This window comes from Rufibacter latericius (assembly GCF_003721515.1).
GTDB classification, from domain to species: domain Bacteria; phylum Bacteroidota; class Bacteroidia; order Cytophagales; family Hymenobacteraceae; genus Nibribacter; species Nibribacter latericius.
In genome coordinates, this window is sequence record NZ_RJJD01000021.1 from 57,008 (window position 1) to 114,678 (window position 57,671).

At 50.1% G+C, this 57,671-nt stretch carries 47 protein-coding genes and 1 tRNA gene (1 of these 48 cut by a window edge); 25 read left to right on the forward strand and 23 right to left on the reverse strand.

Features of this window, described 5'->3' with window-relative positions:
- Positions 1 to 133: 133 nt before the first annotated feature.
- Together EFB08_RS20000 and EFB08_RS20005 are read right to left on the reverse strand one after the other, a co-directional pair.
- Positions 134 to 2,041 carry a M1 family aminopeptidase gene (locus tag EFB08_RS20000; RefSeq protein WP_165864978.1) on the reverse strand — a complete coding sequence of 636 codons (1,908 nt, stop codon included), beginning with the start codon at positions 2,039 to 2,041 and terminating at the stop codon, positions 134 to 136.
- Between the two features lie 185 nt (positions 2,042 to 2,226).
- Positions 2,227 to 3,177, reverse strand: coding sequence for a T9SS type A sorting domain-containing protein (locus EFB08_RS20005; protein WP_165864979.1), 951 nt, complete (start codon positions 3,175 to 3,177; stop codon positions 2,227 to 2,229).
- Between the two features lie 273 nt (positions 3,178 to 3,450).
- Between EFB08_RS20005 and EFB08_RS20010 the strand changes: the two genes are divergently transcribed.
- The 3 genes from EFB08_RS20010 (at position 3,451) to coaD (ending at position 7,238) form a co-directional block, all read left to right on the forward strand.
- On the forward strand, positions 3,451 to 5,601 hold the full coding sequence (locus EFB08_RS20010) for a sensor histidine kinase (RefSeq protein ID WP_123128759.1): 2,151 nt from the start codon (positions 3,451 to 3,453) through the stop codon (positions 5,599 to 5,601).
- A 29-nt stretch (positions 5,602 to 5,630) separates the two neighbouring features.
- A complete protein-coding gene (locus EFB08_RS20015; RefSeq protein WP_123128760.1) occupies positions 5,631 to 6,368 on the forward strand; it encodes a response regulator transcription factor in 738 nt (245 codons plus the stop codon).
- A gap of 390 nt (positions 6,369 to 6,758) precedes the next feature.
- Positions 6,759 to 7,238: a pantetheine-phosphate adenylyltransferase gene (gene coaD / locus EFB08_RS20020; protein ID WP_123128761.1), complete on the forward strand. Its 480-nt coding sequence runs from the start codon at positions 6,759 to 6,761 to the stop codon at positions 7,236 to 7,238.
- Here coaD and EFB08_RS20025 read toward each other — a convergent pair.
- Positions 7,192 to 7,932 carry an NUDIX hydrolase gene (locus tag EFB08_RS20025; RefSeq protein ID WP_227006420.1) on the reverse strand — a complete coding sequence of 247 codons (741 nt, stop codon included), beginning with the start codon at positions 7,930 to 7,932 and terminating at the stop codon, positions 7,192 to 7,194. The two genes, coaD and EFB08_RS20025, sit on opposite strands and share 47 nt — an antisense overlap.
- 56 nt (positions 7,933 to 7,988) lie before the next feature.
- Here EFB08_RS20025 and pyrE point away from each other — a divergent pair, with 56 nt between their 5' ends.
- Both pyrE and EFB08_RS20035 read left to right on the forward strand, forming a co-directional pair.
- On the forward strand, positions 7,989 to 8,627 hold the full coding sequence (gene pyrE, locus EFB08_RS20030) for an orotate phosphoribosyltransferase (protein WP_123128762.1): 639 nt from the start codon (positions 7,989 to 7,991) through the stop codon (positions 8,625 to 8,627).
- Positions 8,628 to 8,804: 177 nt separating this feature from the next.
- Positions 8,805 to 9,302 carry a metallophosphoesterase family protein gene (locus tag EFB08_RS20035; RefSeq protein WP_123128763.1) on the forward strand — a complete coding sequence of 166 codons (498 nt, stop codon included), beginning with the start codon at positions 8,805 to 8,807 and terminating at the stop codon, positions 9,300 to 9,302.
- A gap of 101 nt (positions 9,303 to 9,403) precedes the next feature.
- On the opposite strand, the gene EFB08_RS20040 is transcribed toward EFB08_RS20035, so the two are convergent.
- A complete protein-coding gene (locus tag EFB08_RS20040) occupies positions 9,404 to 9,583 on the reverse strand; it encodes a hypothetical protein (protein WP_123128764.1) in 180 nt (59 codons plus the stop codon).
- 76 nt (positions 9,584 to 9,659) lie between these two features.
- On the opposite strand from EFB08_RS20040, the gene ltaE reads away from it, so the two are divergent.
- The 11 genes from ltaE (at position 9,660) to lepB (ending at position 22,760) form a co-directional block, all read left to right on the forward strand.
- Positions 9,660 to 10,688 (forward strand): low-specificity L-threonine aldolase, encoded by a 1,029-nt coding sequence (gene ltaE, locus EFB08_RS20045; protein ID WP_123128765.1) that lies wholly within the window; start codon positions 9,660 to 9,662, stop codon positions 10,686 to 10,688.
- A gap of 345 nt (positions 10,689 to 11,033) precedes the next feature.
- Positions 11,034 to 12,068, forward strand: a complete 1,035-nt coding sequence (locus EFB08_RS20050; RefSeq protein WP_123128766.1) for an aspartyl protease family protein — start codon at positions 11,034 to 11,036, stop codon at positions 12,066 to 12,068.
- Complete coding sequence (locus tag EFB08_RS20055) at positions 12,059 to 13,537, forward strand: glycogen-binding domain-containing protein (protein WP_123128767.1); 1,479 nt, start codon at positions 12,059 to 12,061, stop codon at positions 13,535 to 13,537. The genes EFB08_RS20050 and EFB08_RS20055 overlap by 10 nt, the downstream gene beginning before the upstream one ends.
- Before the next feature lie 170 nt (positions 13,538 to 13,707).
- On the forward strand, positions 13,708 to 15,330 hold the full coding sequence (locus tag EFB08_RS20060) for a CTP synthase (protein WP_123128768.1): 1,623 nt from the start codon (positions 13,708 to 13,710) through the stop codon (positions 15,328 to 15,330).
- A gap of 15 nt (positions 15,331 to 15,345) precedes the next feature.
- Positions 15,346 to 17,172 (forward strand): membrane protein insertase YidC, encoded by a 1,827-nt coding sequence (gene yidC / locus EFB08_RS20065; protein WP_123128769.1) that lies wholly within the window; start codon positions 15,346 to 15,348, stop codon positions 17,170 to 17,172.
- Between the two features lie 682 nt (positions 17,173 to 17,854).
- Positions 17,855 to 18,535, forward strand: a complete 681-nt coding sequence (locus EFB08_RS20070) for a metal-dependent hydrolase (protein ID WP_123128770.1) — start codon at positions 17,855 to 17,857, stop codon at positions 18,533 to 18,535.
- An 8-nt stretch (positions 18,536 to 18,543) separates the two neighbouring features.
- On the forward strand, positions 18,544 to 19,323 hold the full coding sequence (locus EFB08_RS20075) for a ParA family protein (protein ID WP_123128771.1): 780 nt from the start codon (positions 18,544 to 18,546) through the stop codon (positions 19,321 to 19,323).
- A gap of 23 nt (positions 19,324 to 19,346) precedes the next feature.
- Positions 19,347 to 20,270: a ParB/RepB/Spo0J family partition protein gene (locus tag EFB08_RS20080; RefSeq protein WP_123128772.1), complete on the forward strand. Its 924-nt coding sequence runs from the start codon at positions 19,347 to 19,349 to the stop codon at positions 20,268 to 20,270.
- Position 20,271: 1 nt separating this feature from the next.
- On the forward strand, positions 20,272 to 20,922 hold the full coding sequence (locus tag EFB08_RS20085) for a DUF5683 domain-containing protein (RefSeq protein WP_123128773.1): 651 nt from the start codon (positions 20,272 to 20,274) through the stop codon (positions 20,920 to 20,922).
- Positions 20,923 to 20,926: 4 nt separating this feature from the next.
- Entirely contained in the window at positions 20,927 to 21,643 is a 717-nt protein-coding gene (dapB, locus tag EFB08_RS20090; RefSeq protein ID WP_123128774.1) for a 4-hydroxy-tetrahydrodipicolinate reductase, read from the forward strand.
- Positions 21,644 to 21,653: 10 nt separating this feature from the next.
- Positions 21,654 to 22,760: a signal peptidase I gene (gene lepB / locus EFB08_RS20095; protein WP_123128775.1), complete on the forward strand. Its 1,107-nt coding sequence runs from the start codon at positions 21,654 to 21,656 to the stop codon at positions 22,758 to 22,760.
- 165 nt (positions 22,761 to 22,925) lie between these two features.
- On the opposite strand, the gene ung is transcribed toward lepB, so the two are convergent.
- Complete coding sequence (gene ung / locus EFB08_RS20100; RefSeq protein ID WP_123128776.1) at positions 22,926 to 23,588, reverse strand: uracil-DNA glycosylase; 663 nt, start codon at positions 23,586 to 23,588, stop codon at positions 22,926 to 22,928.
- A 107-nt stretch (positions 23,589 to 23,695) separates the two neighbouring features.
- On the opposite strand from ung, the gene apaG reads away from it, so the two are divergent.
- Positions 23,696 to 24,082 carry a Co2+/Mg2+ efflux protein ApaG gene (gene apaG / locus EFB08_RS20105; protein WP_123128777.1) on the forward strand — a complete coding sequence of 129 codons (387 nt, stop codon included), beginning with the start codon at positions 23,696 to 23,698 and terminating at the stop codon, positions 24,080 to 24,082.
- Positions 24,083 to 24,110: 28 nt separating this feature from the next.
- Entirely contained in the window at positions 24,111 to 24,881 is a 771-nt protein-coding gene (locus tag EFB08_RS20110) for an O-methyltransferase (protein WP_123129067.1), read from the forward strand.
- A 64-nt stretch (positions 24,882 to 24,945) separates the two neighbouring features.
- Here the strand turns inward: EFB08_RS20110 and kdsA are convergent, their stop codons facing one another.
- A complete protein-coding gene (gene kdsA / locus EFB08_RS20115; RefSeq protein WP_123128778.1) occupies positions 24,946 to 25,764 on the reverse strand; it encodes a 3-deoxy-8-phosphooctulonate synthase in 819 nt (272 codons plus the stop codon).
- 202 nt (positions 25,765 to 25,966) lie between these two features.
- Positions 25,967 to 26,584, reverse strand: a complete 618-nt coding sequence (locus tag EFB08_RS20120; protein ID WP_123128779.1) for a methyltransferase domain-containing protein — start codon at positions 26,582 to 26,584, stop codon at positions 25,967 to 25,969.
- Positions 26,585 to 26,689: 105 nt separating this feature from the next.
- On the opposite strand from EFB08_RS20120, the gene EFB08_RS20125 reads away from it, so the two are divergent.
- Positions 26,690 to 27,631, forward strand: coding sequence for a hypothetical protein (locus tag EFB08_RS20125; protein ID WP_123128780.1), 942 nt, complete (start codon positions 26,690 to 26,692; stop codon positions 27,629 to 27,631).
- Positions 27,632 to 27,891: 260 nt separating this feature from the next.
- Here EFB08_RS20125 and cphA read toward each other — a convergent pair whose 3' ends face one another.
- The 9 genes from cphA to EFB08_RS20170 all read right to left on the reverse strand — a co-directional run bounded on the left by cphA (position 27,892) and on the right by EFB08_RS20170 (position 37,671).
- Positions 27,892 to 30,531 (reverse strand): cyanophycin synthetase, encoded by a 2,640-nt coding sequence (gene cphA, locus EFB08_RS20130; protein WP_123128781.1) that lies wholly within the window; start codon positions 30,529 to 30,531, stop codon positions 27,892 to 27,894.
- Between the two features lie 40 nt (positions 30,532 to 30,571).
- Positions 30,572 to 31,471, reverse strand: a complete 900-nt coding sequence (locus EFB08_RS20135) for a cyanophycinase (protein ID WP_123128782.1) — start codon at positions 31,469 to 31,471, stop codon at positions 30,572 to 30,574.
- 682 nt (positions 31,472 to 32,153) lie between these two features.
- Positions 32,154 to 32,224 (reverse strand) — tRNA-Cys (locus EFB08_RS20140).
- Between the two features lie 133 nt (positions 32,225 to 32,357).
- Entirely contained in the window at positions 32,358 to 34,253 is a 1,896-nt protein-coding gene (rpsA, locus tag EFB08_RS20145) for a 30S ribosomal protein S1 (RefSeq protein ID WP_123128783.1), read from the reverse strand.
- Between the two features lie 399 nt (positions 34,254 to 34,652).
- Complete coding sequence (locus EFB08_RS20150) at positions 34,653 to 35,276, reverse strand: hypothetical protein (protein WP_123128784.1); 624 nt, start codon at positions 35,274 to 35,276, stop codon at positions 34,653 to 34,655.
- 18 nt (positions 35,277 to 35,294) lie between these two features.
- On the reverse strand, positions 35,295 to 35,804 hold the full coding sequence (locus tag EFB08_RS20155) for an HNH endonuclease (protein ID WP_123128785.1): 510 nt from the start codon (positions 35,802 to 35,804) through the stop codon (positions 35,295 to 35,297).
- Positions 35,805 to 35,901: 97 nt separating this feature from the next.
- A complete protein-coding gene (locus EFB08_RS20160; protein ID WP_227006421.1) occupies positions 35,902 to 36,681 on the reverse strand; it encodes a C40 family peptidase in 780 nt (259 codons plus the stop codon).
- A 120-nt stretch (positions 36,682 to 36,801) separates the two neighbouring features.
- Entirely contained in the window at positions 36,802 to 37,275 is a 474-nt protein-coding gene (smpB, locus tag EFB08_RS20165; protein WP_123128786.1) for an SsrA-binding protein SmpB, read from the reverse strand.
- Positions 37,276 to 37,671, reverse strand: a complete 396-nt coding sequence (locus EFB08_RS20170; protein ID WP_123128787.1) for a thioesterase family protein — start codon at positions 37,669 to 37,671, stop codon at positions 37,276 to 37,278.
- A gap of 77 nt (positions 37,672 to 37,748) precedes the next feature.
- Between EFB08_RS20170 and EFB08_RS20175 the strand changes: the two genes are divergently transcribed.
- Positions 37,749 to 39,017: a serine hydrolase gene (locus tag EFB08_RS20175; RefSeq protein WP_227006422.1), complete on the forward strand. Its 1,269-nt coding sequence runs from the start codon at positions 37,749 to 37,751 to the stop codon at positions 39,015 to 39,017.
- Positions 39,018 to 39,080: 63 nt separating this feature from the next.
- Here EFB08_RS20175 and EFB08_RS20180 read toward each other — a convergent pair whose 3' ends face one another.
- On the reverse strand, positions 39,081 to 39,317 hold the full coding sequence (locus EFB08_RS20180; RefSeq protein WP_123128788.1) for a hypothetical protein: 237 nt from the start codon (positions 39,315 to 39,317) through the stop codon (positions 39,081 to 39,083).
- Between the two features lie 221 nt (positions 39,318 to 39,538).
- Positions 39,539 to 40,540 carry an MBL fold metallo-hydrolase gene (locus EFB08_RS20185; protein ID WP_123128789.1) on the reverse strand — a complete coding sequence of 334 codons (1,002 nt, stop codon included), beginning with the start codon at positions 40,538 to 40,540 and terminating at the stop codon, positions 39,539 to 39,541.
- Positions 40,541 to 40,746: 206 nt separating this feature from the next.
- Here EFB08_RS20185 and EFB08_RS20190 point away from each other — a divergent pair, with 206 nt between their 5' ends.
- The 3 genes from EFB08_RS20190 to EFB08_RS20200 are packed head-to-tail and all read left to right on the forward strand — an operon-like array spanning position 40,747 to position 45,845.
- Entirely contained in the window at positions 40,747 to 43,872 is a 3,126-nt protein-coding gene (locus EFB08_RS20190; RefSeq protein ID WP_123128790.1) for a SusC/RagA family TonB-linked outer membrane protein, read from the forward strand.
- Between the two features lie 12 nt (positions 43,873 to 43,884).
- Positions 43,885 to 45,345 carry a SusD/RagB family nutrient-binding outer membrane lipoprotein gene (locus EFB08_RS20195; protein ID WP_123128791.1) on the forward strand — a complete coding sequence of 487 codons (1,461 nt, stop codon included), beginning with the start codon at positions 43,885 to 43,887 and terminating at the stop codon, positions 45,343 to 45,345.
- Positions 45,346 to 45,365: 20 nt separating this feature from the next.
- Positions 45,366 to 45,845 carry a hypothetical protein gene (locus EFB08_RS20200; RefSeq protein WP_123128792.1) on the forward strand — a complete coding sequence of 160 codons (480 nt, stop codon included), beginning with the start codon at positions 45,366 to 45,368 and terminating at the stop codon, positions 45,843 to 45,845.
- Between the two features lie 167 nt (positions 45,846 to 46,012).
- Here EFB08_RS20200 and EFB08_RS20205 read toward each other — a convergent pair whose 3' ends face one another.
- From EFB08_RS20205 to tsaD, 5 genes are all read right to left on the reverse strand, one after another.
- Complete coding sequence (locus EFB08_RS20205; protein ID WP_123128793.1) at positions 46,013 to 47,245, reverse strand: nucleoside recognition domain-containing protein; 1,233 nt, start codon at positions 47,243 to 47,245, stop codon at positions 46,013 to 46,015.
- A 318-nt stretch (positions 47,246 to 47,563) separates the two neighbouring features.
- Entirely contained in the window at positions 47,564 to 48,631 is a 1,068-nt protein-coding gene (locus EFB08_RS20210) for a mandelate racemase/muconate lactonizing enzyme family protein (protein WP_123128794.1), read from the reverse strand.
- Positions 48,628 to 49,701, reverse strand: a complete 1,074-nt coding sequence (locus EFB08_RS20215; protein ID WP_123128795.1) for a DUF1611 domain-containing protein — start codon at positions 49,699 to 49,701, stop codon at positions 48,628 to 48,630. Before EFB08_RS20215 ends, EFB08_RS20210 begins: the two co-directional genes overlap by 4 nt.
- A 91-nt stretch (positions 49,702 to 49,792) precedes the next feature.
- Positions 49,793 to 51,292, reverse strand: coding sequence for a M14 family metallopeptidase (locus tag EFB08_RS20220; RefSeq protein ID WP_227006423.1), 1,500 nt, complete (start codon positions 51,290 to 51,292; stop codon positions 49,793 to 49,795).
- A gap of 261 nt (positions 51,293 to 51,553) precedes the next feature.
- Complete coding sequence (gene tsaD, locus EFB08_RS20225) at positions 51,554 to 52,558, reverse strand: tRNA (adenosine(37)-N6)-threonylcarbamoyltransferase complex transferase subunit TsaD (RefSeq protein ID WP_123128796.1); 1,005 nt, start codon at positions 52,556 to 52,558, stop codon at positions 51,554 to 51,556.
- Positions 52,559 to 52,654: 96 nt separating this feature from the next.
- On the opposite strand from tsaD, the gene EFB08_RS20230 reads away from it, so the two are divergent.
- Positions 52,655 to 57,223 (forward strand): translocation/assembly module TamB domain-containing protein, encoded by a 4,569-nt coding sequence (locus EFB08_RS20230; RefSeq protein ID WP_125077818.1) that lies wholly within the window; start codon positions 52,655 to 52,657, stop codon positions 57,221 to 57,223.
- A 199-nt stretch (positions 57,224 to 57,422) separates the two neighbouring features.
- A protein-coding gene (locus tag EFB08_RS20235; RefSeq protein WP_123128798.1) for a cell division protein FtsX crosses the window boundary here: on the forward strand, positions 57,423 to 57,671 show its 5' portion. It continues 651 nt past the right edge of the window; the window shows 249 of its 900 coding nt (coding positions 1–249); its start codon is at positions 57,423 to 57,425; its stop codon lies beyond the right edge, outside the window.

Here is a 57,671-nt window from a genome sequence, read left to right on the forward strand (position 1 = left end):
CTGCTTTCAGGCTTCTTTTAGGAAATGTGGCGTAAAACGGTAAAGAAGCAGTTCAGATGAACTCGCAAAGCTTTAAACTGATAAACTAAACTTTTGTTGGGAAAAAACAATCAAAAAAAGAAGAATATTAGTATTAAAGCTTCAAAATGCGTAGTTGTGTCTTTACATCCGGGTACAAAATCTCCAGAATATAGGCCCCAGCCCCCAAATCAGCGATGGAGAAAGTACGGCCACTTGGCGCAAAGGTCCTGATGTGCCGCCCCACCATGTCATAGATGGAAATTTGCTGCGGCACCCCGCTCCCTCCTTTCTGGTTTACTTCACCAAACGTGGGATTTGGGTAAACTGAAACGCTAGTGTTCTCGGCAGGGATCAGGGAAGGATCGTTTGCGATTGGGTTCACAATTGCCAAAAGCCACTCATTAGGATCTGCCTTAATCTCCAGAACCTCCCCAGGTATCCCTAATTGATAATCTTCAGTTAGGTCTTCCTGTTGCACCATTATCAGAGTGTCTTTCACCGTGGTAGTAATCAGGAATTCCACCTCGGTTTTGAAGAAAGGCGTAGCCGGGCTGGACGGCGATTGCTTACTTCTGAGGTACAGTTGGTTTCCCTTTTGAGCCCATGTGACATCAAAGATCGGGTATCCCTCACCATACACCCACTGATCAAAGAAATACTGAAAGGAACGTCCGCTCACCCGCTCCACCACCCTTTGGAAGTTCCTGGTATCAGCTACTTTATATTTAAACTCTTCACGGAAGGCTTGAAGTACCTGAAAAAGCAAAGCATCTGACTGTAAAGCGTGCCGCAGCATGTGCAGCACCAGGGCACCTTTGCGGTAGGAAAGTGTGGAACTGAAGATCCGGGGCACAAATGTGCTGTCCTTCACGAACACTGATCCTTGGGGCTGGCTAAGGGCTCCTGTATTGGCCCTGTCTAACCAGTTAGACCGCTCGGTGGGAAGAAGCTTTTCAATGGCTAGTAATTCACCGTAAGAGGCAAAGCCCTCGTTCAGCCAGATGTGGCTCCAGTCTCTGCAGGTGACCTCATCACCCCACCATTGGTGGGCCAGTTCATGGGCCGTGAGGGTGAATTCAAAGGTGGACTGGGTAGACATGGTCTGGTGCTCCATGCCACCGCCAATGGGTGCCATACTGTGGCCATATTTCTCTTTGTGGAAAGGGTACAAACCCCATAAATCAGAGAACAGCTGCAGGAACTGGCCGGTGCGGTCCAATTCTGTTTTAAAGGTAGAAAGTGCTGACGGGTAAAGGTAGTTCTGAACCAACACGGGCTTAGGAGCACCGGACAAAGGTACCTGGTAAGAATATTCCTCGTAGGAAGACACGGCCACCGAGATCAGGTAATAGGCAATGGGGTAATGGGACTTCCACTCATACCGATGTTTTTGGTTGGCCAAAGGCGTCACCCGTTGCAGAATCCCGTTCGACCCCACTTTGTTGGCTACATCGGTGGTGACCCAGACCTCCACCGAATCGGCTTTGTCTTCCAGCAACTGTTTGCAAGGAAACCACTCAGAGGCGGCAAAAGGCTCACTTAAACTCCAGGTCACCTGCTTACCCCACGGGGCAGCAATGGCCGTATTGAACCCATTGCCAATGGCGGCCCCCGCCCCAGAAGGTGCCCTGCCCACGTAAAACACCTGAACCCTGAATTTTTCCTGCTGCCCTATTACCGCCGGCAACTGAGCAATCACTTCGCTTCCATTACGGGTTACCGAGCAGGCTACCCCATTTAACAAAACCTGCTGGATGGTAAAATTAGGGTGTAGCTCGAAAGCGATCTGAGAAAGGTTGTTCTGCGTGGCCGAAGCATAAAGCTGCACGTTTCCGGCAATGTCCAGGGAATTACGCTCCAAAGCCAAATCCAGCTTGTACCAGTGAAGGTCATATTGTCGCATAAGGGAACGGTGCTCCTCAGAGGTGATGCCGTCTGCCAGCAGCAAAGAGGTTGTTGAAATACGGGAAGCGGCACACGGATGAATGTCTTTATCCTGGGCTTGAGCAGATAATGGCAATGCAACTAATAACCAAAAGCTTTTACAAAGGACAAAAAGCCTATAAAAAGAAGAATAAAAGAATGCAGGTAGAGGTGATGTCATACTCGTGCTATACGGTTCGGCCCTAAAATACTCAATCCGGAAACGCAAAAAAGGCCCGAAAATTTCTTTCAGGCCTTTTCTCCAAACCTACAGCCAAAACGCTACTCTACGACAACTTTCCCAGACTGAGCTGATTTCCCTAGTTGCACCTGAACCACATACAATCCTTTTCCAAATTTTGTCAGATCATATCGCTTGTACACTTGGCCCTGCACTGTACCAAGGTCATCCTGGTAAACGGTCTTGCCCTGACTGTCTACCACCCGAACCTGTGATTTGGCCTTCTTTTGGGAAAAGAAGTTGATATTCACCTCTCCGTTTGTAGGGTTAGGGAAAAGCTGAAGTTCAATGGGAGCTGGTATCGCCTCCTTTTTCTTGCTCTTCTTAGAGGCTTTAAGCGTTTCTTTTTTCCTGATGGAAGTATTTTCCCCGGCTTCTTTCAGGAGAATGATCCGGTCCTGACCTGGGTTCCGTAACCGGATGATGTTGTAATCACCGGTTTCCAGGATCTCTTTGGGGCCGTTTTCCCCTAACTTGCGTATTTTCATCTCCCCTGAGGAGAGATCCTTCTCCACCCGAATGGTTTCGTTCAGCAATAAGGTATCAACCTTAATCTGTAATACACTGTCTATTCTAAGGAAGCGGATAGTTGGATTCAGGGAATCCACCGTTATTGCCCGGTGCAGGATGTTGGGGTTCCCGGAGATGGTAAGGGCCTTGGCCACTATTTCATTCACGGAGTCTCTCAGCAGCAGATGATCACCGAATACCTTTACTGCCTTCAACCTGGTGAACACAGAATCCGCAACCCGGGCCCTGAAAACGGTAGACCTCAAGGAATCATGGCCTGCCAAGGGTAAGTACCTAATTACATCAAAGTCCTTGTTGGTGGACATGCGTAGGGATTTCATTTCCTTTGCCCCCAGCCGCTTAAAGGAAATGGTATCGGTTTTCAGTTTCTGTACAGCCTCCAGGTAGGTAGTTCCTTCTGCAATGGTCAAAGTGGTGTCCAGAACATAATAGGTACCGCCTTCCTGCTTTACTATTTTCACTTTTGCCTTCCCTGTGGGTGCCTTCCGAGTCTTACCTTTTTCCTGTGCCTGGGCCGGTATAAATGTGCTTAAAAAGACGAGCAACAGCATCACCAGGGGCAACCATGTGTATTGTTTCTTTCTCATAACAATTGTAATTTAGGTGAGGGTATTTGTTTGATCTACACAATATTACCGGGTTACTGGTTAGAAAGAGGTTAAGGCCAGGTTAAAGTCTGTTAAAGAAAAGTTAAAGAAATGTTTGGCCTCAAATAAGCCTTTATCTTTGTAGAGATGAGAAAGAAAACATTGCTTTGGGTCATTGTACTGATGACGATCTCTCTGGTAGGGCTGATCGGGTTCCAGGTCTACTGGATCCACCATGCAGTACTGATGGAAGAGGAGGTTTTTGACCGGAACGTGAACGATGCGCTGCAACAGGTGGCCCGCCGGCTGGAAACCAAGGAAGCGGTGTACTACCTGAATGAGAAAGCGCCCCAGATCAGGGCCGCTGCCTTATCACCAGAAAACCCTACCGCTTCAGAACAAAAGCAGCCCGCCACAGCCAAACTTGTCAGAAAAGAAAAAAAGCAAATCAAGGTAACCATAGCGGAACCAGCTTCTGCCCCTGCAAAACCTGCACAGGCCAGTCCCCATCCCGCTCCTACCCGGCTTTCTTTGGCACCGGTAAAAGTAATGGTCACCCAATCAGAGGCCCTGGCGATTTCCAAAGCACAGGAATTGCAAGGCAGAACCTACATTAGAGGAGCCCGGCCAGCTTCGCCCCAGGGAGACCACTTAGAGATCTTCGGGGAAGGTGCTACTGATTCGGTGGTCATCTGGAAAATACTGGCTTCGCAAAAACCTCAGATAGATTCCTTCATCAAGAAAAGTAACTCCCGCCATTTCCAGCGGGCAAAAGTAGATTCTGCGTTCGTGCTAAGGATGAGCCACGATTCGGTTACCAGAAGAAAGCAACACGAGTTGCTCCGCCTGAATCCAATAAACATTAAGTCGGTGAATGTGAGGGGAAAACTAATTGATGTATTCACCGATACTTTAGTAAGCCAGAACCTTTGGCAGGCGATAACCCTTTCCTCAGATTCCACCTTAAACCGCCTTACCCGCTATTATCCCGCCATCAAAAGCTCTGGGCGTACGGCGGCCTCGGTAGTATATGGTTCTACCAAAGGGCATCCGGCTCCGCCTGCCCCAATAGCTCCGCCGCAGCCCAAACTGGTATCTGAGGCATCGGAACAAGTCAGCCGCATAAAACCGCAGGAGAAAAACAAGCACCAGAAAGCCGAAGCTAAAGCCCAGCACCTGAACAAGGTGATGCAGCAGATGGCGGTAGAATACGTCCGGAAAGAGATGCCCTTGGAGGAACGGCTGGAGCAACTGAATGTAAATCAACTGCTCACAGATGAGTTGGCAAACCACCACATCTCTTCTCCTTATACGTGCACCTTGGAAAGAGCCACCAGTTCCAGTTACCCCAACATCATTTTGGCTTCGTCTAGTGACGTGCTGCTCCCTAACAACCTGCGGGAAAATGAATACGCGGTGCGCCTTTTCCCCAATGATGTCATGACGGCTCCGGGCTTTTTAATGCTGACCTTTCCAGACCGTAACGTGTATGTGTGGCAGAGTTTGCTCCTCCCGTCAGCTATTTCGGTGCTGTTCACGCTCATCATCATCCTGACGTTCTCCTTCACCCTCTACACCATCCTGCGGCAAAAGAAAATCTCAGAGATCAAAAACGATTTCATCAACAACATGACGCATGAGTTCAAGACGCCCATCGCTACTATTTCGTTGGCCCTGGATGCCCTGGTAAACCCCAAAGTACGGAAAGACGAGGTTCGGGTAGATTATTACGCCCGCATCATCAAAGACGAGAACAAGCGCATGCACCAGCAGGTAGAAAAAGTGCTGCAAACGGCCCAGATGGAGCGCAAAACCCTGCAGTTGGCCTTTGAAGAAGTAGACGTGCATCAACTCATCAGGAAAGCCGCCGAGCCGTTCCAACTTCATATTGAGCAACGCCAGGGAAATCTGGACCTGAAACTGGAGGCACGTACTCCGTATGTCTGGGCTGATCCCGGCCACTTAGCCAATATGATCGGCAACCTGCTGGACAACGCGAACAAGTACTCACCCAACGCCCCTAAGATCGTCATCCAGACCACCACCATTGCCAAAGGGCTGCACATATCGGTGGAGGATCAGGGCACGGGCATGTCGCGGGAGGCGCAGAAAAGGGTGTTTGACAAGTTCTACCGCGTACCTACCGGCAACGTGCACAACGTGAAAGGCTTCGGGCTGGGGCTGAGTTACGTTAAAACCATGGCCGAAGCGCACGCAGGCACCATTCACCTGCGCAGTGAATTAGGCAAAGGCAGCAAGTTTACGCTTTGGCTCCCTTTTCAGAAAAACGTCAGTTAAACGATCCTTTATTCTAACCGCATATTCCCATGACTGCCACTCCTGACACCCGCCTTCTACTGGTTGAAGATGATCCCAACTTTGGGATGGTTCTGAAAGACTATCTGGAGCTGCACGATTACAACGTGACCCTCTGCACCGATGGCCTACAAGGCTTGCGCATGTTCCAGAAAGAGGCGTTTGACGGTTGCATCCTGGATGTCATGATGCCGGTCAAGGACGGATTCTCCCTGGCCGCCGATATCAAAAAAGCAAACCCCGCCATGCCCGTGATCTTCCTGACGGCCAAAGCCATGAAAGCCGATATGCTGGAAGGATTCAGGATTGGAGCTGATGACTACATCACCAAACCCTTTGACTCTGAGATCCTGCTCTGCAAGCTTAAGGCCATTCTGCACCGTAAAGCAATCCCGGCAGCTCCTGAGAAACCTCTGGCTACTGAGTATCAACTGGGCACCTATCATTTCCATTTCAAAACCCGCCTCATCACGCGTGGACCCGAAACCCAGAAACTTTCCCCAAAAGAAGCCGAGCTGCTCCTGCTGTTATGCCAGTACCTGAATGACGTACTTCCGCGCGAGGTTGCCCTCAGTAAGATCTGGAAAGACGACAACTATTTCACCGCCCGCAGCATGGATGTCTTTGTCACTAAACTCCGCAAATACCTTAAAGCAGACCCAAGCGTAGAGATCATCAACGTACACGGCAACGGTTTCCGGCTGGTAGCACCTGTTATGGATGCTCAGGTTTTAACCCCCTCTTTATAAAAACTGCCGATTTTCAGCAATTCACCAGTCAAGCGTGTTTAGGGCCTATTTTGTATAAAAAAGGCCCTAAAAACGCTTTTGCTTTACAATAGAGTAGGTTCTACCCCTCTATTTGTGCCATTGAAGGCAAACGGGAATTGCAGGGGCAATCCCTGGTGGTTGCCCTTTGGCCTAAGGAATCGTGTTAAGGGGAACCACAAAGAATTGTCCCTACATTATGGTCCACTTTGAGAAAAACCAACAAATTTGTTTTGACGGTATTTTCCCTAAAAGGGGTTTGAAACGGGATAAAAGGAAACATTTCCGCCGAGGGGCGGTAAAGGGAAAGGATATTTTCAGCATCTTCACCGCTGAAACCAAATCAGATTTCTCCACCTACACCCCTATTGCATGAAGCGCATAGCCATCTTCCCTGGTTCTTTTGATCCTTTCACCAACGGACACTATGATGTGGTACAGCGCGGATGCGAGTTATTTGACAACATCATCATTGCCATTGGAAACAACAGCAGCAAGAACCGCTACTTTCCGGTGCTGGAGATGGTTTCTACCATTGAAGGGGTGTTCAAAGACAATCCGCAAGTGTGGGTGCAGGCTTACAAGGGCCTTACCGCCGATTTTGCGAAAGAAGTAGGCGCTAAATTTCTATTGCGCGGGTTGCGCAACACCACTGATTTTGAGTACGAAAACACCATTGCACAAGCGAACCGGCACATAAACCCAGAGTTGGAGACTGTGTTTTTAATTACCTCTCCTTCCCTGGCGGCTATTAACTCCTCCATCATTCGGGAGATTCACCGGTTTGGCGGAAACGTGCAGGATTTTATTCCCTTCCACCTTTCTTCATTGCCTGCAAATAATCCCGGATAACAAACTGGATAGAGGTGTAAGACTCTGGTAAAACCTCCAGAACTTCGTCTGGGGTCATGAAGCGGACCTCTTCAATAAATTCTTCGGCCTGGGGTTTCATGTAGGTATCATCCAGGCACTGCATGGTGAACCAGCTGGTTTTCTTCAGGATTTTGTTTCCCTTGTAGGCGTAGGAGTGCCAGGTGTTGGGCAGTTCGCCGGTAATGGCTACTTTGATATTGCACTCTTCCTCTACCTCGCGCAGGGCACCTAAATCGGTTTCCTCAGCCTTCTTGATCTTGCCTTTAGGTAGGTCCCACATGCCCAGGCGGTAAATCATCAGGATTTTTCCGTCCTTGATCACCAGGCCACCAGCTGCTTTTATGATCTTGAATTGGTCTTTGAGATGGGCAATGAGCTTTTTCTTCTTGTCGGTGACCAGCGTAAGAGACTCCAGTTTCTTGAGTTTCTTAACTTCCATGAGGCGAACCAAACGGTCAATGAGAGCCGAATCTACATCCCGGATGAGCACATCGCCCACCAAGTCTTTGGAAGTAAACTGATCGTCTTTACCGAGCACTAAATCGTATTTGTGCTTAAAGATCTTTTCACTGCTTTTTTTAATAATCAGTGGGATGTCGTTGATAAAGACATTCATGAAGTTGTCGCTTAGGTAGGGCGCGTAAGTAGCTACAAAATAAGAAAGAATTTTCATAGGGCACAAGACGTGCGGCGAAGGAAAAGATTACTACTAATTGTGTAATTTCGCCCATGCCACACACAGAAACCGCCGCCCAGATAGCGGCTTACCTCCTTGAAACCCAAGCGGTGCGTCTCCGGCCCGAGCAGCCTTTCAAGTGGAGTTCCGGCTGGAACTCCCCCATTTACTGCGACAACCGCGTCACGCTTTCTTTTCCGCATATTCGTTCATTCATTAAAAATGCTTTGGCAAAAGCCGTTCAGGACAATTTTCTAGGGGTGCAGGCCATTGCCGGGGTAGCCACGGCAGGCATTGCCCAAGGCGCCTTGGTAGCAGATATACTGAACTTGCCGTACTTATACGTACGTCCCGAGCCAAAAAGCCATGGAATGGGAAACCAAATTGAAGGAAAATTAGAAGCTGGCCAGAGGGTAGTACTCATAGAAGACCTTATTTCTACCGGAGGCTCCTCCTTGAAAGCCGCTAAAGCCGTACAGGCTGCCGGAGCCGAGGTCATTGGCATGGCCGCCATCTTCACCTACGGGTTCCGCCAAGCCGACGATAACTTCTCCGCCGCCGGCATCCCCACCGTCTGCCTCAGCCACTACAACGCCCTCCTTGAAACTGCCGCCTCGCAAGGCTACATCTCCCAGGAGGCCATCGCCACCCTGGAGCAATGGCGTCAGCAACCCGAGACGTGGGGAGTATAATTGAATGTTTGGGGGATTGAATGATTGAGGGAATAGGTAAATGAAGAGGATGAATAGAAGGGAATATTCGTTTTAAGGCTACTTTTCTAAAAACAGGCTTAGAACGTCCTCTAGTCGTATTTCTTCGTATTTTAAATTCTTCATTCATTCAATCTCTCAATCATTCATTCTCTCCTTATGAAAATCGGCCTGCTTTCAGATACGCATAGTTACTTGGATGACCGAATTTTGGCTCTACTGGAGGGCTGTGATGAGATCTGGCATGCTGGGGATTTCGGGACAGCGGAGGTTTCTGTGCGGTTGGGGCAGTTGGCTCCAATCAAGGGCGTGTATGGCAACATTGATGCCGGGGACGTAAGAGCCTTGCACCCTAAAAACCTACGGTTCACTTGTGAAGGGTTAGACGTGCTCATGACGCACATTGGTGGGTACCCTGGTAAATACGCTCCCGAGGTGCGTACCATGATTAAGGAGAATCCGCCGGGTCTTTTCATCTGCGGACACTCTCATATCCTTAAAGTCATGCAAGACCCAAAGCATGGTAATTTGCTGCACCTCAACCCCGGAGCAGCCGGGCGCCATGGGTTTCACCAGATGCGCACCATGATGCGTTTTGAGGTAGAAGAAGGGAAAGTACAGAAACTCCAGGCTATTGAGCTTGGCAAAAGGGCATAAAAAAAGTGTAACCAATGGAGGTTACACTTTCAACTATCTTGTAGTAAGAGTAATCGCGTACAGTTTGCCGAAAGGCAGTAGGCGAACGAAAAAACGCAGAATTACTCAGCTGTAGCAACTTCCGCGCTAGCGGCTGGAGCAGAAGTGAAACGAGCTTTCAGCTCTTCAACATCCACGTTCTTGATAACCGGAGTAGACAACAATTGCTTGATCACGCGTTGCTTGTTGTTCTGTCTTGCTTTATTCTTACGGTCTTTTCTTTTTAATCTAGTAACTGCCATCGGTCAATATTTAAAATTGAATCGCAAAAGTAAGTTATTACTTTTACATTCTCAATAGTTCGGCTTAAAAAAACACATGAATCCTTTGATTGACCTGCGCAGCGATACTGTCACCAAACCCTCTCCCGCTATGCTGGAGGCTATGTTTCAGGCCCAGGTGGGCGATGATGTGTACGGGGAAGACCCTACAGTGAATGAGTTACAGGCCTACGGAGCCAGTTTGTTTGGGATGGAAGCTGGCCTCTTCTGCCCTTCTGGCACCATGACAAACCAGATCGCCATTAAAATGCACACGCAACCGCTCTCCGAGGTGGTTTGCGACCGCACTAGCCATATCTATGTCTATGAGGTGGGTGGAATCGCGTTCAACTCGGCGGCCTCTGTGCAGTTGATTGACGGGGTTCGCGGCAAAGTCACCCCGGAACAGGTAGAAGCCTGCATCAACCCAGACAACATCCACTTCCCGGTGACCAGCCTGGTTTCCCTGGAAAACACCTGCAACAAAGGCGGAGGCTCTTACTACACCGTTTCTGAAATTGCCGCCATCTCCGAAGTTTGCAGCCGAAACAACATTGCCCTGCACCTAGACGGAGCTCGGGTATTCAATGCCTTGGTTGCCTCCGGCGATGATGCCCGTGAATACGGCCGGTATTTCAACACTATTTCAATTTGCCTTTCCAAAGGATTGGGAGCCCCGGTGGGTTCTCTGCTCCTCGGCCCTAAACGACTTATTGAGCAAGCCAAGCGGGTACGTAAGGTGTTGGGCGGTGGTTGGCGGCAGGCCGGTTTTCTGGCTGCGGCCGGGCTCTACGCCTTACAAAATAATGTTCAGCGCCTGCAGGTAGACCATGACCGTGCCCGGCAGATTGGGAATGTTTTGCAGGAAACGGGGTATGTCACCGAGGTGATGCCAGTGGACACCAACATCGTGATTTTCACTTTGGCTCCCCAGGTAAACATGGACGGGTTTCTGACTTATCTGGAAGAAAGAGGAATTCTGGCTTCTTCCTTCGGTCCGCAGAAGATCCGGATGGTTACCCACCTGGACCTCTCCGAAGAGATGATAACCTCTATTATGAAAGCCATCTCAGAATTTAAGGCCTAAGGGTATACGCTTTGGTTCGCCCCCGTTTAGTGCCCGTTTTCAGAAAACAGGCACTAAACGGGGGCTTTTCTTTTAAAAGCAGAGCGAAAAAGGATCTCCACGTCTTAAAGTTTCCGCCTTACAGGCAACCCTTTATATAAAGGAATCATCTTTCATGTAAAGCCCGGTAGCCTTCTTCAGAGGGAGGGTGAAAAACCAGCTCGTTTTACTCCTCTTTTTAGGAAAACAGAGCGGAAACTATATAAAGGATTTGCTATCTTTTATGCTTCTTTACTTTTGCAACACCGTTCGCGATTCCTCTCCTTTACTAGATTATAACCAAGCCCTTAGACACAGCTTTTCCTTATGCTTTTTTCCATCCGTTCTATGTTGGTGAGGTGCTTAGGAATGCTGCTGCTTCTTTCGGGCAGCTTTCTGCTGGAAGCCAAACCCCTTGGGGCTAAGAAACCTGAAAGGACTCGCCAACTTTCTTTACCACCTCTTCGGCAATCGCTTTCCTTGGTATCCTTGCCCAACTTTTTCGCGGGCAATGATTCGGTTTCAAGTGTGTTGCCTTTTACCAGAGTGGGAAACCTGATTATGATCCAGGCGCGGGCTGACACCACCGTGGGCAGCTTTATCCTGGATACCGGGGCGCAGGGACTGGTGCTCAACATCACCTATTTCCGGGATTACCCGAAGATGAAGGACTCTCAGGCCCAAAGGACCAGTGTGACGGGAGCCTCCCCCGAGGTAGTGAAAACAATCGTGCGGAGTTTTTCCTTGGGAAACCTGCAGTATTCCAGAATAAAGGCAGATTTGGTGAACCTGGGGCACTTAGAGAACACTAAAAAGGTTAAGATACTGGGGCTGTTGGGAATGGAGTTGTTCAGACGGTGTGAAATGATAATTGATTATGAGCGCAGCCTCATTTTCCTGCACCAGATTGGAAAGAAAGAAAGCGAAACCTACCGAAGCAGCCAGTTGCAGGACACATTGGGGTACAACACCATCCCCATCGATCTGAAGGATAACCGGATTATAGTTCACACCGAGATGGTTGGCAAGAAAATTGACTTCATCATTGACTGCGGGGCCGAAACCAATATTCTGGACAGCCGTCTGCCCAATAAGATCTTTGAAAACGTAGTTATAACAGGAAGAGTCATGTTGACCGGAACCGGCAACCGGAAGATTGAGGCACTGCGCGGAGACCTTAAAAACCTACGGTTCGGGAATCAGGACATCGCCTCGTTGCCCGTTGTGATTACCAGCTTGGAAAACACTTGTTTTTCTTATGACGGGTGCATTAACGGCGTGCTGGGCTTTGATTTCCTTTCGGTGAATGATAACAAAATAGGCTTTAATTTTGTGAAGCGAGAATTGTATATATGGAAATAAACATTGCCCGGGTTTCTTTGAAACGGCTGCTTTTGAGTTGCTGGTGTACTATCATGCTGGTAGTAGCCCTGCAGGGGCAGACCTATGCCCAAGCCCCGGTTCAAAAGTGCCTGGTAAAGGATGGTAAAATGTTCATTGAGCTGAGCAAACAGATCTCAAAGACTGCCTTGGATTCTTTTCTAGTGAAGTATAACCTCACCGATGTAGGCCTTAAACAGTTTTTCCAGACCCAATCCGCTGATTCGCTTCATCAGCAGGGCTGGCGCATGGAGCAGAACAACAGCCAGGTGGTGGTTTTCAGCAAACCCTTGATGTCGTTTGAGCACATCTCCAACCCGGTAGACCGAATCATCTTCACCGAGAAAGAACCGGAGTCTTTTGCCGGTTTTCGGGCTATTAACCGGGGCGTGGTATTTGGTCTTAACCGCTTTAAAAACAAGAAAACCTTTCCGGAACAGGATTCAGTGGTCACATTTTACCTGCGACAGGGTGCCCAGGCCCGCCAAGTGTATCTGGCTGGTTCCTTCAACAAATGGTCCCCCACCGACCTTGCCATGACCAAAACCGACTCCGGCTGGATAGCCCGCGTTCCCCTGCCCCCCGGCAAACACTGGTACAAATTCGTTTTAGACGGCGACTGGACCATTGACCCAGATAACCAACTCAGGGAAAACGACGGACGCGGAAACGTGAACTCAGTTTTTTACAAAACAAACACCATCTTCCGGCTCTCCGCTTTCCCGAACGCCAAACGGGTGTATCTGGCTGGTTCCTTCAATAACTGGCGCGAACGTGACCTGCTCATGAACAAAACGGCCAAAGGCTGGGAACTTCCCCTGTACCTAGCCGAGGGCACCCATATTTATAAGTACATTGTAGACGGTCAATGGCACCACGAGCCGGGCAAAACAGAGACAGTGCCGGATGGTCAAAACGGACTCAACTCCATGCTGCGCATCGGGGAACCCCATCTTTTTCAGTTGAATTGCTACACGAATGCTAAAGAGGTTCTTTTGGCCGGTAGTTTCAACAACTGGCGTGATTTCGAATTGGTGATGAAGAAAACGCCTACTGGTTGGGAATTGCCTTACGCCATCAGACCGGGCAATTATGAATACAAGTTCAAGGTAGACGGCAAATGGGTACTGGACCCGGCTAACCCTTTAAAGGTGGGGAAAGATGGCAAGGACAGAAACTCCTACCTGATTCTATCCCCTAACTATACGTTCCGGTTGAGAGGATATGAAAAAGCCAAGGCCGCTTACGTGACCGGCGACTTCAACAACTGGGACCCAACGGCTTTACTCATGAAAAGAGAAGGCAATGATTGGGTGTTTAGTGTTCACCTGCCGGTAGGCAAGAACCGCTACAAATTCGTGGTAGACGGTGAGTGGATCATTGACCCGGCAAACAAGCTGTGGGAGCAAAATGAACACGGCACGGGCAACTCCATTATTTGGGTGGAATAAATTTGTGATGGAACAAGCCTGACTACCTGTTTTTGCCCCCTTTTCCTGAAAAGGCCTTTAAAACGATCTGAAGGTTAGCTTTTGCCTTGGTCATCCTGCAAAGGCAAACATTTTCCCCGCCGTTCCAATAATTTAGAGTAACTTTGCAGTCCATAAGACAAACACTACTTATGGCTTCTGCTAAATACATTTTCGTTACGGGAGGTGTGACTTCTTCCCTAGGGAAAGGCATCATCTCTGCTTCATTGGCTAAACTTCTGCAAGCGAGAGGCTTCTCAGTAACCATCCAAAAATTCGATCCTTATATCAATATCGATCCGGGTACGTTGAACCCCTACGAACACGGGGAGTGCTATGTCACCGAAGATGGCGCCGAGACCGACCTGGACCTGGGCCACTACGAGCGTTTCCTGAACACCCCTACCTCCCAGGCAAACAACGTTACCACCGGCCGAATTTACCACAACGTCATTACGCAGGAACGCCAGGGTGCTTACCTGGGCAAAACCGTGCAGGTGGTCCCTCACATCACCGATGAGATCAAGCGCCGCATGCTGGCCTTGGGTGAGACCGGAGAATTTGACGTGGTCATCACTGAGATTGGTGGTTGCGTAGGCGACATTGAATCTCTGCCGTTCATTGAGGCGGTACGTCAGTTGCGTTGGGATTTGGACACGAAAGATACGGTAGTGATTCACCTTACTTTATTGCCTTACCTCAAAGCCGCCGGCGAACTGAAAACCAAACCCACCCAGCATTCGGTGAAAGCCTTGTCTGAGTCCGGGGTTCAGCCCGATATCCTGGTTTGCCGGTCAGAGCACCCTATTCCCGCCGAGATGCGCCGCAAGATTGCCCTGTTCTGCAACGTGGCCCCCAACGCCGTGATCGAGTCCCTGGATGCCGAGACTATCTATGACGTGCCGCTGCTCATGAAAAAAGAGAAGCTGGACGAACGCGTGATCAAAAAACTGAAACTCACCAGCCGCCAGGAAATAAACCTAGATTCCTGGAAAGAGTTTTTGGGCCGTTTAAAGAATCCAACGGAAGAAATAACCATTGCCCTGGTAGGGAAATACGTGGAGTTGCCTGATGCCTACAAATCTATCATTGAGGCTTTCATCCACGCGGGCGCTGCCAACGAGTGCAAGGTTCACCTGAAATCCATTCAATCTGAGTTTATCACCGCCGAGAACGTGCACATGCACCTTGAAGGCATGAACGGGGTTCTGGTAGCACCAGGCTTCGGGGAGCGTGGCTTTGAGGGAAAACTGGAGGCCATCCGCTACGTGCGGGAAAGCAATATTCCATTCTTCGGGATTTGCCTGGGCATGCAGTGTGCGGCCGTGGAGTTTGCCCGCAACGTGTTAGGCTTAAAAGATGCCGCTTCTACTGAGATGAACCCAACTACCCCCCACCCTGTTATTGACATGATGGAGGACCAGAAGAACATAACTCAGAAAGGGGGCACCATGCGTTTGGGCTCTTATGTCTGCGACCTAAAAAAGGGGTCAAAGGCCCAGCACGCCTATGGCAAGAGCCACATCTCTGAGCGGCACCGTCACCGTTATGAGTTCAACAACCAATATTTGAACGCTTTTGAGGAGGCCGGTATGCTGGCCACGGGCATCAACCCAGACACTGGTCTGGTGGAAGTAATTGAGCTACAGAACCACCCCTGGTTTGTGGCCGCCCAGTACCATCCAGAATTGAAGAGCACGGTTTTGGCCCCGCACCCGCTGTTCGTACGCTTCATCAAGGCGGCCATTTCCCAGTCTAAAAACAAAAACAAATAACCCTTCTTAACACTTATGGATAAAAATTCAGCAATAGGCATGGGCCTGATTGCCATCCTTATACTGGTATACAGTATTTTCTTTATGAAAGGGCCGGAGGAACAACCGGCACAAAAAGCAGCAAAAACCACTACCTCTATCTCAGCAGCTCCGGCAAAACAAAACCCTACCCTGGACTCTGTAGCGAATGCTCAGCGCGTGGCCCAGTTAGGTGCCTTTGGCGCGTTGGCTACCGGTCAGAACCAAGCTGTTAGCTTGGAAAATCAAGTGCTTCGTTTGACCTTGGGCAGCCAGGGAGGCAAAGTAGAGGAAGTGGAACTGAAGAACTACAAAACCTGGGACAAAAAGCCTTTGGTTTTGTTTGACAAAGAAACCAGCCAGCAGGAATTCAGCTTCCAGACCAAAGAAGGACGTACGGTTCGCCTGTCAGATTTGTTTTTCCAACCGTCTGCCGTCTCTAATGTGACCCTGAACAATAAGCCGGCTAAATCAGTAACGTTCACCGCACAGGTAGCGGCTGGGCAAACTATTGAGCAGGTGTACACTTTGCAGGAAGATTCCTATGAAGTAGGCTATCAGCTTAATTTCCGGGGCATGGAAAACCTGGTGGCCCAGCAACCGGTGCTCCTTACCTGGACTGACCAGTTGAAGCGCCTGGAGAAGGACTTAAAGCAGAACCGCAGCCACTCTACCATCAATTACTTCACCGCCGACGAAAGCTTTGACAATCTTTCTGCCAGCGCTACGGAGACCGAGACGGAGAAACTAGAGGAGCCTGTAAAATGGGTGGCTAACAAGCAAAACTTCTTCACCGCCGCTATCATCGCGCAGAACAGTTTTGCCAACGCAGAGATCACCAGCGCCATAAATGAGAGTGACACCACCCAAATTAAGACCTTAACCTCCAAACTGACCATTTCGGCGCAGGATGTTTTAAGTGGAAAGGCCCATTTTACCTACTTCTTCGGGCCAAACGATTACGACGTCCTGAAGAACGTATCTGAAGGCTTTGACCGTAACCTGGAATTGGGTTGGGGTATCTTCTCTTACGTAAACAAGTACCTGATCATCCCGGCATTTGACTTCCTGGAAGATTTCGTGCCTTCTTACGGTATCATCATCATTCTACTGGTACTGTACATCAAGTTGATCCTGAGCCCCCTGACCTACAAGTCGTACATCTCTATGGCGAAGATGAAGGTTTTGAAACCTGAGATCGATGCTATCAAGGAGAAGAACGATGGTGACATGCAGAAGACCCAGGCTGAAACCATGTCGTTGTACTCCAAGATGGGCGTGAACCCCATGAGCGGCTGTATTCCCATGCTGCTGCAGATGCCTATCTTGTTTGCGATGTTCAACTTCTTCCCGAACTCCATTGAACTGCGTCAGGAGCCGTTTTTATGGGCACATGACTTAAGCACCTATGACGTGTTTGCCATGCTTCCTTTCACCATTCCGTTCTATGGAAATCACGTGAGTATGTTCACCTTGCTCATGACTGCCTCTACTATTCTGTACACATGGTCTAACAACCAGGTGAGCACGGTACAGGGCCCAATGAAGTTCTACTCGTACCTCATGCCCGTGATCTTCATGTTCGTGCTGAACAGCTTCCCAGCCGGTCTAAGCTTTTATTACTTCGTGTCTAACATCGTTACCTTTGGTCAGCAGGCCCTGATCAGATACTTTGTGGATGAAACTAAAATCCGGAAGAACCTGGAAGAGTATCAGGAGAAGAACAAAGGCAAAGAGCCCAAAGGTGGATTCCAGAAACGCTTACAGGAAGCCATGAAAGTGGCCGCTGAGCAAGATGCCAAACGCAAGAAAGGCACCAAATAGGATTTCCCTTACCTATAAGAAAAAGCCCGGTTTTGCCGGGCTTTTTTGTTTCAGACTCCCCATAAATTTCGTTTATAACCTCACTAATACCTAAGTATTTACATTAATTGATTTACATTCCTTCTAGAGGTAATCACCCACGTCAGAAAGGGAACTGGTGAGAAGTTGACCTACTCACATAAGCCTTTTCCTCACCTCAATTGAAGTCTATCTTTTGCCCCCCTTGAACCGTTAAACCCTGTTTTAAGCAGTTATTCGAAAAATTTGCCTTAAAATGGAAAAGTAGGAAGAAACAAAGCCCAGGGAAAGTTGGAAAAAGCCCTTCTACCGAACAGAATAGGCCTCTCATGGCTTGTTTACAGCATTCCAGAAGAATCTCTCTTAAGCTTTTATTGACAGATTGTCCTATCTGGTTTTAGGGGTAGAATGCCCAAAAGAGGCCTAAAACAGATGGGTAGCGACCTAAAGGAATGGTGACGGTGAGCTACTTTCTTGGATACGCTAAAAAGATAGATATCAGGCTTCTACCCTGTTTTTGCTAAACCAGTTTATAAACACTTTTTAACCCCCAAATGGGGATAAATAACTCCAAAGTGTTAATAAGTCTCTCTTCAAATTACCTTATCTTTGTAAAAGCGTATGCTTGATCTTGTAGTTAATCGTCTACCTTGGCCTTACACAGATGAAAATCACTTATTACGGACAATCCTGCTTTCTTTTTGACATAGGGGGAACAAAAGTTCTTTTTGATCCTTTCATCACCCCCAATCCTTTAGCTTCAGAGATTGATATTGATTCCATAGAATGCGATTACATCCTGCTCTCACACGGGCACGGAGACCACGTGGCAGACGCCGAGTACTTGCTCAACAAAACGAAGGCTACGTTGGTGGCTATGTTTGAGATTGTGAGCTGGTATCAGAAAAAGGGCGTGGAGAACGTTCATCCTATGAACACCGGCGGAAAGGTGCATCTGCCCTTCGGGACGGTGAAGATGGTGAACGCCATTCACTCCAGTTCTCTTCCAGACGGTACCTACGCTGGTACCGCGACAGGCTTCGTGGTGGAAAGCGCGGAGAAGACCTTCTACTTCGCCGGCGACACTGCCCTGCACTACGACATGAAATTGATTGGCGACCGCTACAAGGTTGATTTCGCGCTACTGCCAATCGGTGACAACTTCACCATGGATGTGGAAGATGCGCTGGTAGCCGCCAATTACGTAAATACAAACAAAATCATCGGGATGCATTATGACACCTTCCCGTACATAGAAATTGATCATGTGGAGGCCCTGGAACTTGCCCGGCGCCAGCAGAAGGATTTGATTTTGATGGAGATTGGTCAAACCATAGAACTGTAACCTGTAGAATGGGAAAGATAATTGCCGTTGCCAACCAGAAAGGCGGAGTAGGGAAAACCACTTCGGCCATTAACCTGGCAGCCAGTTTAGCCGCTTTAGAATATAGAACCCTGCTGGTAGATGCTGATCCGCAGGCCAATGCTACTTCTGGTATCGGGTTTGACCCGAAAGACATTGAAAACAGCATCTACGAGTGCATGGTGGACGGCGTGAAAACCGAAGACATCATTATGTCCTCTCCTATAGATTTTCTGGACCTGATCCCTTCCCACATTGACTTGGTAGGGGCTGAGGTGGAGATGATCAACTTGCCTAACCGCGAGGAGAAGATGAAACAGGTGTTGGTGCCGCTGAAGGAGAAGTATGATTTCATCATCATTGACTGCTCTCCTTCGTTGGGCCTCATCACCGTGAACTCGTTGACCGCCGCTGACTCGGTAATCATTCCGGTTCAGTGCGAGTACTTCGCCCTGGAAGGATTAGGAAAGCTGTTGAACACCATCAAAATCATTCAGTCAAGGCTGAACCCTGACCTGGAGATTGAAGGCCTGTTACTGACCATGTATGACGTGCGTCTGCGCTTGTCTAACCAGGTGGTAGAGGAAGTGAAGATGCACTTCCAGCAGATGGTGTTTGACACCATCATCCCAAGAAATGTGAAGTTGAGTGAATCTCCATCGTTTGGAGTACCGGCAATTCTCCATGACGCCGAAAGCAAGGGAGCCATCAGCTACCTGAACCTGGCGCGTGAGATTGTGGAGAAGAACGGTGTGGCAGTTGCCCAATAGTACCTATAGCTTAAATTACCTACATGTCTGATAATTCAGCCAAGAAGAAAGCAGGGGGTCTTGGAAGAGGCCTCAATGCCCTTATCACGGGGCAATATGATCGTAAAGCCCCAGAACCTGAAACAACATCATCCACCCTTAGCGCTGTCAACACCATCGCAGATATAAGCTTAAACCAGATTGAGACCAACCCCTTCCAGCCCCGTACCCACTTTGACCAAGTGGCTCTGGAAGAATTGGCTGAGTCTATCCGCATACAAGGCATCATACAGCCCATAACGGTTCGCCAGCTAAGCGCTGATGCCTACCAGTTAATTTCGGGTGAGCGCCGTTATCAGGCCGCTAAAATGGCGGGTCTGGAAACCATACCGGCATACATCAGAAAAGCCGATGACCAGCAGATGCTGGAGATGGCTCTAATTGAGAACATTCAGCGCGAAAACCTCAACGCCATTGAGATTGCCTTGAGTTACCAGCGGCTGCTTTCTGAGTGTAGCCTGAAGCAGGAGGAACTAGGAGAGCGCGTTGGCAAGAAACGCACCACCGTTACCAATTACCTTCGTCTGCTCAAACTACCTCCAGACATCCAGATCGGGATCAGGGACAACCTGATATCCATGGGCCACGCCCGTGCCGTCATCAACATTGATGACGTAGACAAGCAGTTGGAGGTGTACCGCAAGATTGTGAACGAGGAACTCTCGGTGCGGAAAGTGGAGGAATTGGTGCGTAACATCAACCTGGCGAACAAAAAGCCCGACCCACAGACCAAACTAGACCTGCATCCGTTAGAAAACGAAGTGAAGCGCGTGGAATCAAGACTTTCGTCTTATTTTGGCACCCGCATTCACGTAAAGGCCTCTCCAGAAGGCAAAGGGGAAATCAAGATCCCGTTTGTGTCTGTAGATGAGCTGAACCGTATTCTGGAAATCTTAAACTACGCCTAACATGCGGCAGCTAGCGGCCCTGTTCCTATTGGCAGGTCTATCCTTTGGTATTCACTTTACTTCTGTAGCGCAGGTAGTCACCGCGGGGCCAGATTCGGCCAGGATAGCTACCCCTCCTGTTGCAGCGCAAGCAGATACCACAAAAAAGTGGAAGCCTATGAGCCAATGGAGTCGCCCTGCGAAAGCTGCTTTTTACTCTGCGGTACTGCCGGGTTTAGGACAAGCCTACAATAAGAGCTATTGGAAAATACCTTTGGTTTATGCCGCTGGCGGGGTAATCGGGTACTTTATTTATGATAACAACCGCAAATACCAAGGCTTTGTGAAAGCTTTGGCTATCCGGTTTGATGGCGATGCCAACACGGTAGATCAGTACGCCGAAAGCAATGTGTATGGCGTGGGCAGGCCCAATGACCAAGGCAGCATCAACCTGCGCCGTTCCCGTGATTTTTTCAGAAAGTACCGGGACTTAGACATTATTTTGGGGGTAGTTGCCTGGGGCCTCAACGTTATGGAAGCCCACGTAGATGCTCACCTTAAGGCTTTTGACGTAAGCGATGACCTTTCCTTACAACTAAAACCCTCCTGGCAGCAACTTGCCGGTACCCCATCTTACTCGGCGGGTTTCACCCTCCAACTGAACCTCAAATAAAATTATGCGCATATTACTCATTGGGTACGGCAAAATGGGTCAGACAATTGAGCGTTTGGCTCTAGCTAAAGGCCACGAGATTGTAGGAGCCCTTACCGTTCATGATGCAGACAAACTTGCTGGCTATACCCCTGACCAGGTAGACGTAGCCATTGAATTTACCAGCCCAGATGCCGCGGTGGGCAACATTCTCACCTGCTTTGAGAAAAAGATACCGGTTGTGGTGGGTACCACCGGCTGGCTCCAGCACTTGCCGCAGGTGCAGGAAAAATGCCAGGAACTGCAGGGCACGCTTTTCTACGCCTCCAACTTCAGCGTGGGTGTGAACTTGTTTTTCCATTTCAATGAGTACGTGGCGCAGAAGATGCAGCAGTACCCGGAGTACGGCGTACAGGTAAAGGAAATCCACCACGTGCACAAACTGGACAAACCCAGCGGCACCGCCCTCTCCATTGCCGACGGTATTCTGAAACACTTTCCCGAGAAACAAGGCTGGGTGAACGACCTTTCTCAGAAACCTGAGCTCTTAGGTGTGATTTCTGAACGCGAAGGCGAAGTAGTAGGCACCCACATTGTACAATACACCTCAGAAAACGATACCTTTGAGCTTCACCACATTGCCCACAGCAGAGAAGGATTCGCCTCCGGAGCTCTTTTGGCAGCAGAGTGGTTACCCGGTCGCCAGGGCATCTTTGGCATGACCGACCTGCTACAACTCTAACCTAGATTGCATGAGCATCCGTTTTTGGACCAAAAAAGAAACCAAGCCTAAAAAGAAGAAAGGCTTTTTCAGGGAGTGGGGAGACGCCATTCTTTTTGCCGTAGTGGCTGCCACCCTTATCCGGTGGGCTACATTTGAGGCGTACACGATTCCTACCCCATCCATGGAGAAATCGCTGTTGGTAGGGGATTATCTGTTTGTGAGCAAACTGCATTATGGTCCGCGTACCCCTATCACGCCGTTGCAGGTTCCTTTGACCCACCAGACTATCTGGGGAACTAACATTCCTTCCTATTCAGACGCCATTCAGCTGAAATCGTACCGCTTGCCGGGTTTTACCTCGGTGAAAAACAATGATGTAGTGGTGTTCAACTGGCCCGCCGATGTCAACCACCCCACAGACCTGAGAATGAATTACATCAAGCGCTGCATTGGCATTGCGGGTGATAAGATTCAGATGAAGGACATGAGGGTGTATATCAACGACAAATTGGTGCCCGAGCCCGACAGAGTACAGTACGCCTATGGTTTGCTCACCACTACGCCCATCAACGAGAAGTTTTTCAAGGAGCACGACATTACCGATGTGCAGATGGCTTTTGGAGGAGTGGGCTACGTAATCAACACCACGCCTTCTACCGCCGAGAAACTGAAAGGCTTTGACTTCATTAAGGAAGTAGTACTGTACAAAGACTCCATCGGGTCTGTGCGGGCCGATGTGTTCCCGTTCAAGCCGTCTATGTACCCGTACAACAAAGATAATTTCGGACCGTTTACCATTCCTAAAGAAGGTATGACCGTGGACCTGAATGCCCAAACCATTCCTTTCTATGAAATGGTGCTACGCAAGTACGAAGGCTTCGGGAAAGATGACATCACCGTTACCGACGATAAAGTTCTGGTAAAAGGGCAGGAGTTAAAGCAATACACCTTCAAGCAGAACTACTACTGGATGATGGGTGACAACCGCCATAACTCAGAAGACTCGCGGTACTGGGGTTTTGTGCCAGAAGACCACGTGGTGGGAAAGGCCGTCCTGATCTGGATGTCAGCAGACCCTTACGGATCGTTGTTCAATAAAATTCGCTGGAGCCGCATCTTCAAAGGCATAGAATAACACTTCCTTTTCAAGGGTGTTTTTGAGAAATCACCTCGAAAGCAGAACTCTTTCTACAAGAAAAGCCGGCCTTTGTGGGACCGGCTTTTCTTGTAGAAAGAGTTCTGCTATTTCTTCATGCTGTTTTAGGATCGTTTTCAAGTAAATAGGCTTAAAACAAACCTTCTACCACTCAATCTCAGGAAGGCCGTGCTCCCGCAGGTAAGCGTTGGTTTTACTGAAATGCCGGGTCCCGAAAAAGCCTTTGTCGGCGGCGAAGGGCGACGGGTGGGCTGCTTTCAAAACCAAGTGTTTTCTCTCGTCTATGATCATTCCTTTCTTCTGGGCGTAAGCTCCCCATAAAAGGAACACCACGTGCTCTTTCTGGTCTGAGACTTTCTTGATGACGGCATCGGTAAACTCCTCCCACCCCTTTTTCTGGTGTGACCCGGCCTGATGGGCCCGCACCGTAAGCGTGGCATTCAACAAGAGTACCCCCTGCTCTGCCCAACGCTCCAGATTGCCTGATCTGGGGATTGGTTTTCCTAAATCGGCTTCTATTTCTTTAAATATGTTAAGCAGCGATGGTGGGGTGCGCATCCCCTCTGCTACGGAGAAAGCCAACCCGTTGGCCTGTCCCTGCCCATGATAAGGATCCTGACCCAAAATTACCACCCGAACTTGGTCAAAGGGACATTCGTCAAAGGCATGGAAAATTTGTTTGCCCGGCGGATAAACCTCGGTGGTGGTGTATTCCGTCTTCACAAAGTTGATAAGGGTTTGGAAATAAGGTTTCTCAAACTCATCCTGCAGTACCTGTTGCCAGCTACTTTCTATTTTTACCTGCATATAAGAGGTACCAGTTAAAGGTTTTTAGCGTATTTTTACTTTAGAATCCGGCTGGCAAAACTAAAGAGCCAGAAAGCCTGTTCCCATTATACCAAATTAAGGCAAGCATGGATACGAAAACAACCCAAGGAGTCACTGTCAATGTCACGACAAATTACCTCCCTGACTATTCCAGTCCGGCCCAACAGCACTTTGTCTTCGCTTACAAGATCACTATCCAGAACAACAGCGAATTTACGGTAAAGTTATTACGCCGCCACTGGCACATTTACGATTCCAACAACGAGGTGCGGGAAGTGGAGGGTGAAGGCGTGGTAGGCCAGCAACCGGTGCTGGAACCCGGCGAAAGCCACCAGTATGTCTCGGGTTGTAACCTGAAAACCAGCATCGGGAAAATGGCCGGTACCTTTCTGATGGAGCGTCTGGTAGACGGCCGTCAGTTCTACGTGACCATCCCCGAATTCACGCTCATTATTCCTTATAAACTAAACTAATCCCGCTTCTGGTTTGCAGCACGCCGCCATGATCTACAGGTACGCCTCCTTTTGGTGGCGTTCAGGGAATGCGCATGGTTTGCACTCCCCTTTCGTATTCAATCTCTATTGCCACATCATCCATCACGAAGGCCATTTCCCGGCCTATGATGCCGTGGAAGCCTTACGGGAAGAGTTGTTGCAAGACCACACGGTTCTGGAGGTCACTGACTTCGGGGCAGGTTCCCATTCGGGTGCCACCCGCCAGCGCAAGATTTCTGACATCGCCCGCACGGCTGCCAAACCAGCCCGGTTAGGCCAATTGCTGTTCAGGCTAGCCAACCATTTCAAACCCGCCACCATTTTAGAACTGGGCACCTCTTTAGGCTTAACTACCAGTTATCTAGGATTAGCCCGCAAAACCGCCGATCTGTACACCTTTGAGGGTTGCCCCGCCATTGCAGCACAAGCCCGAAAGAACTTCCAGAAATTAGGGTTGGGTAAAATACAACTGGTAGAAGGTAACCTGGACCAAACCCTAGGCCAGACCTTGAACCGGCTGGAGAAAGTAGACCTCGTGTTCTTTGACGGAAACCACCGCTACGAGCCCACCCTGCGGTACTTTGAGGAATGCCTCACCAAGGCACACGAAGGCAGCGTCTTCATTCTGGATGACATTTACTGGTCGGGGGAGATGGCCAAAGCCTGGCAAAAAATAAAGCAGCACCCGCGGGTACTGCTTACGGTTGATCTTTTCTACATGGGCCTGGTCTTCTTCCGGACGAATCAGCCCAAGCAGCATTTCACCTTAAGGTTCTAAGAGTTTTTTTATAAAAATCTGCTTTGGGCCTGATTTACTTAAAACAGGCCCAAAGCAGATTTTATTATTCGAAGCGGATGGCTTCCCTGATTCTGATCAGGCGTCTCATCAGACCTTCCAGCTGCGCTAACGGCAACATGTTAGCACCGTCTGAACGGGCCGTTAAGGGGTCTGGGTGCGTTTCAATGAACAAGCCATCGGCTCCCACTGCAATGGCCGCTTTGGCGATGGTCTCGATCAAGGCTGGTCTTCCGCCGGTCACTCCAGATGATTGGTTCGGTTGCTGAAGCGAATGCGTCACGTCCATCACTACCGGCACCTGATTTTCGCGCATCACAGTGATGTTCCGGAAATCTACCACAAGGTCTGAATACCCGAAGGAGTTTCCCCGATCGGTCAGAATCACGTTGTCGTTACCAGATTCTTTAATTTTCTCCACGGCAAACTTCATGGACTCACCAGACAGGAACTGACCTTTCTTAATGTTCACCACCTTGCTGGTTTGGGCTGCGGCAATCAACAGATCGGTTTGGCGGCACAGGAAAGCCGGAATCTGCAACACGTCTACGTACTCGGCAGCCATGGCCGCTTCATGGGTTTCATGGATATCGGTGACGGTTGGCACCACGAAGGTCTCGCTTACTTTCGCTAGAATCTTAAGTGCTTTCTCGTCTCCGATGCCGGTGAAAGAGTCTTTTCTGGAGCGGTTGGCTTTGCGGTAAGATCCTTTAAAGATAAGGGGAATCTGCAGGCGGTCAGAAATCCGGACGAGTTCTTCGGCAATGCCCATGGCCATCTCCTCTCCTTCTATGGCGCAAGGACCCGCCATCAAAAAGAAGTTACCCGATGCCGTATGCTGAAGCTTGGGAATATTGATTAACATATGCTTTCTCTAATTAGATAATGGTTTTTGTCTACTTTCTGGTACAGCTGAATTCGCTTTTATTACAGTTACGTAAGGCGTTCCCCTTTTTAAGGCGTTTTTGGCAAAACGGCATTGAAAGGGTTCTTACCCGAAAGTCATAGTTTGCTTAAAAAGCTTATGGCTGTACCAGATTCATTTATGATGCCAAAAGTACAGAATTCTACGCGATAAACTGCGGCCGGTCGCGGCGTTGCAGTTCAATGAACAACTCCCTTCCCTGCCGGGGCTTCACTGAATTCTGGCAAGGCTCAAACCGGATGAACCGGAAGTACGGTTCAAAGTAGGCCTGGTATTCTAAAGCCGTTCCACCAAAAGGCGGGCCTTCCTTCTCAAACTCCTCTGAAAACAGGACACCAACCAACTTCCCTCCCGGCTTTAGGATGTCAAACACCTGACGCGCGTAATGGGTGCGAAATTCCCTGGGCAAGGCGCAAAAGAACGTTTGCTCCAATACCAGATCATACAGGCCGGGCGTTAAAGTAAAGAAATCCTGCTGCAGTAAGTGGCCCTCTGGAAAAGACGGAACCCGCTCCCTAAAATTCAGCAAGGGGGCTTGGGCGAAGTCTAACAGAAAGACTTGGGAAAAGCCCTTCTGGTGCAGGTACTCTGCCTCGTACCCGTTGCCGCCGCCCGGTAGAAGAATCTGCAGGCTCTTCTCGCTTAATTGGTCAATATAGGATTTTAATGGAGGGGTGATTGATCCAACATCCCACTCCGTGCGATTTTGCCGATACCTTTGCTCCCAATACTCCTGGTCTAAATTGTCTTTTTCACGCATGCCCGGAAGTAAGTATTTTAACCTCTTATTTGCAAAGGATAGATAGAAACGTATTTTTGTACAAATAGGGAATACCCAAAAAACTCTAAACCACCCTGATCCGCTATGTCGACTGAAACACCCGAAAAGGATAGTAACCGCAAATTGTTGGTAGTAGGCCTCATCATTGTGCTGCTCAGCATCAACGGTATCCTTATTTACATGCAGCAACAGAAAACGCAGGAGAACGAGGAACAGAAGGAAATCATCAAGGTAAAGAATACCGAGCTTGAGAACCAGATCAAGGTTTACGAAACTCTGAAAGCAGATTATGAGAAGCAAAGCGCTGATCTGAGCGCCATGGGCCTGACCAACGACTCACTGGAATCCAGAATTGCCGCCATTAACGCCGACCTGGCCCAACTCCGCTCCTTCCGGAACAGCTCGTTTACCGTTGCTGATCAGAAACGTTTCCAGATGAAAGCCCAGAACCTTGAGCAGGCACTTAAGAAAAAAGACGAAGAAGTAGCCAAACTGCAAACCGATAACGAAGAGCTCTTCACCGAGGTAAAAGGCCTGAAAACCACCCAAAACAAACTTGCAGACTCTATCACCACCCTTTCAACTGACAAGAAAGCCCTGGAAGAAAAAGTGAGCCTGGCCTCTAAACTGGAAGCCCAGAACATTGTGGTAAGCGTCATCAACGCCAAAGGCAAAGAAAAAGAAGACACCGAGGAAGAGTACAAAGCAAAACGCGTAGACCGTATCAAGCTTTCCTTCCGGTTAGGCAAAAACGAGGTAGCGCCTAAGGAAAACAAAGAGATTCTGATGCGCCTCATTGAGCCAGACGGTTCAGCGCTCTACAACCTGGCTACCGGCTCGGGAACGTTTGAGTTTGAAGGCAAAGAGCAGTTCTACACCGCCAAACGCGACATCGTTTTTGACAACACCCAGCAACAGGTTTCCTTCATCTACTCCAAAGGAACTCCCTACAAAACCGGAAAACACCTTATTGAGATCTACTCAGACGGCTATTTGATCGGAACCACCTCCTTCACCTTGAAGTAACAGTTTTACTTACTTATTTCAAAAAAGAGCCCCGAAACGTACCAGCGTTTCGGGGCTCTTTTTTTAGAGAGTGATTGAATGGTTGAGAGAATGAAGGAATTAGAGAATGAAGGAATGATAGAAATACAAAAAGGCTCTTAGTCCCTGTTTTAAGGCTGTGTTCAGAAAAGAAGGCAAAAAACATTTTTCGGTTCTTCCCTCTCCTTTCTCATTCACTCCATCATTCATTCATTCATTCATTCATTCATTCTCTCATTACTCTAGTCAACCATGACGCGTCTATCCTGAATCACCTTGAAGTTCTCGATCATCTTGATAGCCTCCGGAATGTCTTCGGAGAAGATGGTAATAAAGGAATTACGCTCGGCATGTTCCAGGGCATAGGCGATGGCTACCATTTCCTGCTCAATTACCTTGAAGGGTTTATGCGGATCAACTTGCAGAATGCCGTCAATGACGTTCCGGTTGATCTCTTCGGCGGTGCGGCCCCGCAGGTCACGGTCTGAGCGAATGATGACTTCATCAAACATCTGGGCTGCCATCTTGCCAAGTTCCACCATGTCTTCGTCCCGACGGTCACCCACGCCGGCTACCACGCCCACACGTTTACGGGCATCCACGTTCTGTAGGAAATCAGCGATCCCCTTCATGCCGGCAGGGTTGTGGGCATAATCCACCAAAACCTCGAAGGTAGGGAATTTGAAGAGGTTCATTCTGCCCGGGGTTTTGGAAGCCGATGGCACGAAGGTGCGCAAGGCGGTTTTAATCTCGGAAATCTCAAATCGGGAGATATACCCCGCCAGGGTAGCGGCCAACACGTTTTCGATGTTGAACTTGGCACGGCCGCCAAAAGTAAGCGGAATATCGGCTACGCGGTCTACCCTAATTTTGTAAGTGTTCTTGAAGATGGAAATGAAGCCGTTTTCAAAAACTGCCGCCAAACCTCCCTGAGCCACGTGCTTCAGGATACGCGGATTGTTTTCGTCCATGCTGAAGAACGCCACCTTGCACTCTACTTCTTTGGCCATTTTGTAGACATTGTCATCGTCGGCGTTCAGAATGGCATACCCGTCTTTACTCACGCTTTTGGGGACCACGGCTTTTACCCGTGCCATGTCTTCCAGGGTATAGATGTCGCGGAGGCCCATGTGGTCTTCGGCCACGTTCGTCACGATCCCGATGTCACATTGCTGAAATCCTAAACCTGAGCGAAGCATCCCGCCACGGGCGCATTCCAGCACGGCAAAGTTCACGGTAGGATCCCGCAAGACGAACTCAGCGCTTTTAGCACCGGTAGTATCGCCTTTTTCCAGCAATTTGTCCTGGATGTAGATGCCGTCTGTAGTGGTGAAGCCCACCTGATATCCGCAGGATTTCACCATGTGCGCGATCAAGCGAGTTGTAGTGGTCTTGCCGTTGGTACCGGTTATGGCAATAATGGGAATACGTGACGGGCAATTGTCCGGGAACAACATCTCAATCACTGGGTCGGCTACGTTGCGGGGCAGACCTTCAGTGGGCGCTACGTGCATCCGGAATCCGGGAGCGGCGTTTACCTCAATCACGGCCCCTCTTGCCTCAGGCAACGGAATGGCAATGTCAGAGGTAACTACATCAATTCCGCAGATGTCCAGGCCAATGGTACCGGCAATCCGCTCAGCCATCAGCACATTGTAGGGGTCTATGAGATCAGTGACGTCAGTGGCGGTACCACCCGTAGACAGGTTTGCGGTGCTTTTGAGGTAAAGCGTTTCTCCATCGGCAATGACAGTATTCAAGGTATACCCTTTACTATCCAGTATTCCCTGGGTGTCTTTGTCTACGGTAATCTTGGTGAGTTCCTTTTCGTGGCCAACACCCCGGCGCGGATCTGCATTTACTTTGTCAATCAGTTGCTGCACCGTGGAAACGCCGTCTCCCACCACCATGGCGGGGGTGCGTTTAGCAGCGGCAATAAATTTTTTGTTGACCACCAGTAACCGAAAGTCATACCCTTGGATGAACTGCTCTACAATCACGGCTTTATCAGCTTTGCAATATTTCAGAGCCACTTCAAACCCGGCTACGGCCTCTTCCCAGTTCTTGATATTGATTCCGGCCCCTTTCCCATGGTTTCCGTCCAGAGGCTTTGTCACGATGGGATAACCGAGGTAGTCTACTGCTTCTTTCAGTTCTTCTAAGGTATACACGATCTCGCCTTTGGGTACCGGTACCCCAGCCTCATAGAGCATGTCTTTGGTAGCGCTTTTGTCACCAGCAATCTCCACGGCAAAGGAAGCGGTACGGCAGGTCATGGTGGCCTGGATACGTTTCTGGTGGACTCCGTACCCCAACTGGATTAGTGAGTTCTTGTTCAGGCGGATGTAAGGAATGCCCCGGGCCACTGCTTCAGACACGATGGAGTAGGTGCTTGGACCAATGTGTTCATCTTCCCGAATCTCATGCAATTCTTCTACGTCTGGTCCAATGTCATAGGGTTGGTTGTTTATCAGTGCGGTAACGACCCGGCAGGCCGCGTAAGCAGCATACTCTCCGGCTTTCTCTTCTTGGTAAGAAAATACTACGTACTCAAAACCGGGTTGTGGTGCCGGGTACGTACGTCCGAATCCTGAATTCATCCCGCCCAGGGTCTGTAGTTCCAGGGCCACATGTTCTACCACGTTGCTCAAGGGTACTCCTTCTTCTCTTACTCTTCTAAGATAGCCCCCCTCCTGGCCTTCGGTGCTCCGGTGTTCCATCATTCCGGGGAACATGGTTTCCAACCTTTGCGCAAAATCTGGAATGTCTGTGGTGAGCACACCCGCAAAGTCTTCCATGTCCAGTTTGAGTACTACAATTTTGGGGTGTTTCACAGACCAATAGTTTGGCCCACGCATGATGCGTATTTCTGCGATTTTCATAGATTGTTTAATCTAGTATAGATGCCGGTATTCAGACTATTTAAAAAATCTCCAACGTGTACGTATCTCCCTTTCCCAGGAGATGCACCGTAAGGTCTCTTATGGTGACAGGAACACCTTCCTCCACCTCATAAATGTTGGTACGCGTGCTTTTCCGGCCGTCTACCAAGACTACCAGGCCACTTCCTATCACTTCTATCTGATTTCCTCCTTTTACGACAATGCCGGTGTCTTCCTCCAGCCCCACCCCTATAAAAGTTGGGTTGGTGGCTAGCATCTGCGCCATACGTACTATACGGCCCCGTTTGATAAAATGGGTATCAATCGCGACATCATTCAATAATTCAAGCCCAGCGGTAATACTCACAGAGCCCTTGATGAAGCCTGCGCCGTTCATTCCCTGATAGATCATCTGAGTAGACATGGCTGCGGCTCCCGCGCTGGTTCCTGCCACTACAAGGGTTTCTTTATAATACCGTTCCTTGATGAGCCGCATGAGCTCAGTACCTCCCAGAATAGAAGTAAGTTTTAACTGGTCGCCGCCGGTAAACAAAATACCCGCCGCTTTTTTGACCAAGTCCAAATACTCTTCCTTGCAGGTATCTTCCCGGTTGCGGATATCCAGTACTTCTACCTTTTTTACCTTCAAGGTCTTAAACACCTCTATATATGAGGCCCCTACTTCCTCGGGCAAGGAAGATGCGGTAGGGATTACAAGGACAAGTGGATTGCTCCCCTTCAACTCTTCTACAAACCTGGACAGAATCTCAGTCTTTTCGAAATTAAGGTTTTCAGAATCAGAGGAATCCGCTTCTGGGTCATCCCCTTTGTTTTCTGCGCCCCCAATAGCAATTAATGTTCCCTTCGGGATTTTACTCTCAATTGCTTCTCTTACAACGGGTTGGTTTGTCTCTTTTTTTTCTGGCTCTTTTTTGCTCATAATCTTTCAAATCCTGAAAGTCAAAATCATCTGGAAGCCGCTTACATTTTTTAAAAGCAAAGGTATTACACTCTATTTACCTGAAAATGAAAAATGACCTTCTCGTATATGCTTCTGACAGATGTCTGCGCATACGCATAATGAAGGCAAAAGATTATGCAATTAAAATATTCAGGAATTACCGAAGCAGAGATGCGTGAACTACTAGGCAACCTTGTTGAAAAAGCCCCATAATTTAAATATCTCCTATTTTATACGAACTTGATTGAAAAATGGGCAATACCGTATACTGAGGACCAATCTTTTTTCTCAAATTACTAATAATTGATTTTACCCCCCTTAGGCCTCTATTACATAATAAAAAAGCTTTAGCTGTTTTATTTACCTGAAGTTGCCAGAGGAATAAACCCGTTCCGGAGAAGAAAGACGTCAAGGGAATTGCACATTTATTTAACAGTTATTTATAACTACTTAAAGAACAATTAAATAAAAAATAAAAGATTAAACCTAAAATAGAAAAGGGAATTAAAGGGAAGATAAACCAAGCCTTTCTACCTTTTAAATGCTTAGTGTAGGCAGAAGGAAACAGAAAGGAATTTGAATAAGGCTGGCCGGAATAGGAAATGAATAATGGACTGAAAACAAAAAAGCCTGCTTAATGAAAGCAGGCTTTTTTCAGAGGAGGTAACGAGCGGATTCGAACCGCTGTACGAGCTTTTGCAGAGCTCTGCCTAGCCACTCGGCCACGTTACCGTGTTTTGGTGTGCAAATATAGGCAGGAACTATTACTATCCCAATTTTGAAGCAGTTTTTTCAAAAGGAACATAAAAAAAGAGCCTCTTTTCAGAGGCTCTTTCTGGTTATCAGGCAGTTACCTACCTAAAAATTATTCAGCTGATTCTGCTGAGTCAGCGTCTGCAGAGCCGGTAGATTTGTCAGCACGGGCTTGGGCAGCCGCGGCTAATTTCTTCTCACCAGCTTCCTTCTCGCTTTCCATCATTTGGTCTTTCAAGGCAGAAAGGGCATCCAGGTCACCTAAGGTAGAACGAACTTCGTCTTTCTTAGGGGCAGCCGGAGCAGCGGCAGCTTTAGGCGCACCGGCAGCGGCAGGAGCATCTTTCTTCTCAAATTTCTTACGCTTGGCGTCTTCTGGCTGAGCAGTGTGGATGGCAGTGTGCGACAAGATGATCTTACGATCGTCTTTAGAGAACTCAGTAACTTTGAATTCTACTTGCTCACCGGCTTCTACGCTGGTACCATCTTCTTTGGTAAGACCTTTAGGGAAAGAGAATCCTTCAATACCGTAAGGCAGCTCCAGGGTAGCACCACGGTCAGATTTCTCCAACACGGTAGCTCTGTGTACTGAACCTACGTTGAATACGGTAGCGAAAGTATCCCAAGGGTTTTCTTCCAGTTGTTTGTGACCAAGTGCCAGACGACGGGCAGCAGCATCAAGCTCCAGAACCACCACGTCTAATCTGTCACCAACTTTCACGAACTCAGATGGGTGCTTAATTTTCTTAGTCCAAGACAAGTCAGAAACGTGAACCAGACCGTCTACGCCTTCTTCCAGCTCAATGAACAGACCAAAGTTAGTCAGGTTTCTAACCACACCTGTGTGCTTAGTTCCAACGGCGTATTTGGTCAATACATCTTCTTTGGTCCAAGGATCTTCGGTCAGTTGCTTAATGCCCAGAGACATTTTGCGGTCGTTACGGTCCATCGTCAACACAACGGCCTCAATCTCGTCACCTTGTTTGATGAAGTCTTGTGGGTTGCGCAGGTGCTGAGACCATGACATTTCTGACACGTGGATCAAGCCTTCTACGCCTGGCATCAGTTCTAAGAACGCACCGTAATCTGCTACGTTCACGATTTTGCCTTTCACCCGTGAGCCAACTTCCACTTCGGCAGGAAGAGCATCCCAAGGGTGAGCAGTCAGCTGCTTCATGCCCAAAGAAATACGTTTCTTGTCGTCGTCGAAATCTAACACTACCACGTTTACTTTCTGGTCTAGCTCCAACACCTCTTGCGGGTGGTTGATGCGTCCCCATGAGATATCGGTGATGTGCAACAGACCATCTACACCACCAAGGTCGATGAACACACCGAAGTTGGTCATGTTTTTGATTACACCTTCCAGAACCTGACCTTTTTCCAGGTTGTTCAGGATAGCGGCGCGTTGCTGCTCAAGATCTTTCTCGATCAGGACTTTGTGCGATACTACTACGTTATCAAAAGCGGCGTTGATTTTCACCACTTTCACTTCCATCTTACGACCAACATAAATGTCGAAATCACGGATAGGTTTCACGTCAATTTGAGAACCTGGTAAGAAGGCTTCTACACCGTAAAGGTCTGTGATCAGACCACCTTTGGTTCTGCGTTTCACTACACCTTCCAATACAGTGTCGTTCTCCAAAGCGCCGTAGATCATTTCCCACGCTTTCACGATTTTCGCTTTCTTACGAGACAGGATCAACTGACCGTTAGGGTCTTCCTGGTCTTCGATGAAAACCTCTACCTCATCACCAATTTTCAGGTCCGGCATGTCACGGAATTCTGAAACAGGCACCAAACCATCAGATTTGAATCCGATGTTCAAGATCACATCGCGATCTGTGATACCAACAACAGTACCTTTGATCACTTCCTCTTCCTGAACAGTGTTCAGGGTGTCGGCGTACATTTGCTCCAGTTCGGCTCTCTGCGCAGCAGAGTAGCTTCCACCGAAACCCTGAGACTCAAACTGGTCCCAGTTAAAATCATCTACATTTGCCATATTGCTATGTTGGTTCACAAAAAATAACGGCTAGACACAGAACCACTTACCTCTCCGTAGCTTCTTTTACATACCCGTTTTCCAACGCGGAACCCGGGGCATTCACCTTGAACGCGGCGCGAAGGTACAAAAACCTGTTCCGCTATCCAAGATTTCTGCCCACACATCTGTAAATCTCTTTGGCTATCAAGTACTTTGATAAATAGCTATAAAAGGAAAACCGTTTCAGGCCTATTTCCAGAAAAGAAGGCTTGAAACGGTTATAGCAAAGAAGTAAGCTAAATCTGGAAAGGAATATCGCAGAAGCGCTCACCCAATAAGTAGAGGAAAACAACCTTGTTTAAGGCTTGTTTTCCAGAAAACAACCTAGAAACGGCATCAAGCTTAATGGTGATTACCTTAGTTGTTTTTGAGCAGGCGAAGGACTTCCTGCTCTTTCTCTGGATTGAGGGTGATCAAAATGACTCCATTTTTTCCCTGCTCTTTAAATCGTTTCTCCGCCTCTGCCCCCTTCAGAACATTGATGGATTTGATCCATTCTGGATTAAGGCTGGAGACATCTTCTTTTTTCAGGGCTACTTCTCCGGTATTGGTTAAGATAAAGTACAAAGGCTCGGGAAAGGAACGCTCAGAAATTGGCCTATCGTCTAACCGAATGGTAACTGGTTTCCTCTTCTCTGCAGAAGCACGATCAGGACTTTTCAAGGTTTGAAGAAAAGCGCGCTCCTGCTCTGGCTTTAACTCAATTATTATAACCCCATCTTTGGCCTTCGGTCCAAATTCTTTCTTCGTCTTTTCATCCTTAGACACGACAATAGATTCAATCCATTCCTTATCCATAGCTTGGATGTCAGCGGAAGTTAGAGGCACATTGCCCGAATCAGTTTTCAATAAGTAGAGTAGCAGAATCTGTGGACTCACTCCCACATTCGTGGTTTTTCTTTTCGCAGGAAGGTCTTGCGCTTCTACACCAAAAGGCAGCGAAGCTGCCAACAATAAGCTTAATAGAAAAGGTTTATACATAAAGGAAGGTTAGTCAATCTAGGCTCTGGCGCGCTCGGCGAGGAAAGGAATCCAGACGTGGTCGGTATCCTGAATGCTTTCCCGAAGGAATGACACCAAAGACGGTTTATAGGGTTTCCGGCTTAATTTCATGGAAACTTCCTCGGGAGTTCGGTCACCTTTCTTGGAATTGCAGCGGGCGCAGGCGGTAATAAGGTTGTACCAGGTGCTTTCGCCCCCGCGGGAACGGGGCACCATGTGGTCCAGGGTGAGGTTTCTGGTGGAGCCGCAGTACTGGCACTGATTACGATCACGGCGCATGATGTTCTGCCGCGTAAGGGAAATACCTTTGTAAGGCACGCGTACGTAGCGGTGCAACCGGATCACCAGCGGACGCGGGTAGGCCTGCCGAACCGTGCGCAATACATTCAACTTGTCTTCCGCGATGAGTTCTGCTTTCTGGAGATAAATCAAGATGAAAGCCTTGTGCAGGCTGCACGTGGCTATAGCGGAGTAATCTTGATTAAGTAAAAGTACCTTATCATTCATACGAAAACCTGCTCAGTAGATCCTTCTCGTAAGTTACGTAAAAATATCTTACAACAGATTTTACTAACTGATTTTCAGGGCTTCGTGTTTCAGGAATTTAGTCTGGCAGGATACGTTTGATGATGCGAAGTTTGTGGGAATAGCGTTTCCGCTCGCGGTTGTAGATGCCGTGGTGGTCTAGCTGGTCTATGCGCACCTCGCCCGAGGCATGGATGATCTTTTGGTCTTCCAGCACAATGCCTACGTGAATGATTCTACCTTCCTCGTTATCAAAGAAAGCTACATCGCCGGGGCGGGTTTGGGTCACGAAATGAACTTCCTGTCCGTGCACCACCTGCTGGTAGGCATCACGGCGGAGTTGATGGCCACAGACGCCGTACACCTGCTGCACAAACCCTGAACAATCAATCCCGAAAATGGATTTCCCGCCCCATAGATAAGGCGCCCGCATGAACTGCAAGGCGATCTTCTGCAGGAAATTCTCGCGGTAAGGCAGTGTTGGGTTGGAGGCCCGACCGTTGTAGAGCATGCGCTCCTCTCCTACCCGAATGCTCATGCCGTCAAAGAAAGGCAACACACTGCCCAAGCCAATGGGCGTAACGGCCTGGTCTCCGCTCACCGTCTGCACCAAGTCCATGGACCGGGCATGTTTGGTTTGGCGCCACTCCTGGAAATACGCGTCAGAAACCGGATAATGCTGCTTGAAATCGATCCAGCCTTCGTAATCATCGGCGGCGTTTTTGACCTGAATCCATTTCTCCTGCGTCAGCAGAACTTCATAGCACTCGCCAAAAACCAATTGGGTAATCTGTTCGCTTCTGTCAGAGGGCTCTCGGCGCACCGGCACCAGACTCAATTTGCAAATTCCGAAATTCAAAGTAATGAGTGAATGAGTGGTTGAAAGAATGGGTGGCGGTGCGTAAGGCCTGTTGAATTTCAAAGGGCAGAACCAGCTCCTATTTTGGGGCCATTTTAGGCAAAATAGGCTTCAAACAAGTTAAAAGCGTTCCCGGGCCATCTCGCGCTTGACGTCGCGTTCTTTGATGTCTTCGCGTTTGTCAAAGAGTTTCTTTCCTTTGGCCAGGGCGATCTCTACTTTGGCAAATCCGCGGTCTGAGATAAACAGGCGGGTAGGAATGATGGTGACGCCCTGCTCCTGGGCTCCCTCCTTCAGTTGTTTCAATTCGCGTTTGTTTAAAAGCAGCTTGCGGTCACGGGTGGGCTCGTGGTTGTAATGAGTCCCTTCGGTGTATTTGGAGATGGTGACCTGGTGTAGGAACAGCTCGTTTCCGTGGAAGGTACAGTACCCGTCTGAGAGGTTTACTTTGCCTTCCCTTATGGATTTGATCTCGGTGCCGCGCAGCATCATGCCGGCGGTATATTTGTCTAGAAACTGGTACTCATAGGAGGCCCGTCGGTTGGAGATGTGTACCGATTTCTGCAGCCTGTCTTTCTCTTTCGATTTCGCCATTTAGTTTCTACTGTTCGTCAAAAGTCGGTGGATCTTCTCTTTTTTCAAAATTTTTTGGCCGGTTTGCCCTGTGGCCACCAACCGCTGGCCTGCCTTTACGGTAATGGCGCAGCGTAGTTCGTTCTGGTGCAGAGTCTTGAAGGTGGCCTCTACCTGCAGGGTTTCTCCGGCAAAGGCTGGGCTATGGTGCTCAATATGCACCATAGTGCCTATTCCTTCCTCATCAATCTCCTTCATTTCCAGCACAAACAACCGGGAAGCCCATTCCATGGCTTGTGCCAGCGAAAAAGTGGAGCAGACCGGGTGCACCAAACCTGCCTCAAATTGGGCATAATCTGCCTCGGTGATGAATTTCTGGTATTGTTTGGTATCTCCTTCCTGAAACGGGTTCTGCATGCTACTTTTGTTTGGGGCCGAAGTTGTAAATTTCTACGCATATTCGGCTTCAATCGTCTACATATCTCCTTCTCGCTATGAAAATGTCTTTCCTGGGGTTGGGCCTGCTGCTGCTGGGCACCACCCTCGCCTCGGCACAAGTTAAAACCGATAAATTCCTTTCTCAGCTTCTGGAGAAGCACCCCGACAAATTCAAAACCCTGCTGGAGCAGCCTGAGAAATACCGAATCCAGATTCTGTACACCCAGATAGACCGCGACAAGAACAACACTCCTTCCTTTAAGACGTACCGCTACCGGGTCAACGCAAACGAGTATTTCAACCCGGCCAGTACTGTGAAACTGCCCGCCTCGTTGATGGCGCTGGAGAAAATCAATTCTTTAAAAGTAGCGGGCCTCACCAAAGAAACCACCATGCTCACCGACAGTGCCTTCACCGGGCAAACCAAGGTGTTGCAAGATTCTACTTCGGCCAACGGTTTTCCTTCGATAGCGCATTATATAAAGAAGATCTTGGTCACCAGCGACAATGACGCCTACAACCGCCTGTATGAATTCATCGGGCAGGAACCCCTGAACGAAGACCTCAAAGCCAAAGGCTACAAAAGCATCCGGCTGCCAATTAGGTTATCCCGGTTTCTGCCCATTGAACTGGACCAGTACACCAACCCCGTGAGGTTTCTGAAAGATGGCAAAGTGGTGTACCAGCAGGGTCTGGTGAAAAGCGGAAAAAGTTACAAGAATCCAACCCCTATTCTGATGGGCAAGGGCAACATGACCAATGACGACAAACTGGTGATGGAGCCGCGCGATTTTGCCTTTTCCAATACCTTCGCCCTGGAAGACCAGCACCTCATGCTGAAGGCGCTGCTCTTCCCCGAGGCCGTACCAGCTCAAAACCGGTTCAACCTTACTCCCGAGGATAACCGGTTCCTGTACCAGTACATGTCCCAACTTCCGCGCGAGACAACTTACCCAGCCTACGACGAAAAAGAATACCCAGATGCCTTTGTAAAGTACCTGTTCTACGGCGGACCTACCCGAACGGAGAGAGTACCGGAAAACATCCGGATCTTCAACAAAATAGGACAGTCCTTTGGCTTCCTGACAGATAACGCTTACCTCGTGGATTTCGAAAACAAGGTCGAATTCATGCTCACCGCCACCGTGCACGTGAACGAAGACGGAATCTATAACGACGGCGTATATGAGTATGACACCATCGGGTTTCCGTTCCTGCGTGATTTAGGTCAGGTGGTGTACCAATATGAACGGCAACGCAAGCGAAAGCACCTTCCCGACTTGACCCGTTTTAAGCTCAATTATGACAAACAGGCCCAAAACTAACCTGTAAAGAAATGGCCCCGCCTGAATACCAGGCGGGGCCATTTCTTTTAAAAGGAAAAATACTTAGTGGCTTCCGGTGGAGCTTCCTTCTACATCTCCGCCATCCTCAGAGCTGATATTGCCTCTGCGACCACTGGCACTAGGGATAACCCCGGGACTGTCTTTGATGTAACTTGGATCATCGTTGACATCGGTGGGTAGGGGAAGTTTGCCCACTGCCTCTGGAACACGGCCAGCCTCTGCTTGATTACTCACTGTATTTTGGTTATTGTCCAGGTTCTTATTTTTCTCATTCTCCATATCAGTTCAGCTTAGGTGAAAAACTCGTTTCCCTTAATTACGGGGAAAGCAGCTCAACAGATACTCTTCCCGCAAGAACCCTCCACAAAACCACCCGCTGTAGAAAACTCAATTGTCTTTTAAGCCTCTTTTCAGAAAAAGAAGCCTAAAAGAAAGTGGCATTCTTTGCTAACCTTCTGTTCATCAAAACAAGCTTAAGCAATTATCCTTTGAACTCGGCTTCAGACCTTGTTGGAAAATAGAAGCGTCTGCCCGATATTCAGAATCTTCAATTTCCCGGGTATTTCGCCGGAAGCTTGTAGCTTTTCCAGCCAACGAACCGGTTCACTGATCGGCTCATCAGACAAATCGAAGGTGCCGTAATGCATGGGCACCAAAGTACGCCCTTTAAGATCTTTGAAGGCCTGCACCGCCTCGGCCGGATTGGTGTGGCTCTGCTGCATCAGGAAAGCCGGGTTATAGGCACCCACCCCCAACAAGCAGGTATCAATCTGGGGGAACAGCTTCTGGATTTCCTTATAATGGTGGTCATAGCCAGAATCGGCGCCGAAGTAAAGCGTGTGGTTGGGTGCCTGCACCATAAAACTGCCCCAAAGAATCTGATTATTGTCTTGCATGCCCCGTTTGTGCCAGTGGAAAGAAGGCAGGTAAAACACTTTAGGCTGATTCTGAGGTAAGGAAAACTCCTGGTACCAACCCGCTTCCTGGATAGAGATTCCGGGCAACCATCCCTGAATCAGGTCCTTCATTTTAAGGGAAGTGAGGACCGTGAAGGTGTGGGTTTTCCGAAGCATTTTGAGGCTGGCTTTGTCACAATGGTCAAAATGGCCATGGGAGAGCAGCACGTAATCAATTGGCGGCAATTCACTTGGCTCTACAGGAAAAGGCACTTTCCGCTTCAGGAGGGATACGCCGTAAAACAGCGGGTCTGTCAGAAAAGTGATTCCCCCCAACCGGATGAAAAACGTGGCATGGCCTAACCAGACCATCCCCTCCCCTTTCCCCTGAAGAAATGGCCTGGGGTCTTCCACGGTGGGCAGCCAAGCATCTTCTTTCTTCTCCTGCCTTTGGGTATTCCGGGTCAGTTTCCAACGAAGGGCCAACAGCATGGATTGGTTTCCCTGCTTGAATTGGTTCAAGAAACGGCCGTTCTGCACCGGGTTTCCAGCCCAGTTTGGACGAATGATGGGGAGATTTGGGTTAAGTAAAAATTCATCTGCCATAAAATAAAACTATACCAATAAAGCGAGACTCTAAGCGAGATCCAAGAATGAGAAAAAAAGATACCTATCATTCATGCAAGTAGCTTATTTATATGTACATACACTATAACCTTAGATGCAATTAAACCTTATCACCTATTGCATTTTAAGCCTATTTTTCTAAATTATAAGCAAAATCATTCTCCATATTACTAATCCAAACGCACATGAAAAAACTATACTCCTTGTTCTTTTTCTTTTGTGCATTCAGCTGCATGGAAGAACTGGCCGCCCAGGACCGACAAATCTCCGGGCGAGTCGTCTCTACCACAGACGGAACCCCGGTGGTGGGGGCCAGTGTGGTGGTAAAAGGCACCACCAGCGGCACTACCACCGATGCTTCCGGAAATTACGCCATAAACGCCCCTGCTTCCGCCACCACCCTGGTGGTTTCTTTTATTGGGTTCACCTCACAGGACGTACCCATCAGCGGCAGAACCTCTATTACGGTTTCCCTGGTGCCCGATGTCCAGCAACTGAATGAAGTGGTGGTGACGGCCTTCGGGCGGGAGCAGGAAAAGAGAACGCTGGGGTATTCGGTGCAGGAGGTGGGCGCAGAGGAGATTACCCAGACCCAGAACCCCAACGTAGTGAATGCCTTGCAGGGGCGCGTGGCCGGGGTTCAGGTATTAAGTACGGGGGGAACGCCTGGGGCTGGGTCCCGAATCCAGATCAGGGGCATCAACTCCCTCTCGCCCAGTGCGAACAATCAGCCCCTTTTTGTAATAGACGGCATTCCCATCAGCAATGAAACCTTGGCGGGAAACCAACTGCCTAGCGCGGGAACCGTGGCCACTGCCGAAGCCGGCGGGAACGAACAATCCTTTGCGTTCACCAACCGGGCCGCCGACATCAACCCCGAGGACGTGGAAAGCATGACTGTCTTGAAAGGTGCCGCGGCTACGGCGTTGTACGGGCTCAGGGCGGCCAACGGGGCCATCATCATTACCACCAAGAAAGGAAAAGCCGGTGCCACGATGGTGAACTTCAGCTCCAACTTCGGGATTGACAACATCAACAAGACCCCCAAATACCAGAAAAGGTACCGCGAAGGCCTGGGCGGAAGACTCCGGTACACTTCTTCCGGTGCCCCCAACCGTTTCCAGACCTTCGGCCCGCCCATCACCGATGACCCGTTCTTTGACAACTTCAAGAACTTTTTCCAGACCGGTACCCGCTATGACAACAACATCAGCGTATCCGGCGGAAACGAGAAAGCCACCTTCCACACCTCGGCTTCCCATTTCAATCAGGAAGGTATTTCTCCTAATTCAGACTGGAAACGCACCACGGTAAAACTGGGCGGCAACATCAACTTCTCTGAGAAATTCGCGGTGAACGGTTCTTTGAGCTACACCCAATCTGGGGGGGATAAAGCCGCCTCCGGGGACAAGGGCATCATGTCGGCGCTGAACTACCATACCACCACCTTTGACGTAAATGATTACATCAACCCCAACGGCACCATGAAGGTGTACTCGCCCGGGGTGATTGACAATCCCCGTTACCTGGCAGAACACAGCACCCTCAAAGATGACGTAAACCGCCTGATGGGGAACGTAGGCTTCAGCTACGACTTTTTGCCCTGGCTGCGGTTTAACTACAAGATCGGGGCCGATGTGTACAGCGATAACCGAACCCGCCTGGTACCCGGCCCGATTTTCCAGGGAGCGCCCACCCTTGACATTGCCGCCGGAACCGCGGGCTTCATCATTGAGGAGCGGGTCAATTACCGTGAAATCACCTCCAATGCCTTCCTTACCGCCGAGCACTCTTTTTCCGATGTCATGAATACTTCTATCATGCTGGGGAACAGCGTGGAAAGCCAGTTTTCTGACATCCTGAATACCCGCGGCGAGCGGTTCACCATTCCGCTCTTCTACCATATCTCCAACACCTCCAACCTCTATACCCGGAACGACATCTCGGAACGACGCTTGATCGGGGCCTTTTTCGATGCCAAAGCCGATTACAAGAACATCCTTTTCCTGAACGTCACCGGCCGTAACGACTGGACCTCTACCCTTCCCGTTGAAAATCGGTCTTTCTTCTATCCTTCGGTAAGTACCAGCTTCATCTTCTCAGAACCGTTGGGGCTGTCAAGTAACCGGATCTTCAACTTCGGGAAGATCAGGGCTTCCTGGGCGCAGGTAGGGAAAGACACCAGGCCTTACCTGGTAGGCACCTATTACGGTTCTCCGGCCGATTTTCCTTTCGGGGGAAGAAACGGATTTGCGGTGAGCACTACCATCGGGGACATTGAACTGCAACCAGAGAGAACCACTTCTGTTGAGTTCGGCACGGAGTTGCATTTCTTCCAGAGCCGCCTCACCCTTGATGCCACCTACTACCGGGCCAACAGTAAAGACCAAATTATTCCGGTGCCCACCAGCGTCACCTCGGGTGTTTTGAATTACGTCACCAATGCGGGCGAGATCCGGAATACGGGGGTAGAATTGCTCATCTCCGGCACCCCCCTCAAAATAAACGATTTCACCTGGGATCTGGTGCTGAACTGGTCAACGAACGAAAGCGAGGTGATTTCCATTACCCCAGCCGTGCCGGAGATCATCTTCCAGGACGACCGGGTCATCAACAAACTGGTAGTGGGCGGCTCGGCCGGAGATCTGTACGGCCGTCCGTTTTTGCGCGACAACCAGGGCCGTTTGATCATAGGGGCAAATGGGCTCCCCACTCTGGCACCCCTCGGGCCGAACGGATTACCGATCACTTCCACCATTCCCTACGTGAAAGTAGGCAACGCCCTACCAGATTGGCAGGGAGGCATCACCAGCACCATTACCTGGAAAGGCCTGAGCTTAACCGCGCTGCTGGAAATCCGGGAAGGGGGCGATGTGTACGATGTCAGCATGCGGAACCGGATCAGGAACGGGATTGACATCAGGACCGAGAACCGGTACGAGGAAATCATCTTCAACGGGGTAAACGCCAGCGGTGAACCCAATACCGTTCCCGTTGTCCTAGACGAAAACTTCTACCGGAACGGAAACAGCTTCAATGATGCCTCGGATGTTTTGCTGCAAGACGCTTCCTGGGTAAGATTACGCAATGCGCAGTTGTCTTATACCTTACCCACCAGCCTGGTAGGCAGAACACCCTTCAAAAGCGCCCGGGTCAGTGTGACGGGCAACAACCTGTTCCTGATTACACCCTATGAAGGCTTTGACCCCGAAACACCCAACTATGGGGCGGGCAGCAATGCCCTGGGATACACCGGCTATGGCATTCCGGCCACCAGAAGCTTTACGTTCGGTTTAAATGTCACCCTCTAATCTGCTAAGACCATGCTGAAAACTTCAAAAAAATATATTTCCGTAGGGTTGATGGCGCTGCTTCCATTGGCAGGTTGCGACTCTTTCCTGGACGTGAACGATGATCCCAACCGGGCCACCAGGGTCAGTTCAGAGGCGCTTTTGTCTCCCCTCATTGTTTCTACCGCCGATGCGCATTTCCAGCTGGGCCAGTACACCAGTTTGTTTGCCCAACAACTGGGTGCCTACACCGCTGGCCCTCAGATTGCCGACCGGCACATAGACGTACGTGCCAACCTTGCCTGGAACCTCTTGTACCTGAACAACCTGACCAATGCCAATCTGCTGGTGCAGCAAGCAACCGCTCAGGGTTCCCCCTATTATGTAGGCGTTGGTAAAATCATGCAGGCATTGAACCTGGGTCTGCTCACCGACACCTGGGGAGAGGTTCCATTTTCTCAGGCCTTCCAGGGCTCCGCTGATTTTACCCCAGCCTACGACCAACAGGAACAGATTTACGCCACCATCCACCAGTTACTGGACGATGCCTTGGTAGAGCTCCAGAAAACCACTTCGGCGGAACGACCAGGGGCCGATGATTTCATCTACGCTGGCGACATTCCTAAATGGAGGAAAGCGGCCAATGCCCTGAAAGCCCGCTACACCATTCACCTGGTGGAAAGACAGGGAACTGCCGCTGCCAATGCCGCGCTGGGGTATGTTGCCCAAGCTTTTTCGTCTAACGCAGATGATATGCAGTTGATTTACTCGGAACGCAACATCAACCCCTGGAACCGGAACATCGCCATCGGGATTACCACGGGTAACTTTATCGTGGCTCCGTCGGCAACCCTTATCAACCTCCAAAATGGCAACACCTACCCTGGTTTGGTAGATCCCCGCATGCCGCTTATGGCAGACCGGAGAACCAGCACCAATCCTTATTCGGGTATCCGGAACGGTTCTGGCACGGGAGGTAATACCGATATAACGGCTGCCACCTTCTACGGCAAATCCACTTCGCCCCTGCTCATGGTGACCTACAGCGAGATGAAATTCATTGAGGCCGAGGCTCGGTTCCTGGCCAATGGCGGCACCCGCACCTCGGTGGGATCAACTGAGGAAGCATACCAGGCATACCTGGCCGGAATCAGGGCTCACATGGAAAAACTAGGAGTGCAACCCGCGGATATCACCTCTTACCTCAGCCACCCTCAGGTTGCCGTAGGTGCCGCCAACCTGACCTTGTCCCTGATCATGAAGGAGAAGCTGATTGCGCTATACCTCAACCCCGAAGCCTGGGTGGATGTGCGCCGGTATGATTATGATCCGCAGATCTATCCAGGCATGGCCTTACCAGAAGGGCATAACCCGGCTTTGAGTGGTCAGTTCATCCGGCGGGTACTCTATCCCGAAACCGAGGCGGCCCGCAACGCCGATGAAGTGGCAAAGGTGACGAAAGGTTTGGCCGAAAAAATGTGGTGGGATCTATAATCAGTAAACTATCTACTCCAATGAAAAGACTTTCTATCTATACTTTCCTGCTGGCTTTTGGGACTCTTTTGCTCACGGCCTGCTACGATGAACCCGACTTCATCAAAGACAACACGACGCCCACGGGCAAAGGAAGCGCCCCGGTGAGTGCCAATGACCTCCGCGACCTCAGCACCAATACCAGTATCTCTACCTCCAACAACGCCAGCACTTCTCAATATACCGCTGGCACGCAGATCAGGTATGAACTCCAGTTCTTTTCCCAATCGCCGGTGAAAGAGATTAACGTTTACGAGACCGTAGGAGCCGGCACCCGTACCAAGGTTTCCACCTACCCCTACGTCCCGGCTTTCTCTCAAACTGACCGGACTGACACCCTGATTGTGACTTATACCGTACCTCAGGCACCGGTAGGCACCAACGTAAAAATTGAGACCGAAGTACTGAACCAAAACAACCTCAGTGTACTGAGGACTCTCTGGATCAGGTTGAAACCATAAACCTCTGGCTTTCTATTCTGGGGCAGTTTTTCCAAAAACGGCCCAAAAGCAAGTTGCTCAACATGTAACTTACTTCAAATAAAAGAGCCCCTGCAAGAACTAAATCACGTTCCTGCAGGGGCTCTGCGTTTTAGTTAAGTTTTTTAAAAGGACCTTATAAATGCCTGTTAATGGAAGAACAGGTAGGCCAGCCAGATAGCCGCCACAATCCCGATCAAATCGGCGATGAGGCCACACACCACGGCATAGCGGGTTTTACGGATTCCCACCGACCCGAAATACACGGCCAGAATGTAGAAAGTAGTTTCCGTTGATCCCTGGATCACCGCTGCTACGTTCCCCACGAAAGAATCAACGCCGTAAGTTTTCATGGCATCCACCATCAGGCCACGGGCTCCGCTGCCGCTCAATGGTTTCATCAAGGCCACCGGCAAAGCAGGCACAAAATCAGTGTTGAAGCCCATCAGGCTGAACAAAGACCCGATGCCCTGGACCAGAATATCCAAAGCGCCTGAAGCCCGGAAAACCCCAATGGCCACCAACATGGCAACCAGATACGGAATAATGGAAACCGCCACGCCAAAACCTTCTTTCGCCCCCTCTATAAAGGCTTCGTACACGTTTACTTTCCTCACCAACCCCAGCCCAATAAAAGAGATGATCACTGAAAACAAGATGATGTTACTGGCTACTGAGGAGATGGTGGCAATCTGCTCTTGTGAAATGGTGCTGAAATAGTAGATCAAACCACCGATCAAGAGGCCCAGCGTTCCCAGGTAAAGGATGACCACTTTGTCCAGGAGGTTAATGCGCTGATAAATGGCTACGGCCAGAAGTCCGCCCAGGAGCGAGAAAAAAGTACCCAGCAGAATAGGAATGAACACAGCCGACGGGTCTACAGAGCCCATTTGCGCCCTAAATACCAACACGCTGATCGGGATTAAGGTTAGCCCGGCGGTATTGAGCACCAGGAACATGATCTGAGCATTAGAGGCGGTGTCTTCGCTGGGGTTCAGTTCCTGCAGTTCTTTCATGGCTTTCAAACCAAGTGGCGTGGCGGCATTGTCCAACCCCAGCATGTTCGCCGAGAAGTTCATCAGGATAGACCCAAACACCGGGTGGTTTTTGGGAACTTCGGGAAATAGCCGGTTGAAAAACGGACCTACCGCTTTCGCGAAAATAGCAATGATGCCGCCGCGCTCCCCCACTTTCATGAGCCCAAGCCACAAAGTCATGACGCCAGTCAGCCCCAACGATATCTCGAAACCGGTCTTGGCACTGTCAAAGGTGCTGGCCACCAGCTTCTGGAAAACCTCTACGTCCTGAAAAAAGATAAGCTTGAACAGAGCAATGCAGAAAGCGATGATGAAGAACGCCGCCCACAGGTAATTTAAAATCATGCGAGATGAATGAGTGAATGGATGATAGGCAGAATGAGGGTTTGAAGTCTGTCAAGAGGTGAGACACCGCTTTTCTCTGCCCCTAATTCAAGCAAAACTGTCCGAAAGATACACAGCCGAAAAATAAAAACCGCAGGTCCATTTTTCCAGATCTGCGGTTTTAGTTTGTCGGCTTTCTACACTAGATTACTTTCAACCAGCCTTCATAGAAAGATGAATCTCCCTTTTAAGGCTGATTTCCAGAAAATAACCTTAAATTGGTAATGGAAAAGCTGTTTTAAGGACATTTCATGCTAATAAGGCCTATAACTCAGCCACTCAAATCCGATCCACGCCCAGACCAGGTTTTCCATTGGGCCGCATGACGCCGTTTTCCAGCACAAACCCTCCGGAAACCACATCGCGGGCCAAATCCAAGCTGCCGTCCAGGTCAATGTAGCGGGTGTTGGCGCAGGAGAAAGCGGCGTGCAAGGCGGCGGAAATGCTGATGATGCTCTCGTCGTTACAGCCCCACATAAGGTTTATGCCTGCTTGCTGCGCAATGGTGGCAATCTGACGGGCGGCAAACACACCCCCGCTTTTCATCAGCTTGATGTTGTAGATCCCGCAGGCGCGCGGCGATTGGGCGAGGTGAAAGGCATCCAGCGGCGACAAAAGGGATTCATCAGCGGCCACCAGGTCTTTCACGGCATCGGGCAGTTCCCGCAGGTCATCTATCATGGGGGCGGGCAGCGGTTGTTCAATCAATTCAATGTCCAGGGGCTGGGCTTGGGTACAGAACGTGGCCAGATCATAGGAAGTCCAGCCTTGGTTCGCATCTATCCGGAGGTTGATTTTGTTTCCGTAAGTTTCCCGAAGCTTTACCAGACGTTCAAGGTCCCGTTCAACCGTTTCGCCTACTTTTACTTTAAGGTGCGTAAAACCACGCCCCACGTACTCCTCGGCCTCAGCCAAGGTCTCTTCCACCGATTTTATCCCGATGGTGATGGAAGTTGGCAAGGCTTCCAAGCGCTGCCCCAGGAAAGTCACTAACGGAACTTCCAGGTACTTGCAGAAGACATCATGCAGGGCAATGTCCAGGGCCGCACGGGCGGCGGGGTTACCGGGCAGCCGCAGGGGCAGTTCGGCGCAAATAGCTTGGAAGCTCCGGGTGTCCTGTCCAATGAGCCACTCCAGGTTCTCTGGTTGAAGGGCAGCCATGGTCTCGGCCAGCTTCTCTCCTACTACTTCGGAACTGGGATTTCCTGCCCCAAGACCACTCAAACCACTCTCAGTGACAATTTCCACCACCACGTTCTCTACCGCCGAAACGGTTTTAAAGGCAATGGTATACGGACGGGTTAACTCCAGATTGATTTTCCAGACGTGGATCTCCTTAATCTTCATACGGTGGTTTTCTCTTGCTCCAGAACTTGTTTGACCAGGCCGATGATGGGGGCCACGCCTTCTTCCAGCGGAAGGATTACGGGTAGATTTAGCTCCTCCTGGTATTGTTTCTGGTACTGCCGGGCTTGTTCCAGGGTTAAGCCAGCCGTGTTCAGGGTTACGGCCAGCACCTTGGCCCCATACAGCTCTATCAACTGGATTTCGGTGGACAAAGGCGGGATCTTAAAGCCCAACTCCTCGTTGTCGTCATAATACACACGGGCAGGAGCGTGTTGGAGCACTACGTATTTAACCTTTCCAGAAACCAGGTACTCAGAACCGCAGGGTCCGCTGGGGTTGCGCAACGCGGCCTGGCCTTCCACGAAAAAGACATCGGGTTGGTGCTGTTCGTAGCTAGAGACAATGGCGTGCTCCAGTTCTCCAGAGACAAAATCATTGTAGGTAGAATCCAGGATGAAGCCGGTGCCTCGGCCTTGCATCCAACCGGTTTGGCCGGTGAAGATCATCTGGGCTTTGAGGCCGGCGGCTTCGGCAGCCTGGGTGAGCAAGCGGGTGGTGGTGCGTTTCCCCATCCGAACATCGGTGCCGAGCACGGCAATGCGTGGGGCCGGAATGCCTTTGATCCTGCCGGTCCAGAAATGTAGCTCGCTTTTGGGTTTGGGCTTGCGCACATCAATCAACTGCACGCCGTTTTCCTTCGCCAGAGCCGCCAGATCGGGCATATCGCTCAGATATTCGTGCAGGCCGCTCACTACGTTCATCTTCTGCCGGATAGCCTCAATAATGGTCTGTTTCATGCTGGCCGGCAGTTTCCCACCCTTCGGGGCGATGCCCACCAGGCAATACTGAGCGGTTTCAGGGCTGTTTTCCAGAAATTGGGCTAAATCTGCAAAAATAGGGATATGGCGTGTTTTCCCGTCTACCACCTCACCGGCATCCTGCCCCGCCGACTCGGCATCAATCACACCCACGATTCTGAACCGCTCGGTGCCCCTGATGAGCCCATGTGCGGTTTTGGCAGGATACTGTTTCAGTAGCCCGTCTGTTAAGATAATGGCATTTCCGTCCATTGCTGTAAATGGTTTGAAAAGGAGATGTACTTTGGATTAAGAATAGTTTCGGGGCCATTTTCTTGAAAGCAGCCCCGAAACAGGGATTTTGCTACAAAACCAAGCCGTGGAATAAGGCGGGTTTCTCCTTGCTCAGATCATAGATGAACCCGTTCACGATGGCGTACCGCACTTGCCCGGCCTGGTCCTGCAACGTAAAGTTAGCTCCGCGGTCCAATGCCAGCCCATGGTTGACTCTGCCTGATGGCGCTACCACATTCAAAGGCAGGTCTACGGGATTATACTCAGTAGGCACATTCTCCAACTTCACGGTGGTGAACCCGCCGGAAAGCAGTTCCAGGGTGCGTTCTGGGGTGAGGTCCTGGGCGCTGGCCAGCGGGGTATCGTAGACTTTGCCGGGCACCAGGAAAAGGCCCTCTGCGTTGAGTTCCTCGTAGCCCGAGAACACGCTCATGTCGCCTATCTCTTCCACGGTGCTGCGGTGGTAAAAGCCTTGGGGGATTCTGGCGCTGCTGGTCTCGTTCCGTACGATGCCTACGTCCAGCAGGGTGTCGCGGCCTTGCGAGCGGTAGCGCACTTTCCGGAGGACCACGTCATACAGGTAGCGTTCGTTCTCAGGGATCTTGTAGTAATCTTTTACGTGATGCTTCTTATACCCTTCTTCCCCAATCAGTTGCAGGGCGGCCAAGATAGCGGCAAAATTCAACTGACGGATGTACTGCTTCTCAGGGTCGCCCTGATATCCCCCGGATTCGATGAGGATGAGGCTGGTGCCCCACTTCTGGATGTTATCGCCGAAAGCCCTGGGTTCGTGCTCGTCTGAGTACTTGGCCACCTGCCCCGGAATGAACTGCTGGATGCTTTCGTTCATGCCCACGATGGTCCGCATGGCCCTTTCCCGCACTTCATTCACGGTCTGTTTGTGGTTGAAGGCCGGAGCCAAAAAGGAAATGGTGGCAGGTTTACCGGTGGTCCCCACGGTGTAAAAGCGGCTCTGATCATGCAGATTGAACCCAAAATCAGGTTTGATGCTGTCACGGAGGCCTTTCAGGAGCTGAGCTTCGGGGCTCTGCAGACGAAGGGCATCACGGTTCAGGTCAATGTCCAGGGCGTTTCGGCGTCTGAACTGCTCAGCCCCATCTGGGTTGAGCATGGGAACGAAATAAAGGGTATTGTTCTTCAGTATTTCCTGCCGGATGGGGTCTAGGTCGTCTGAGGCTTGTAGGAAATTGAAGATGTCCAGCAAAGCCATGGTGGCGGTAGACTCATCGCCGTGCATCTGCGACCAGAGCATGACCTTGTTTTTGCCGGTGCCCGCTTTGATCAGGTAGATGTCCCGCTTCTCCACTGATTTGCCTACCACCTGCACCTGGAACAGGGAGTTTTGGCGAAGCTTTTCTAAAAGCGGTACCAAATCATTGTGCTTGAAGCGACGGTGCGTAATGCTGGCTTCTTTGAATCGGCCGTGTTGGTCAAAAACCTGCCGGGCCATGTCAGGGGCCGAAATACTTTGACCGGCCACAAAGCTGTTTTGGCTAAGGCCTCCCAGAAGTGTCATGAAAGTAGAAACGTAAATAAGGAATTTTCGCATGAACCACGGATTTTAAGTGGCGGCAACTTAGCCCATAGAACCCCAGAGAGTACTTTGAGGAAGAGCTAAGGCACTTCAGGCGGTCAATGTAAGGACGATTTCTTAGTTCCGGAAAGGTTTTCTCCTGAATTTGCCTCCCCTGGGGATCTGTTGAAGATTTGAGGCAAAGCGCACCCTCTACCCTGCAATTCAGTCAAGGTTTTCCAAGACGGTTGTTTTAGGGCTGATTTTCCTTAAACGACTCGAAAACAGCTTGCTGCTTTAGACCTTCAGGCGCGGGTCCGGGCTGGCGTATTGCGTAGTGAAATCTCCGGCCAGGTACTGAAAGTGGGCGGCCATAGCGATCATGGCGGCGTTGTCGGTGCAGTACTCAAAGGCGGGGATGTAGATGTTCCAGCCGTGTTTTTGGGCATATTCCTGCAAAGTGGCCCGTAAACCCGAGTTGGCCGATACTCCTCCGGCAATGGCAATTTCTTTTATCCCCAGGTCTTTGGCGGCCAATACCAATTTCTTCATCAGCGTCTGAATCAAAGCCCACTGTATACTGGCACAGATATCAGCGAGGTTGTTCTGCACGAAGTCAGCCTCGGCGGCGGAGTTCTTTTTCACGAAGTTGAGGATAGAGGTCTTAATCCCGCTGAAGGAGAAATCGTACCCATCCATGTTCACGATGGGGAACTGGAACCGGTTAGGATCTCCGGTAGCCGCCAGTTTGTCCAGCATAGGTCCGCCGGGATAAGGCAAGCCCAGCAGTTTTGCTGATTTATCAAAGGCCTCGCCTACGGCGTCATCGGTGGTCTGGCCCAAAACTTGCATATCTAAATGACTGCGCACTAACACGATCTGGGTATGGCCGCCGCTCACGGTAAGGCACAGAAACGGGAAATTAGGTTTGGGATCGTCAATGAAATGGGCCAGGATGTGGGCCTGCATGTGGTTCACTTCAATGAGGGGCAAATTCAGGCCCAACGCAAAGGATTTGGCGAAGGAACAGCCTACCAGTAAGGCTCCTAAAAGTCCGGGGCCGCGGGTAAAAGCCACCGCATCTAATTGGCTTTTTGCTATATTTGCTTTTTGCAGCGCCTGGGAAACCACGGGGATGATGTTTTGCTGATGCGCCCTGGAGGCTAACTCTGGCACCACGCCGCCGTATTGCTCATGGATTGCCTGCGTAGCTACAATGTTTGACAGTACCTGGCCGTTTTGAATGACAGAAGCGGAGGTTTCATCACAGGACGATTCAATTGCTAATAGTGTAGGGTTCATATTCCGTTGGAGACGCAAGACCAAGAAGAAACGCAAGAAAAAAAGAAAAACTATCCGCAAGTTATAGCAAAAGCTCTGTTAAAAATAATCCTGGGCGTGCTAATCGTGGTGGTTCTACTGGTGGGGGGGCTCGCCCTGGCTTTGCGTTTTCCTTCTGTTCAGACCAAAGTGGCCCGAAAAGCCGCCAGCGTCCTCTCTGAAACCATCCACCACCAGGTCACCATCGGGACAGTAGACGTCAGGTTTTTCAAGAGTGTGCTGCTAAACGAGGTGCGGGTGCTGGATCGCCAGAAAAAGACCCTTTTCTACGTGGGCCAAGCCGATGCCGACATTGGGTTCTTCCAACTGTTCAAATCGAATCCGCTGCACATCCCGTTGTTCGGGAAACGGGAAGTGGTGCTTCCCTGGGCTAAATTCCAACCCAACCGGCTCCACATCGCCTCCCTCACCCTCACCCGGCCCGAGGCCAACCTCATCAAATACGAAGGCACCGACACCCTGAACATGAGCACGTTCATTACGGCGCTTTCTAACCTGGTCACCAAAGACACCACCAAGGCTAAAACCCCTTTCGATTTCAAGATTGACGAGATAGTCCTGAAGGATGGGCTTTTCACCTACCATAACTTCAACATCCCCCGCACCGACTACGGCCTGGATTACCAGCACATGGATCTGGAGCGGATTAATGGCCGTTTTTCTGAAATCAGCCTCAAAGGAGACACCATCCAGACGGTGGTAACCAGCCTCACCACCATGGACCGAAGGTCTAAAACCTACCTCAAGGACCTGGACACCCGCATGACCTTCGCTCCTACCTTCTGGGAGTGGGCCAACCTGAATTTGCGCGTGAACAACAGTCACCTGGCCAGGTACGTGCGCTTTGATTACCGCATCTTCTGGAACTTTAAGGAGTTCAACGACAGCATGAACGTAACGGCCACATTTGACAGCACTTATGTCACCTCAGACGACATCGCGCTGTTTGCTCCCGTGCTCAAAGACGTGAACGAAAAGGTGCTGCTTTCCGGCAAGGTGAAGGGGAAAGTAAAGAACTTCCGGGCCGAGGGCATTGACGTACGCTATGGCCAATACACCCACATCAAAGGTGATATCTCGGCAGATGGTTTGCCCAACTTCAAGAACACTTTCGCAGATCTGAACCTGGAGCGAAGCACTATTAATGCCCGCGACATAAAGAAGTTCTTGCCCAAGAAAGCCTATGACATGGCAGCCCGAGCGGGAACGGTGACGCTTGAAGGCGAATTCACTGGGTTCTACAATGACTTTGTGGCGAACGGGGCGTTCCAAAGCGCCCTGGGTAATGTGGTTTCCGATATCAACCTCAAGTTCGATAAAAACAACATTGACCGTTCTGCTTACCGCGGCTACCTGAAAACCAACGGTTTTGATGTGGGTGGCCTTTTGGGTGATCGCAGCGTGCTCAAACGGGTGGCCATGGACGGAAGAGTGACCGGCAGCGGTTTCAGTCTGGCCTCGGCCCGCCTGAATGTGGATGCCACCATCAATGCCTTGAACCTGAACAACTACAACTTCCGGAACATTGTGGTGAACGCAGACCTGAGCCGGCAGACCTTCAACGGAGACCTCAGCATCAACGACCCTAACCTGAAAATGGCGGCCAGCGGCCAGATCAACCTGCAGAACAACCGCCAGGTGTTTGACCTCAAGACCAACATCAAAAGCGCCGATCTACGCGCCCTGGGCTTCACGGAGCAGGGAATTGTGCTTTCCACCAACGCCGATGTAGATTTCACGGGCATCAAGTTAGATGAGATTTACGGGCTGGCCAACTTCAAGAACACCAAACTCCTGTACGGCGGCAAGCAGGTGGGCATTGATTCGCTCACCATAGAATCGCATTTCCATGACGGCATACGCGAACTCCATGTGGGCTCTGAGGTGCTGGCCTTGAAGGCCGGAGGCAATTTCCTGTACTCCACCTTTTTCCGGGATCTGCAGACGCTGTACGAGGAATACCGCCTGAACTTGGAGAACAACCCGCTCAGGATTGAGAGCTACTACCGCCGGAAATCTCCGGTTCCGCCCGCGTCTTATGAGGTAAATCTGGACGTACACCTGCGGCACATCAATCCGGTGCTGCACGCCTTCGCCCCTGACCTTTCCATCTCTGATTTCTCTACCATGGAAGGCACTTTCCGGAACGGCCCTACTTCGGTACTAACCCTTATAAGCCAGATAGATACCATCCTTTACGGGAAGAATGAGTTTTACTCAAACAATCTCGAAATCACCTCCTCCAAACTCTGGAATACCCCAGACGTGCTGGCCAATGCCGTGGTCACCTCGGAGCGGCAAAAACTGGGCAATGCCGGCGACACCGAGAAGCTGTACGTGGAAGGGGTTTGGAGTGAGCGCCTCATCAGTTTCTCCAGCAACATCGCCCAGACGGGCACTACCAACCGGGCCAATATTTCGGGTAACGTTTCTTTTGAGCGCGACCAGATAGCGGTGGTTTTCAACCGGTCAAACATTAACGTGCTGGACAAAGTCTGGAACATCTCGCCAAACAACACCATCGTGTACAATGACGGCGCCATGCGGTTCGAGAACGTGACCTTGTCCAACGGGCCGCAGAGCGTGAACATTTTTGGAGTGCTTTCCAGAAATCCGCAGGATTTGTTGACCGTGAGTCTGGCCAACTTCCGCCTGGAGAACCTGAACCCGCTCCTCCCCGACAAAATTGACGGCCGCCTTAACGCCCAATTGCAACTTCGGGACCTGTACAACGAAATGCAGATGTCTTCCACCCTGGCCGTGGACACCTTCATGATCGGGAACCAACTGATTGGGAACGTAGCCGGCACCACCCAATGGGAAAGCCGCCTGCACCGCATGAACGTTGACCTGGGCATCAGCCGGGAAAACAAGAAAGTGCTGTCGCTTACGGGCACCTATACCCCTAGCGGCGGAAAAGAAGAACTGGATTTACTTGCCGTGCTGGACGATGCCCAGATGAAGCTGGTGGAGCCGGTGCTGAAAACCATTATGTCTGACCTGGGCGGCACTATGGATGGGCGCGTCCGCATCTCAGGGAAACTCTCGGGACCGGTCCTAAAAGGCTCGGTCATGGTGACAGAGGGTTCCTTTGTGTTCAACTACCTTAAAACCAAGTACACCTTCTCAGACCGGGTTTTCTTCACCGAGAATGACATCTCCTTCCAGAACGTGCGCATAAGGGACATCTACAACAACGTGGCGATCCTGAACGGGGGCATTTTCCACGATGGTTTTCAGAACATGGTGCTGGACCTCAGGGCCCGGTTCAATCGGTTCATGGTCCTGAACACCACCCGCGCCGACAACCCCTTGTATTACGGAACAGCCTTTGCCTCCGGCGAAGTCACCGCGCTGGGTTCTACCTCTAACCTGCAGGTTAACATCACCGCCCGAAGTGAGAACAACACCTCCATTGCCATTCCCCTGGACAACACCTCGTCGCTGGAAAGGCAGAATTTTATCTCGTTCGTGAACAACAACCCCGCCAAGCAGGACAGCGCCGGAACCGCCACCCCATTGATTAAGAAAGGCGTAGACCTGAGCGGCATCCGGCTGAACTTCAACCTGGACGTGGACGAGAATGCCTACATAGAATTGATTTTCGATGAACGCACCGGAGACATTATCCGAGGGAAAGGAAGGGGCAACATCCGGATGGAGATTGACACCCGCGGAGAGTTCGCCATGTACGGCAACTACGAGATTGTGCAGGGGCGCTACAATTTCACCATGCTGGGGCTTATAAACAAGGAATTCAACGTACGTCCGGGCGGCACTGTCACCTGGAACGGGAATCCGCTGGATGGGCTGTTGAAGATCACGGCCACCTACACCCAGCGGGTTTCACTTGCTCCAATTCTAGCCGATCTGAGTGAGCAGCAGCAACAATCGGCGGCGGCGCGGTCGCGGTACCCGGTAACGGCCGTGATGGACCTGGACGGGCCTTTGACCACTCCGCAGATCAGGCTCAACCTGGAGTTCAATGACACGCCCAGCCTTCTGGAAGACCAGATCACGCGTTACCTGAACAACATCCGGAACGATGAACAGGAACTGAACCGTCAGGTTTTCTCGCTTTTGGCCTTTAAACGCCTCTCGGCGCAGGATGAATTACAGGTTGGCTTGGGCGTAGGTGACCTGGGCAGCAGCGTGGGTGAGCTTTTCTCCAACCAGTTGAGTTACTGGCTCTCGCAGATTGACACCAATCTGGAAGTGGACATTGGGGTAAGCGGCTACGGAAACCAGGTGCTGGACGATGTGCAGCTGCGCTTAAGTTACACTTTCCTGGAAGGCCGCCTGAAAGTTACCCGTGAGGGCAGCGTGAACAACAACCGCTTGGGCAGCAACCGGTCCACCGCCGCCGGCGACTGGTCAGTGGAATATTACCTAAGCCAAAGCGGTCAGTTACGCCTAAGGGCCACCTATGAAACCACCCCGCGGGACTTCGAGGCGAATGCCACCGCCAGCCGCCAGACGGTGAGCGTCCTGCACCAGGCCAACTTTGATCGGTTCGGGGAGCTTTTCCGGCGCCGGAAACTAAGCAAACGAGCCCAGCGTGCCGCCGAACGCGAACGAATGATCCGCCTGGAAGACGATGCGCCTACTACCTTACAGGACCTCTAATCTTGTTTTAGGCCAGTTTTCAGGAAAACAGTTCCAAAGCACCTTTCGTAATTGTGGCCTTGAAGGCCGTGGAATAAACCAAACAGATGCCTAGCCCGTGGGCTTCTGTTTAGAGGCTGTTTTACAGAAATTAGGTTAAAAACACGGGTCCGGCCCTTCTTCTTCTAAATTATTACTATTTTTGCCGGCACACGTTTCTATGGCTGCTAAACCGCTCAAACATACCCGCAAGAAAAAGCTTGGCAATTACCCGCACACCATGGTGATCTTCAGTATCACGTTGGCGCTGTTTGTGATTGGTTCATTTGGGCTCCTGCTCATTCATGCTGGCAAGCTTTCTAACCTGGTGAAACAGAACATTGAGGTACAGGTTTACCTTGACCGCGATATGTCTCCTTTAGAAATCGATAAGCTGAAAAAGACGCTGGCTCGCAAGGAGTACATCGCC

Coding starts and splice junctions, on each gene's coding strand:
- EFB08_RS20040 (WP_123128764.1), bottom strand. CDS start 9,583: ATGGCAGTTACTAGATTAAAAAGAAAAGACCGTAAGAATAAAGCAAGA.
- EFB08_RS20060 (WP_123128768.1), top strand. CDS start 13,708: ATGGCTTCTGCTAAATACATTTTCGTTACGGGAGGTGTGACTTCTTCC.
- EFB08_RS20175 (WP_227006422.1), top strand. CDS start 37,749: ATGAAAATGTCTTTCCTGGGGTTGGGCCTGCTGCTGCTGGGCACCACC.
- rpsA (WP_123128783.1), bottom strand. CDS start 34,253: ATGGCAAATGTAGATGATTTTAACTGGGACCAGTTTGAGTCTCAGGGT.
- EFB08_RS20185 (WP_123128789.1), bottom strand. CDS start 40,540: ATGGCAGATGAATTTTTACTTAACCCAAATCTCCCCATCATTCGTCCA.
- EFB08_RS20120 (WP_123128779.1), bottom strand. CDS start 26,584: ATGCGTGAAAAAGACAATTTAGACCAGGAGTATTGGGAGCAAAGGTAT.
- ung (WP_123128776.1), bottom strand. CDS start 23,588: ATGCAGGTAAAAATAGAAAGTAGCTGGCAACAGGTACTGCAGGATGAG.
- EFB08_RS20075 (WP_123128771.1), top strand. CDS start 18,544: ATGGGAAAGATAATTGCCGTTGCCAACCAGAAAGGCGGAGTAGGGAAA.
- EFB08_RS20205 (WP_123128793.1), bottom strand. CDS start 47,245: ATGATTTTAAATTACCTGTGGGCGGCGTTCTTCATCATCGCTTTCTGC.
- EFB08_RS20195 (WP_123128791.1), top strand. CDS start 43,885: ATGCTGAAAACTTCAAAAAAATATATTTCCGTAGGGTTGATGGCGCTG.
- EFB08_RS20150 (WP_123128784.1), bottom strand. CDS start 35,276: ATGTATAAACCTTTTCTATTAAGCTTATTGTTGGCAGCTTCGCTGCCT.
- EFB08_RS20025 (WP_227006420.1), bottom strand. CDS start 7,932: ATGAAAATTCTTTCTTATTTTGTAGCTACTTACGCGCCCTACCTAAGC.
- EFB08_RS20035 (WP_123128763.1), top strand. CDS start 8,805: ATGAAAATCGGCCTGCTTTCAGATACGCATAGTTACTTGGATGACCGA.
- EFB08_RS20180 (WP_123128788.1), bottom strand. CDS start 39,317: ATGGAGAATGAGAAAAATAAGAACCTGGACAATAACCAAAATACAGTG.
- smpB (WP_123128786.1), bottom strand. CDS start 37,275: ATGGCGAAATCGAAAGAGAAAGACAGGCTGCAGAAATCGGTACACATC.
- EFB08_RS20085 (WP_123128773.1), top strand. CDS start 20,272: ATGCGGCAGCTAGCGGCCCTGTTCCTATTGGCAGGTCTATCCTTTGGT.
- EFB08_RS20050 (WP_123128766.1), top strand. CDS start 11,034: ATGCTTTTTTCCATCCGTTCTATGTTGGTGAGGTGCTTAGGAATGCTG.
- EFB08_RS20135 (WP_123128782.1), bottom strand. CDS start 31,471: ATGAGCAAAAAAGAGCCAGAAAAAAAAGAGACAAACCAACCCGTTGTA.
- EFB08_RS20070 (WP_123128770.1), top strand. CDS start 17,855: ATGAAAATCACTTATTACGGACAATCCTGCTTTCTTTTTGACATAGGG.
- EFB08_RS20110 (WP_123129067.1), top strand. CDS start 24,111: ATGATCTACAGGTACGCCTCCTTTTGGTGGCGTTCAGGGAATGCGCAT.
- EFB08_RS20155 (WP_123128785.1), bottom strand. CDS start 35,804: ATGAATGATAAGGTACTTTTACTTAATCAAGATTACTCCGCTATAGCC.
- EFB08_RS20125 (WP_123128780.1), top strand. CDS start 26,690: ATGTCGACTGAAACACCCGAAAAGGATAGTAACCGCAAATTGTTGGTA.
- EFB08_RS20215 (WP_123128795.1), bottom strand. CDS start 49,701: ATGGACGGAAATGCCATTATCTTAACAGACGGGCTACTGAAACAGTAT.
- yidC (WP_123128769.1), top strand. CDS start 15,346: ATGGATAAAAATTCAGCAATAGGCATGGGCCTGATTGCCATCCTTATA.
- cphA (WP_123128781.1), bottom strand. CDS start 30,531: ATGAAAATCGCAGAAATACGCATCATGCGTGGGCCAAACTATTGGTCT.
- EFB08_RS20190 (WP_123128790.1), top strand. CDS start 40,747: ATGAAAAAACTATACTCCTTGTTCTTTTTCTTTTGTGCATTCAGCTGC.
- EFB08_RS20055 (WP_123128767.1), top strand. CDS start 12,059: ATGGAAATAAACATTGCCCGGGTTTCTTTGAAACGGCTGCTTTTGAGT.
- EFB08_RS20010 (WP_123128759.1), top strand. CDS start 3,451: ATGAGAAAGAAAACATTGCTTTGGGTCATTGTACTGATGACGATCTCT.
- lepB (WP_123128775.1), top strand. CDS start 21,654: ATGAGCATCCGTTTTTGGACCAAAAAAGAAACCAAGCCTAAAAAGAAG.
- ltaE (WP_123128765.1), top strand. CDS start 9,660: ATGAATCCTTTGATTGACCTGCGCAGCGATACTGTCACCAAACCCTCT.
- EFB08_RS20220 (WP_227006423.1), bottom strand. CDS start 51,292: ATGCGAAAATTCCTTATTTACGTTTCTACTTTCATGACACTTCTGGGA.
- EFB08_RS20200 (WP_123128792.1), top strand. CDS start 45,366: ATGAAAAGACTTTCTATCTATACTTTCCTGCTGGCTTTTGGGACTCTT.
- EFB08_RS20170 (WP_123128787.1), bottom strand. CDS start 37,671: ATGCAGAACCCGTTTCAGGAAGGAGATACCAAACAATACCAGAAATTC.
- EFB08_RS20015 (WP_123128760.1), top strand. CDS start 5,631: ATGACTGCCACTCCTGACACCCGCCTTCTACTGGTTGAAGATGATCCC.
- coaD (WP_123128761.1), top strand. CDS start 6,759: ATGAAGCGCATAGCCATCTTCCCTGGTTCTTTTGATCCTTTCACCAAC.
- kdsA (WP_123128778.1), bottom strand. CDS start 25,764: ATGTTAATCAATATTCCCAAGCTTCAGCATACGGCATCGGGTAACTTC.
- dapB (WP_123128774.1), top strand. CDS start 20,927: ATGCGCATATTACTCATTGGGTACGGCAAAATGGGTCAGACAATTGAG.
- tsaD (WP_123128796.1), bottom strand. CDS start 52,558: ATGAACCCTACACTATTAGCAATTGAATCGTCCTGTGATGAAACCTCC.
- EFB08_RS20210 (WP_123128794.1), bottom strand. CDS start 48,631: ATGAAGATTAAGGAGATCCACGTCTGGAAAATCAATCTGGAGTTAACC.
- apaG (WP_123128777.1), top strand. CDS start 23,696: ATGGATACGAAAACAACCCAAGGAGTCACTGTCAATGTCACGACAAAT.
- EFB08_RS20080 (WP_123128772.1), top strand. CDS start 19,347: ATGTCTGATAATTCAGCCAAGAAGAAAGCAGGGGGTCTTGGAAGAGGC.
- pyrE (WP_123128762.1), top strand. CDS start 7,989: ATGCCACACACAGAAACCGCCGCCCAGATAGCGGCTTACCTCCTTGAA.